Here is a 57,047-nt window from a genome sequence, read left to right as displayed (position 1 = left end):
GAACGCGGGGCGGGGACGTGCGTGGCGACGGTGGTCGGCGGCCGGCTGGTGTACCGCGGGCGCTGAGCGCGCCGGGGTCCGGCGGCGACGGTTCCCCGGCGGCCACGGCCGAACGGCCACCGGCTGAACGGCTACCGACTGAACGCCTTGGCGAACGCGCCGCTTCCCTGCCGCACCCCGCTGCACGTGGTCAACGCGTCCTCGGTGGAGGCGTCCGCGCCGCACTGCTGGTCGCGGAACGCCGACCACATCGACACCCAGCCCATCCCCTCGCCCTCGGCGAACGTGCGCACCTGGGCCGCGTCGGACAGGGTGAACGTCTCGCCGGCGACGTCGTTGACGCCGATCATCGAGGTGAGGGCCATGCCCTTCCAGGCCGCCGCCCCGGACGTGCCGAACACCTCGGCCAGTTGAGCGTGCGCGGCGGTCGCCGAGGTGATCGCGTAGTCGCCCATGTCGCCGTCGTACGACTCGCCGTAGTTCATGGTCATCAGGTTGACCGTGGAGACCTGGACGTCGTACGTGTTCGCCGAGGCGAGCAGTGCCAGGCCGTCCGCGTCGAGCCCGGACGGCATCACCGGCAGGGTGAAGGTCACGCCGAGACCGGGCCGTTCCCGCTGGAGGCGGGCGATCGCCCGTGAACGCAGCGCGACCGAGGCGGAGTCGGTCAACGCGTCCCCCTCGATGTCGAAGTCGGCCTGCGTGGAGCCGGCCGCGTCCAGGGCCGCGCCGTACGCCTCGGCCAGCGCGGAGACGCTGTCGCAGGTCGCCGCGAGCTCCTTGCCGGAGGCGCCGCCGAAGGAGACGCGGACCCGCGCGCCGTTCTTCTTCAGCGCGCCGATCCGGGAGGCCACGGTCGCGTCGTCCACGGCGTGCGTGCCGTTCCAGCGGGGTGTGCAGGCGCTGTCGTCCGAGATCACGAAGGCCAGGTTGTACGTCGTCGGTGAACCGGCCGCGTCGTGGGCGGACGCCTCGGTGGCGTCGACGTACGGCGCGTACGCGGTCGGGCTCTGGTGCTCCTGGCTCTCGTGCTCCGCCGTCCCGGAGCATCCAGCCGTCGCCAGTGCGAACAGACAGGTGAGCCCGGCCAACGGCCTCAGGGAACTCCTCATTGCGCATGCACCCGCTCTCGTGACGTCCGTCCCGCGACCGGAAATCTCTCACACCAGAGCGGCCCGCAGTTCATTTTCTCAGGGAAGTGACAGGTCAGGCCCTTTCTCACGGCTCGCTCACAACGTGAGCAGAGTTCCCGGCACACAAACGCGCCTACTGTCCGGGGCATGCAATCCGAGCCTGCCCTCGCACACCGCGCCGCCCCGCGCGGTCGCCGTCGCAAACGCGGGAACGACTCCGTGGAGGGTCCCGTCTTCGTCGACACCTCCGGCCGCCGTTCGAAGGTGCTGCGGCGCATCGGCCTGCTCCTGGGAGCCGGGTGCCTCGCCTACGCGGCCGTCCTCGGCGCCGCCTTCATGGGCTGGGGCACGGACCTGGCACCGTCGTCGCTGCTGCCGTTCGGCGACAGCGCCCGGGGCGGCCCCGGAGGCCTCCGCCCCGCAGGCGGCTACGGCGATCCGGCCGGCCGGCCGTCGGGCGCGCCCACCGCGGCACCCACCTCCGACACGGTCCCCACCGCTGCCCCCGCGGCCGCCGACTGACGGGAACGCACACCACCACCATGACCACGACGACGTCCTCCCGCGGCCGCCGCCGCGCCCCCAGCCGCATCGAACGGGCGGCGGGCCGGGCCGCGGCGCTCCAGAAACCGCGCGTCATCCTCGCCGCGCTGCTCCTGCTGGCGCTGACCAGCGTGCTGCTCCTCGACGGCTACCTGCGCGCCGAGGTCGGCGGCGACCAGCGCGTGCGCACCGGGGCCAGTTCCAGCGAGGTGCCCGACGCGGTCCTCGACGGCGGCCCGATCCTCACCTTCCGGGGCGGACGGGCCACGACCGTCTCCGTCCCCGACAAGACGATCGCGCTCACCTTCGACGACGGCCCCGACCCCACCTGGACGCCCCGGGTGCTGGCCGTCCTGGAGAAGTACGACGTGCCGGGCACGTTCTTCCTGGTCGGCTCCATGGTGTCCCGCTACCCGGGTGTGGTGCGGGACCTGGTGCGCCAGGGCAACGAGGTCGGCATCCACACCTTCACGCACGTCGACCTGTCGTACCAGGGCGACGCCCGCGTCCGGCGCGAGATCACCCAGACCCAGCTCGCGCTGGCCGGCGCGGCGGGCATCACGACGACCCTGTTCCGCGCGCCCTACTCCTCCCAGACGGACGCCATCGACAACTACAGCTGGCCCGTCTACCGCACGCTCGGCGAGGAGGGCTACACCAGCGTCTTCGTCGACACCGACAGCGACGACTGGAAGAGGCCGGGCGTCTCGAAGATCGTCCGGTGGGCCACGCCCGAGGACGGCGAGGGCGCCTCGGTGCTGTTCCACGACGCGGGCGGCGAACGCTCCCAGACGATCGCGGCGCTGCCCAAGTACATCGAGAAGATGAAGGCGAAGGGCTACACCTTCACCACCGTCAGCGGGGCCCTGGAGGAGCAGCGCGGCGGGGCCCGGGCCGTCGGCGGGACCACCGGTCGGCTCCAGGCCGCCCACCGCCCGGCCACCGGCGTCACCCTCTACGAGGGCAAGGCGCTGGTCGCGGCGGTCGCGGTCGCCGAGTGGACGGTGCCGGCGCTGAGTGTGGGCCTGGTGGTCGTCGGCGTCGCGGTCCTGGGCCGCTTCGCGATGATGCTCGTCCTCGCCCGCCGCCACCACCGGCAGCGCAACAGACGCCGCTTCAGCTGGGGTCCGGCCGTCACCCGGCCGGTCAGCGTGATCGTCCCGGCGTACAACGAGAAGGAGTGCATCGCCCACACCCTGGAGTCGCTGGCGCGCAGCACCCACCCGATCGAGGTCCTCGTCGTCGACGACGGCTCCACCGACGGCACCTCGCAGATCGCGCGGGCCGCCGCCGACCGGCTCGGCATGCGCAACGTCCGGATCGTCCGCCAGGAGAACGTCGGCAAACCCGCCGCCCTCAACAACGGCGTCCGCAGCGCCCGTCACGACATCGTGGTGATGATGGACGGCGACACCGTCTTCGAACCGGACACCGTACGGCAGCTCGTGCAGCCCTTCGCCGACCCGCGCGTCGGCGCCGTCGCCGGCAACGCCAAGGTCGGCAACCGCGACACCCTCATCGGCGCCTGGCAGCACATCGAGTACGTGATGGGCTTCAACCTCGACCGCCGCATGTACGACCTGCTGCGCTGCATGCCCACGATCCCGGGCGCGATCGGCGCGTTCCGGCGGGAGGCGGTGCTGGAGGCCGGCGGGATGAGCGAGGACACCCTCGCCGAGGACACCGACATCACCATCGCCCTGCACCGGGCGGGCTGGCAGGTCGTCTACGAGGAGCACGCGCGCGCGTGGACCGAGGCGCCGGGCTCCCTGAAGCAGCTGTGGTCGCAGCGCTACCGTTGGTCCTACGGCACCATGCAGGCGCTGTGGAAGCACCGCGGGTCGCTGACGGACAAGGGGCCTTCGGGGCGCTTCGGCCGGGTCGGCATGCCGCTGGTGGTGCTGTTCCAGGTGGTCACGCCCGTCTTCGCGCCGCTGATCGACGTGTTCACCGTCTACTCGATGGTCTTCGTCGACCTCCGGGCGGCCCTGCTCGCCTGGCTGGCCGTGCTCGGCGTCCAACTCCTGTGCGCGGCCTACGCCTTCCGCCTCGACCGGGAGATGTACCGCTACCTGCTGATGATGCCGCTCCAGCAGCTCGCCTACCGGCAGATGATGTACCTCGTGCTGATCCACTCCTGCGTCACGGCGCTGACCGGCGGCCGGCTGCGCTGGCAGAAGCTGGAGCGCACGGGCGAGGTCGGCACCCCGGCCGGGGTGGGCTCGTGACCTGGGAACAGCAGGGGTACGCGCATCCCTCCGCGGCGGAGGCGCAGCCGCAGCCGCAGGTGAAGGCAGCCGACGAGCGGAAACCCCCGGCCCGGCACGCGGCCCGGCCGCCCGCCGGCCGGGACCGCTACTTCGACACCCTGCGGGCGCTGGCCCTCGTCCGGGTCGTCGCGTACCACACCTTCGGCTGGGCCTGGGCGGGCCTGGTGTTCCCCTCCATGGGGATCATGTTCGGCCTGGCCGGCAGCCTGATGGCGAAGTCCCTGGAGCGCCCCGCGCCCACCGTGGTCCGCGGCCGGCTGCGCAGGCTGCTGCCGCCGTTCTGGTTCTGGGGCGTCTTCGTCGTCGCCGCGATGCTGGTCCACGGCTGGATGCCCGGCCGGGAGATCGTCCTCTGGATCGTGCCGCTGGGCGACCCGCCGGGCAACGCGTGGGGCGAGCAGGCCTGGGAGATCCTCTGGTACCTGCGCACCTACCTGTGGTTCGTGCTGCTGTCGCCGCTGCTGCTGCGGGTGTTCCGCCTGGCCCCGCCGCCCGTGCTGGCCCTGTCCCTCGTGCCGGTCGTGGTGCTCCAGTTCATCTGGGCCGGCCCGGACGGCCGGGTGGGCAGCGCCCTGTGGGACCTGGCGACGTACCTGTGCTGCTGGCTGGCGGGCTTCGCGCACCGCGACGGCGTCCTGCGGCGGCTGGGGCCGGCGGCGGTGGTGCTGCCGGCGCTGGCCGCGATGGCGTACGGCGGCTGGTACGCCGTCTCCCACCAGGCGGTGTACGGCACGTACGACCTGGACGAGGACCCGCTCGCCCAGGCCTTCTGGTCGGCGGGCGCCGTGCTGCTGCTGATGTGGGCGAAGGCGTACTTCCGCGTCGACTTCGCCTGGCTCACCCGCTACCGCCGCCTGGACCGGACCGTCACCGTCTTCAACGCGCGCGCGGTGACGATCTACCTCTGGCACGAGATCGCCCTGGTCCTCGCCGTCCCGGTGATCGACCGGTTCTGGGACGTGCCCGCCCTGGCCGCGCACCTGCCGCTGGACAGCCAGTGGTTCCTGTTCGGCGTCGGCTGGGTGCTGATCGCGCTGTTCGTGCTGCTGTGCGGCTGGGTGGAGGACGTCGCGGCGCGCAGGAAGCCCCGGCTCCTGCCGTGAGACCGGGCTGCAACAATGGGCCCGTGACCCGCGCATCCCTGGACAAGCAGCCGCACGAAGTCGCTTCGATGTTCGACAACGTGGCGGAACGGTACGACCTGACCAACGACGTGCTGTCCCTGGGACAGGACCGGCGCTGGCGCAAGGAGGTGGCGCGGGCGGTCGACGCGCGCCCCGCGCAGAAGGTCCTCGACCTCGCGGCCGGCACGGCGACCTCCTCGCTGCCCTTCGCCCGGACCGGCGCCTACGTCGTCCCCTGCGACTTCTCGCTCGGCATGCTCCAGGTCGGCAAGAAGCGCCAGCCCTGGCTGCCGTTCACCGCGGGCGACGCGACCCGGCTGCCGTTCAAGGACGACACGTTCGACGCCGTGAGCATCTCCTTCGGGCTGCGCAACGTGCAGGACTTCGACGCCGCCCTGCGCGAGATGCACCGCGTGACGCGGCCCGGCGGGCGGGTCGTCATCTGCGAGTTCTCCCACCCCACCTGGGCGCCCTTCCGCACCGTCTACACCGAGTACCTGATGCGCGCGCTGCCCCCGGTCGCCCGCGCGGTCTCCTCCAACCCCGACGCCTACGTCTACCTCGCCGAGTCCATCCGCGCCTGGCCCGACCAGCCCGCCCTGGCCGAGAGGCTGCGCGGGGCCGGCTGGTCGCGGGTCGCGTGGCGGAACCTCACGGGCGGGGTCGTGGCCCTGCACCGGGGCTTCAAGGAGAGCTGAGTCGCCGCGGAGACGACTCAGCGGACGATCGCCTCGAAGGCGTCCCCCGGCCGGTCCAGTTCGCGCTCCAGTCCGCCCCCGCCCGGTCTCGGCACCCGCGGTTCGCGCACGCCCGAGCCGCCACCGCCCTCCCCCTCGCGGAAGTCGAACCACACGGTGACGACGGCCCCGCGCGGTACCTCGGCCCCGGGTGGCGGGTACTGCCGTACGACGTGGTCGACGACCGTGCGGCCGAACTCGGGCCGGTCGGGCGCGGCCAGCAGCACGCCGTGGGCCAGGGCCGTCTCGCGCGCGTCCACGGCCATGAGACCGACGAGCCTGGGCACGCGCACTTCGGGAGTCTTGGGCGGTATGAGCACAGATGTCACCCCCAGCGGTACTGGCAGGGTAGCCGCCCGGGGTGCCGTCCGGAAGCGCCAAGTGGCTTTCTGTGACAGTCGGTTACGCTGCGTTACCAGTCGCGGGGGCGAGGTCCAGCCGGTAGCAGTGGCCCTCCCGCTGCGAGGCCGGCGTGGTGAACACCTCGGCGAGCCGCATCCCCAGCCGCCTGGTCACCGCGATCGACCGGGTGTTGCGCGCGTCGACCATCGCCACCACCGTCGGCACGCCCGCCTCCCGCACCCGTTCCAGGGTCATGCGGGCGGCCGCCGTGACGTACCCCCGGCCCCAGAACTCCCGTCCGAGCCGCCAGCCGATCTCGATCTCACCCGTGGGACCCCAGTCCCGCGGCCACGGCTGGGCGCCGGTGAAGCCGATGACCCGGTCGGACTCGTCGAGCACCGTCCACAGGCAGAAGCCGTGCTCGGCGTCGTGCCGGCGCTGGCGGGCGGTGAGTTCCTCGTAGACGAACAGCTCCGCGGAGCGGCCGCCGTGGAACTCCATCACCTCGGGGTCGTCGAAGACCCGGTGCCAGGCGACCGCGTCCTCGTCGGTGGGGACGCGCAGCCGTACTACGGGGAGAGCTCGGTTCACGGGGCAGCCCTTCAGCCGGGTGATCAATTCTGCTGAATAGACTGCCCATGTCCAGTGCCGGCCGGCACGCAGATGTCGAACTTGGGGAGATCCCGCCGTGACCGTCGAGACCGAACCCCTTCCCGAGCCCTCCGAGTCCTCGTCGCCCGCCGGGCCCTCCTCCTCCGCCGAGCCCTCGTCGCCCGCCGGGCCCTCCTCCTCCGCCGAGCCCTCGTCGTCCGTCGAGCCGTTCGCCGGGAACAACACCGCCGACGTGATCGTCGTGGGCGCGGGACCGGCCGGTTCCACCACGGCCTACCACCTCGCCAAGGCCGGCCTCGACGTCCTGCTCCTGGAGAAGACCGAGTTCCCGCGCGAGAAGGTCTGCGGCGACGGCCTCACCCCGCGCGCCGTGAAGCAGCTCGTCGCCATGGGGATCGACATCTCCGAGGAGGCCGGCTGGCTGCGCAACAAGGGCCTGCGCATCATCGGCGGCGGCGTCCGGCTCCAGCTGGACTGGCCGGACCTCGCCTCCTTCCCCGACTACGGCCTGGTCCGCAAGCGCGACGACTTCGACGAGCAGCTCGCCCGCCAGGCGCAGAAGGCGGGCGCCCGCCTGTACGAGCGCTGCAACGTCGGCGCACCCCTCGTCGACGACCGCACCGGCCGCATCACCGGAGTGCGGGCCAAGCTCGGCGAGGACAAGCGCGAGGTCACCTTCCACGCGCCGCTGGTGGTCGCCGCCGACGGCAACTCCACCCGCCTGTCCCTCGCGATGGGCCTGCACCGCCGCGAGGACCGCCCGATGGGCGTCGCCGTGCGGACGTACTTCACCTCCCCGCGCCACGAGGACGACTACCTGGAGTCCTGGCTGGAGCTGTGGGACCGGCGCGGCCCCGGCGAGGACCGCCTGCTGCCCGGCTACGGCTGGATCTTCGGCATGGGCGACGGCACCTCCAACGTCGGCCTCGGCGTCCTCAACACCTCCGACTCCTTCAAGGAGCTGGACTGGCGCGAGGTGCTCAAGGCCTGGTGCGCGTCGATGCCCGAGGACTGGGGCTACACCCCGGAGAACATGACCGGCCCGATCCGCGGCGCCGCCCTGCCCATGGCCTTCAACCGCCAGCCGCACTACACCAAGGGCCTGCTCCTCGTCGGCGACGCCGGCGGCCTGGTGAACCCCTTCAACGGCGAGGGCATCGCCTACGCCATGGAGTCCGGGCAGATCGCCGCCGACGTCATCGTCCAGGCCCACGCGCGCGCGACGCCCGGCCAGCGCGAACTGGCCCTCCAGCGCTACCCGCGGATCCTCAAGGACACCTACGGCGGCTACTACACGCTGGGCCGCGCCTTCGTGAAGCTCATCGGCAACCCGAAGGTCATGAAGATCGCCGCCCAGCGCGGCCTGACCCACCCGATGCTGATGAAGTTCACCCTCAAGCTGCTCGCCAACCTGACCGACCCGACGGGCGGCGACGCGATGGACCGCCTCATCAACGGCCTGAGCAAGGTGGCCCCGAAGGCCTGAGGCGCCGACGTCACGACCACACGACGAAGGGTCGCCACCGCTCGGCGGTTGCGACCCTTCGTCGTGTTCGTCGTGCTTCCGTGCCGCTGCCGGTCAGAGCACCCGCACCGCGCCGGACGGCGGGTCGTACGACAGCGGCTTCTCGACCACACCGGTGGACGGGTTCTGCGCGCCCACGAACATGCCGCCGCCCACGTACACCGCCACGTGGTAGGCGCTGCCGGCGCCGCCCCAGTAGAGGATGTCGCCCGGCTGGAGGTTGTCCAGCGACACCTGGGTGCCGGCGGTGGACTGGTCCTGGGAGACGCGCGGCAGGTCGATGCCGACCTGGCGGAAGGCGGCCTGCACCAGGCCGGAACAGTCCCACGAGTTGGGGCCGGTGCCGCCGGAGACGTACGCGTCGCCGACCTGCGCCCGCACGAAGTCGATGACGGCCGCGGCCGAACCGGTCGCCGTGGACGTGTGCGTGGACGTGCTGACGCTGCTGGAACCGGTGTCCGCGGCCGCGGCGAGCGTGGTGCGCTGGGAGTCGCGCGCGGCGCGCTCGGCGGCGGCCTGACGGGCCTCCTCCGCGGCCTTCTTGCGGGCCTCGGCCTTCTTGGCGGCGGCGAGGTCCTTCGCGGCCTCCTTGGCGGCCGCGGCGGCGGCCGCGTCACGCTCCGCCTGGAGCTGGTAGTTCGCGGCGGCCAGCTGCGTGGCCTCCGCGGACTGGGCGACCTGTGCGGACAGGTCGGCCGTCAGGGTGGGCAGTTCGAGCGTCTGCGTCACCGGCTCGGCCGCGTTCGCCGCGGCCGAGGCTCCGGCCACTGCCACGGTGCTGAGGATGCCACCGGCGACTCCGGCCCGCATCGCGATCGTCGACGCGGTGCGGGAGCGGGGTTTCCGGTGGCTGCGTATGTGAGCGGTGTGGGACATGGGTACTAGCGGTACCAGGGGCTCCTCCATACCTTCAAGAAACGTGTGGTGCGCCACAATTGCTCAACGCACGCCCCAACTCCCCGGCGTGTGGTTCTTTATTGACGCCGTAACGGACATTGCGGACGCAAGTGATCATGCCTGTGATCATGGGCTTTCGCTGTTACGCCCGAATTGCCCGCCGCCTACCATTGGTTGAGACCGTTGGCCAACCCCGGTTCTCAGGCGCCTCTCATCATGTGGCGGAGGTCACGGAACGATCACCGGGCCGGCCGCGTCCGACGGCCCGCGGAGCCTCCCGGTCCGCTCGTGAACGCGCGCACGCGGCCGTCCGCCGTCCACATCAGCCCCTCGCGTCCCTCTGATGTGTGAACGCGGTCCTCTACCAAGGCCCCGCGTCCAACGCCAATTTGCATGCAAGGGAACCCTCTTGATATGGAGACGCACCCTCCTGCCTGCGATGACGAGCGAGAATGTCACTTCTTGTGATCACTCTGACGCTTCGCGTATGAAGATCACCGCTGATATGACTTCATGATCCTTCGTCAGGTGGTGGAGATCACAAAGCTTGTGCAATACCCCGTGTCGCAGATCACAGAGTGGCAGGCATAGGATGCGAGGCAGTTGGGCTTGTGACCTGCTTCACATGTTCTCGATCTTCGCCGGGACGAGCGGGGTTCGAGGGGCGCGTGGGGCGGGCGTGAGCCGGACGCAACCGCCAGCAGTCAGTGCCGACTGAGAGGAGCGAGGAGCGGTGAACGCGTATGCGCCCATCCTCGTACTGGGAGCCCTCGGGGCAGGCTTTGCGATCTTCTCCGTGGTCATGGCCACGCTGATCGGTCCGAAGCGGTACAACCGCGCCAAGCTCGAAGCCTACGAGTGCGGCATCGAGCCGACCCCCACGCCGGCCGGCGGCGGGCGCTTCCCCATCAAGTACTACCTGACGGCGATGCTCTTCATCGTCTTCGACATCGAGATCGTCTTCCTCTACCCCTGGGCCGTCACCTTCGACGCCCTGGGGGTCTTCGGGCTCGTGGAGATGCTGCTCTTCGTGCTCACCGTCTTCGTCGCGTACGCGTACGTATGGCGGCGCGGCGGCCTGGAATGGGACTGAGGGGCTCAACGACATGGGACTCGAAGAAAAGCTGCCGAGCGGCTTCCTGCTGACCACCGTCGAGCAGGCCGCGGGCTGGGTGCGCAAGGCGTCCGTCTTCCCCGCCACCTTCGGACTCGCCTGCTGCGCGATCGAGATGATGACCACCGGCGCCGGGCGCTACGACCTGGCGCGCTTCGGTATGGAGGTCTTCCGCGGCTCGCCCCGCCAGGCGGACCTGATGATCGTCGCCGGCCGGGTCAGCCAGAAGATGGCGCCGGTGCTGCGGCAGGTCTACGACCAGATGCCGAACCCCAAGTGGGTCATCTCCATGGGCGTGTGCGCGTCCTCCGGCGGCATGTTCAACAACTACTCCATCGTCCAGGGCGTCGACCACGTCGTCCCGGTCGACATCTACCTGCCCGGCTGCCCGCCGCGCCCCGAGATGCTGGTGGACGCGATCCTCAAGCTCCACCACAAGATCCAGAACTCCAAGCTCGGCGTGAACGCCGAGGAGGCGGCCCGCGAGGCGGAGGAAGCGGCGCTCACGGCCCTGCCCACGATCGAGATGAAGGGGCTGCTGCGATGAGCGACGCGAACGGCACCCACGGCCCGAAGCAGCCGGACGGCGCGAACGAACCTGACGGCACGAAGCAGCCGGGTGGCGCGGACCGGCCGGCTGGGGCGAACGGCGCCCCCGGCACGAAGGGACCGGACGGGGTCGGACAGCCGGACGGCACGAAGGCCGGCGAGCCGGGCGGCGGCGCGACGGCGAACGAAGCCGCCGGGGCGAAGACGGCTGACGCGAAGGCGCCCGAGCCGGCCGGGGCGAAGACGGCTGACGCGAAGACGGCCGGGGCGGGCGATGCCGCGGCCGCCGGGACGGCCGGTGCCAAGGCCGCCGGGGCGGCCGGTGCGAAGGCGCCCGAGGGCAAGGCGGGCGACGCGGCCGGGGCGGCACCCGTGGCCGCGGCGCACGGTGTGGCCGGGCCGAACCCGGACAAGGACCTGTCCGCCTCCAACCTCCCCGGCCAGCGCGGCGACGGCGGCGAGGAGATCCGTGTCCAGCGCGGCATGTTCGGCGCCGACAACGGCGGCGACACCTCCGGCTACGGCGGCCTGGTCCGCTCGGTGCGGCTCCCCGGCCCGGCGAGCCGGCCCTACGGCGGCTGGTTCGACGAGGTCGCCGACGAACTCGAGGGCGCGCTGGAGGAACAGGGACTCCTCCCCGACAACGCCATCGAGAAGACGGTCGTCGACCGCGGCGAGCTCACCTTCCACATCGAGCGCGAGCACCTGCCGCGCGTCGCCCGCACCCTGCGCGACGACCCGGCCCTGCGCTTCGAGCTGTGCACCGGCGTCAGCGGCGTCCACTACCCGCACGACAAGGGCCGCGAGCTGCACGCCGTCTACCACCTGCGCTCGATCACCCACAACCGGCTGATCCGCCTCGAAGTCAGCGCCCCCGACGCCGACCCGCGCATCCCGTCCCTGGTCTCCGTCTACCCGACGAACGACTGGCACGAGCGCGAGACGTACGACTTCTTCGGCATCGTCTTCGACGGTCACCCGGCCCTGACGCGGATCATGATGCCGGACGACTGGCAGGGCCATCCGCAGCGCAAGGACTATCCCCTCGGCGGCATCCCCGTCGAGTACAAGGGCGCCCAGATCCCGGCCCCGGACCAGCGGAGGTCGTACTCGTGAGCACGCAGTCAGCATTCGCCGCATCGGCGGCCTCGGCGCGCGAGACCACCGAGGGAACCGTCTACACCGTCACCGGCGGCGACTGGGACGAGGTCGCCCAGTCGGCGGTCCGCGCGGACGACGAGCGCATCGTCGTCAACATGGGTCCCCAGCACCCCTCCACCCACGGAGTGCTGCGGCTCATCCTGGAGATCGAGGGCGAGACGGTCACCGAGGCCCGCTGCGGCATCGGCTACCTCCACACCGGCATCGAGAAGAACCTCGAGTACCGGACCTGGACGCAGGGCACCACGTTCGTGACGCGCATGGACTACCTGACGTCCTTCTTCAACGAGACCGCCTACTGTCTCGCCGTCGAGAAGCTCCTCGGCATCGAGGACCAGATCACCGAGCGGGCCGAGATCGTCCGGGTGCTCCTGATGGAGCTGAACCGGCTCTCCTCCCACCTGGTGTGCATCGCCACCGGCGGCATGGAACTCGGCGCCACCACGATCATGATCTACGGGTTCCGCGATCGTGAAATGATTCTCGACCTCTACGAGCTCATCACGGGCCTGCGCATGAACCACGCGTACATCCGGCCCGGCGGACTCGCCCAGGACCTGCCGCCCGGCGCGGTGGACCAGGTCCGCGAGTTCGTGAAGAAGATGAAGCGGAACCTCCCGGAGTACGACAAGCTCGCCACCGGGAACCCCATCTTCAAGGCCCGCATGCAGGACGTCGGCTACCTCGACCTGGCCGGCTGCGTGGCCCTCGGCGCCAGCGGGCCCATCCTGCGCGCCACCGGCCTGCCGCACGACCTGCGCAAGGCGCAGCCGTACTGCGGCTACGAGACGTACGACTTCGACGTCCCGACCGCCGAGTCCTGCGACGCCTACGGCCGCTTCCTCATCCGGCTCGAGGAGATGCGCCAGTCGCTGCGGATCATCGAGCAGTGCCTGGACCGGCTCCGGCCCGGCCCGGTGATGGTCGCCGACAAGAAGATCGCCTGGCCCGCCCAGCTCGCCCTGGGACCCGACGGGCTCGGTAACTCCCTGGACCACATCAAGCAGATCATGGGCACCTCCATGGAGTCCCTGATCCACCACTTCAAGCTGGTCACCGAGGGCTTCCGGGTCCCGCCGGGCCAGGCGTACGTGGCCGTCGAGTCGCCCAAGGGCGAACTCGGGGTGCACGCCGTGTCCGACGGCGGCACCCGCCCCTTCCGGGTCCACTTCCGTGACCCGTCCTTCACCAACCTGCAGGCCATGGCGGCGATGTGCGAGGGCGGCCAGGTCGCCGACGTCATCGTCGCCGTCGCGTCCATCGACCCCGTGATGGGAGGCGTCGACCGGTGACCACCAGTTCTTCGGAGCGGGGCGTCAGCCTGGGCATGCCCGAACTGCCCGCACCCGCGTACCCGGACGACGTCCGCGCCCGGCTCGAGGCGGACGCGCGCGAGGTCATCGCGCGCTACCCCGACTCCCGCTCCGCGCTCCTGCCGCTGCTGCACCTCGTGCAGTCGGAGGAGGGCCACGTCACGCGCACCGGGATGCAGTTCTGCGCGGACGTCCTCGGCCTGACCACGGCCGAGGTCACCGCCGTCGCCACCTTCTACACGATGTACCGGCGCAAGCCGAGCGGTGACTACCAGGTGGGCGTCTGCACCAACACCCTGTGCGCCGTGATGGGAGGCGACGCCATCTTCGAGGCGCTCCAGGACCACCTCGGCGTCGGCAACGGCGAGACCACCGACGACGGGAAGATCACCCTGGAGCACATCGAGTGCAACGCGGCCTGCGACTTCGCGCCGGTCGTGATGGTGAACTGGGAGTTCTTCGACAACCAGGACGTGCACAGCGCCAAGCGCCTGGTGGACGACCTGCGCACCGGGCGGACCGTCTCGCCCACGCGCGGGGCGCCGCTGTGCACCTTCAAGGAGACCGCGCGGATCCTGGCCGGCTTCCCCGACGAGCGGGACGGGGCCGTCGAGGCGGGCGGCAGTGCGGGACCGGCGTCGCTGGTGGGCCTTCGCCTGGCAAGGGGAGAGGCCGCACCCGCGCGCGTGGTCCATCCGCGCGACGGCGGCCCGCACGACGAGCCGCACGGCGGCACGGTGCACGAGCCGTCGCCGAACGAGCACCTCAGTTCGCACGACGCGCCGCAGGACACGTCGGCCTCCGACCCCGCCCACCCGGCAGGGCCCACCGCCGAGGAGGGGGAGTGATGACCTTGGCACCCGAGCTGAAGGACACCGGACCCGAGAAGCTGCTCGCACCCGTGCTGTCGGCCTTCTGGGACGAGGACCGGTCCTGGACCCTGGACGTCTATCGGAGGCACGAGGGGTACGAAGGGCTCCGCAAGGCGCTCGCCATGTCACCGGACGACCTGATCGCGTACGTGAAGGACTCCGGTCTGCGCGGCCGCGGCGGCGCGGGGTTCCCGACGGGGATGAAGTGGCAGTTCATCCCCCAGGGGGACGGAAAGCCGCACTATCTTGTTGTCAACGCCGACGAGTCGGAGCCGGGGACGTGCAAGGACATCCCGCTCCTCTTCGCGAACCCGCACAGCCTCATCGAGGGCATCGTCATCGCGTGCTACGCCATCAGGTCCTCGCACGCGTTCATCTACCTGCGGGGTGAAGTCGTCCCCGTCCTGCGGCGGTTGCACGCGGCCGTGCGCGAGGCCCACGAGGCCGGCTTCCTCGGCGAGAACATCCTCGGCAGCGGACTCGACCTGGAACTCACCGTGCACGCGGGCGCGGGCGCGTACATCTGCGGTGAGGAGACCGCGCTGCTGGACTCCCTCGAAGGCCGCCGGGGTCAACCGCGGCTCCGTCCTCCCTTCCCTGCTGTCGCGGGCCTGTATGCGTGCCCCACTGTCGTGAACAACGTCGAGTCGATCGCGTCGGTTCCCGCGATCCTGCAGCGGGGCAAGGACTGGTTCCGTTCGATGGGCAGCGAGAAGTCCCCGGGCTTCACGCTCTACTCGCTCAGTGGCCACGTCGCCAGCCCCGGCCAGTACGAGGCCCCGCTCGGCATCACCCTGCGCCAGCTGCTGGAGATGAGCGGCGGCATGCGGCCGGGCCACCGGCTGAAGTTCTGGACGCCGGGCGGCTCCTCCACGCCGATGTTCACCGACGAGCACCTGGACGTCCCCCTCGACTACGAGGGCGTGGGCGCCGCCGGTTCCATGCTCGGCACCAAGGCGCTGCAGTGCTTCGACGAGACCACCTGCGTGGTGCGGGCCGTGACCCGCTGGACCGAGTTCTACGCCCACGAGTCCTGCGGCAAGTGCACCCCCTGCCGCGAGGGCACCTACTGGCTCGTGCAGCTGCTGCGCGACATCGAGGCCGGCAAGGGCGCCATGAGCGACCTCGACAAGCTCAACGACATCGCCGACAACATCAACGGCAAGTCGTTCTGCGCCCTCGGCGACGGCGCCGCCTCGCCGATCTTCTCCTCGCTGAAGTACTTCCGCGAGGAGTACGAGCAGCACATCACGGGCCGGGGCTGCCCCTTCGACCCGGCCAAGTCGACGGCCTGGGCGGACCGCCCGGAGGTGAACGCATGACCGTGACCACCAGTGCTCCCTCCGGCGGAGGAGAGGCGGCGGTCCCGCCGGAAGACCTCGTGTCGCTGACGATCGACGGCATCGGGATCAGCGTGCCCAAGGGCACCCTGGTCATCCGGGCCGCCGAACAGCTCGGCATCGAGATCCCCCGCTTCTGCGACCACCCCCTCCTCGACCCGGCGGGCGCCTGCCGCCAGTGCATCGTCGAGGTCGAGGGCCAGCGCAAGCCCATGGCGTCCTGCACCATCACCTGCACCGACGGCATGGTGGTGAAGACGCACCTCACCTCGCCGGTCGCCGAGAAGGCCCAGCACGGCGTGATGGAGCTGCTGCTCATCAACCACCCGCTGGACTGCCCGGTCTGCGACAAGGGCGGCGAGTGCCCGCTGCAGAACCAGGCGATGTCCCACGGCAACGCCGAGTCCCGCTTCGAGGGCCGCAAGCGCACCTACGAGAAGCCCGTGCCGATCTCCACCCAGGTGCTGCTCGACCGCGAGCGGTGCGTGCTGTGCGCGCGCTGCACCCGCTTCTCCAACCAGGTCGCCGGCGACCCGATGATCGAACTGATCGAGCGGGGCGCGCTGCAGCAGGTCGGCACCGGCGAGGGCGACCCGTTCGAGTCGTACTTCTCCGGCAACACCATCCAGATCTGCCCGGTCGGCGCGCTCACCTCGGCCGCCTACCGGTTCCGCTCCCGCCCGTTCGACCTGGTCTCCTCGCCGTCGGTGTGCGAGCACTGCTCCGGCGGCTGCGCCACCCGCACCGACCACCGGCGCGGCAAGGTGATGCGGCGCCTCGCGGCCACCGACCCCGAGGTCAACGAGGAGTGGATCTGCGACAAGGGGCGGTTCGCGTTCCGGTACGCGCAGCAGAAGGACCGGCTGGAGACGCCCCTCGTGCGCAACGCGGAGGGCGAGCTGGAGCCGGCCTCCTGGCCGGAGGCGCTGCAGATCGCCGCCCAGGGGCTGCTCGCCTCGCGCGGCCGCACCGGCGTCCTGACCGGCGGCCGCCTCACCGTCGAGGACGCCTACGCGTACAGCAAGTTCACGCGCGTGGCGCTCGACACCAACGACATCGACTTCCGCGCCCGTGTGCACAGCGGCGAGGAGGCCGACTTCCTCGCGGCCCGGGTCGCCGGCCGCGGTCGCGACCTCGACGGTACGGGCGTCACGTACACCGCCCTGGAGGAGGCGCCCGCCGTCCTGCTGGTCGGGTTCGAGGCCGAGGAGGAGGCGCCAGGCGTCTTCCTGCGGCTGCGCAAGGCCTGGCGCAAGCACGGGCAGAAGGTCTTCGCGCTGGCCACGCACGCCACGCGCGGCCTGGAGAAGGCGGGCGGCACGCTGCTGCCGGCCGCTCCGGGCACCGAGACCGACTGGCTCGACGCGCTCGCCGGCCAGGTCGGCCTCGAAGGCGACGGCGCCCTCGCGGGCGCGGCGCTGCGCACCGAGGGCGCGGTCATCGTCGTCGGCGAGCGGCTGGCCGCGGTGCCCGGCGGTCTCACCGCCGCCGTACGGGCGGCGACCGCGACCGGTGCCCGGCTGGTGTGGATCCCGCGCCGGGCCGGGGAGCGGGGCGCCATCGAGGCGGGCGCCCTGCCGTCGCTGCTGCCCGGCGGCCGGCCGGCCACCGACCCCCGCGCGCGCGACGAGGTCGCCGCCGTCTGGGGCGTCGCCGAACTGCCGCTGCGCTACGGCCGCGACACCGGCCAGATCGTGCAGGCCGCCGCGGACGGCGAGCTGCAGGCGCTGCTCGTGGCAGGTGTGGAGCTCGCCGACCTGCCCGACCCGGCCCGCGCGCGTGCCGCCCTCGACGAGGTGGGCTTCGTGGTGTCGCTGGAGCTGCGGCCCAGCGAGGTCACCGAGCGCGCCGACGTCGTCCTGCCCGTCGCCGCGGTCGCGGAGAAGCCCGGCGCCTTCCTGAACTGGGAGGGCAGGGTGCGCTTCTTCGACGCCGCGCTCAAGCCCGACCAGATGACCCGGCGCCTGGCGCCCACCGACGCGCGCGTGCTGCAGATGCTGGCCGACGCCATGGACGTCCACCTGGGCCTGCCGGACCTGCGCACCACGCGCGCGGAGATCGACCGCCTCGGCGCCTGGGAGGGCGGCCGGGCCGCCGACCCGCTGGACACCGCGGGCGCGCTGCCGCGGCCCGCGGCCGGGGAGGCCGTGCTCGCCGGGCACCGGCTGCTGCTCGACCAGGGCCTGCTGCAGGAGGGCGACGAGGCGCTCGCCGGGACCCGGCACGCGGCACGCGCGCGTGTCTCGTCGGCCACCGCCGCCGAGGCGGGCGTCACGGACGGCGAGCTGCTCTCCGTCACCGGGCCGGCCGGAGCGGTCGAGCTGCCGCTGCAGATCACCGAGATGCCCGACCGCGTGGTCTGGCTGCCGCTCAACTCCACCGGCCGGGGCGTCGCCTCCGACACCGGCGCGCGGCCCGGCTCCCTCGTCCGCATCGGCCCGGCGACGCCGGCCGCCGACGTCCCCCAGGAGGTGGAGGCATGAGCCCGTACGTCGCCGCTGAGGACCTCTCGATGTTCGGCCGTGACCCCTGGTGGCTGATCGTCGTCAAGGCCGTGTTCTGCTTCGCCTTCGTCCTGGTGACCGTGCTGTTCTCCATCGTGTGGGAGCGCAAGGTCGTGGCCTGGATGCAGCTGCGCATCGGCCCCAACCGGCACGGCCCCTGGGGCATGCTCCAGTCGCTCGCCGACGGCGTGAAGCTGATGCTGAAGGAGGACGTCGTCGTCAAGCGCGCGGACAAGGTCGTCTACGTCCTCGCGCCGATCATCGCGGTCGTCCCGGCGTTCATGGCGATCGCCGTGATCCCCTTCGGCCCGGCCGACAACGAGGTCTCGATCTTCGGCACGCGCACCACGATGCAGCTCACCGACCTGCCGATCGCGCTGCTGTACATCCTCGCGGTCGCCTCGGTCGGCATCTACGGCATCGTCCTGGCGGGCTGGAGCTCCGGCTCCACCTACCCGCTGCTGGGCGGCCTGCGCTCCTGCGCCCAGATGATCTCGTACGAGATCGCCATGGGCGCCGCGTTCGCCTCGGTGTTCCTCTACTCCGGCTCCATGTCGACGTCGACGATCGTCGACCAGCAGACGGACCGCTGGTACGTCCTGCTGCTGCCGGTGTCCTTCATCCTCTACATCGTCACCATGGTCGGCGAGACCAACCGCGCCCCCTTCGACATGCCCGAGTCCGAGGGCGACCTGGTGGGCGGCTTCAACACCGAGTACTCGTCGATCAAGTTCGCGCTGTTCATGCTCGCCGAGTACGCGAACATGGTGACGGTGTCGGCGGTGTCGGCCACCCTCTTCCTCGGCGGCTGGCGCGCCCCGTGGCCCGTCAGCACCTTCTGGGAGGGCGCGAACCACGGCTGGTGGCCGATGCTCTGGTTCGTCCTCAAGGTGCAGCTGCTGCTGTTCGTGTTCATCTGGCTGCGCGGCACGCTCCCGCGCGTGCGCTACGACCAGCTGATGAAGCTCGGCTGGAAGGTCCTCATCCCGGTCTCCGTGACCTGGCTGATGCTCGTCGCGACCGTACGGACCCTGCGCAACGAGCACTACGACTTCGCCGACATCGCCCTCTACGTCGGCGGCGCCGTGCTGGCCCTGCTGCTCGTCTCCTTCGTCGCCGACATGTTCCGCGAGAAGTCCAAGGAGAGCGCGCAGGGCGCCGAACCGCCCCCCGGCTTCGACCCGATGGCGGGCGGGTTCCCCGTGCCGCCGCTGCCCGGACAGGAGCTGCCGCCGGTGCCCAGGCGCCGCCCGCGTCGGGAGCGGGAGCTCATTGTCAGTGGTGGGGTCGATACTCAGAGTGACGGATCTCTGGAGGGAAAGGAGGCGTCCGATGGCTGAGGAGCCGAAGGAGACCGAGCCGTTGAAGCCCGGCTTCATGAACCCCGTCGCCGGCTTCGGCGTGACCTTCAAGGCCATGTTCAAGAAGCGGCTGACCGAGCAGTACCCGGAGCAGCAGAAGACCACGGCTCCGCGGTTCCACGGACGGCACCAGCTCAACCGCCATCCGGACGGCCTGGAGAAGTGCGTCGGCTGCGAGCTGTGCGCCTGGGCCTGCCCCGCCGACGCCATCTACGTCGAGGGCGCGGACAACACGGAGGAGGAGCGCTACTCCCCGGGCGAGCGGTACGGGCGCGTGTACCAGATCAACTACGCCCGCTGCATCCTGTGCGGCCTGTGCATCGAGGCGTGCCCCACGCGCGCGCTGACGATGACCAACGAGTTCGAGCTGGCCGACTCCAGCCGCGCGAACCTCATCTACACCAAGGAGCAGCTGCTCGCCGGGCTCGACGAGGGCATGGTCGACACGCCCCATGCGATCTACCCCGGCATGGACGAGCAGGACTACTACCGCGGACTCGTGACCGAGGCCGCGCCCGGCACCGAGCGGCAGACCGCCCTCTCCAAGGGCGAGGCGCCGCAGGAGGCGTCGTCCACCTTCGGGACGGACGAGCCGGCGTCGCGGGAGGTGACCGGCCGATGAGCACCCCGCTCGCCGCCTACTCCACCTCCACCGGCGAGGCCGTCCAGTTCTGGGTCCTCGGCACCGTCGCGGTGATCGGCGCCCTGTGCACCGTCTTCATGAGGCGGGCCGTCCACAGCGCACTCTGCCTCGCCGGCACGATGATCGTCCTGGCGGTCTTCTACCTCGCCAACGGCGCCTACTTCCTGGGCATCGTGCAGGTCGTCGTCTACACCGGCGCGATCATGATGCTGTTCCTGTTCGTGGTGATGCTCGTCGGCGTGACCGCGGCCGACTCCCTGAAGGAGACCATCAAGGGCCAGCGCTGGCTGGCCCTGCTGTGCGGAGTCGGCTTCGGCGTCCTGCTGTTCGCCGGGATCGGCAACGCCTCCCTGAAGGAGTTCAACGGCCTCACCCAGGCCAACTCCGGCGGCAACGTCGAGGGACTCGCGGCCCTGATCTTCACCAAGTACGTCTTCGCCTTCGAGATCACCGGCGCCCTGCTCATCACGGCCGCCGTCGGCGCGATGGTGCTCACCCACCGCGAGCGCACCGAGCGCGCCCGCACCCAGCGCGAGCTGGCCGAGCAGCGCGTCCGCGAGGGCACGTACATCCCGCCGCTGCCGGCCCCCGGCGTGTACGCGCGGCACAACGCCGTGGACATCGCCGGCCTGCTGCCCGACGGCACCCCCTCCGAGCTCACCGTCAGCAAGACGCTGCGCGAGCGCGGCCAGATCCGTGACGTGTCGGCCGAGGCGCTCAACGACCTCAAGGCCCTCGAACAGCGCGCCGGTGAGCGCCTGGAGCGGGGCGCGGTCGAGCCGCCGCTGTTCAAGCGGACCCCCGAGCGGACCTCCCAGCGCACCGAGGAGGCGTCGAAGTGAACCCGGTCAACTACCTCTACCTCGCCGCCCTGTTGTTCACGATCGGTGCCACGGGCGTGCTCATCCGGCGCAACGCGATCGTGGTGTTCATGTGCGTCGAGCTCATGCTCAACGCCTGCAACCTCGCCTTCGTCGCGTTCTCCCGGATGCACGGCAACCTCGACGGCCAGATCATCGCCTTCTTCACGATGGTCGTCGCCGCCGCGGAGGTCGTGGTCGGACTCGCGATCATCGTGTCGGTGTTCCGCGCCCGCCACTCGGCCTCGGTCGACGACGCCAGCCTGATGAAGCTGTAAGGGGTCGGAAGAAACGTGGAGAACCTGATCGCGCTGCTCATCGCGGCGCCCCTGCTCGGAGCGGCCGTCCTGCTGGTCGGCGGCCGTCGGCTCGACGCCGTCGGCCACTGGATCGGCACGCTCCTGTCGGCCGTGTCCTTCGTGTTCGGCCTGATCCTCTTCAGCGACCTGCTCGGCAAGGACGCCGCGGACCGCACCCTCGTCCAGCACCTGTTCACCTGGATCCCGGTCCAGGGCTTCCAGGCGGACGTCGCGTTCCGCCTGGACCAGCTGTCGGTGACGTTCGTCCTGCTCATCACGGGCGTCGGATCGCTGATCCACCTGTACTCGGTCGGGTACATGGAGCACGACGAGCGGCGCCGCCGCTTCTTCGGCTACCTCAACCTGTTCCTGGCGGCGATGCTGTTGCTCGTCCTCGCCGACAACTACCTGCTGCTGTACGTCGGCTGGGAGGGCGTCGGCCTCGCCTCCTACCTGCTCATCGGCTTCTGGCAGCACAAGCCCAGCGCGGCCACCGCGGCGAAGAAGGCGTTCCTCGTCAACCGCGTCGGCGACGTGGGCCTGTCGATCGCCATCATGCTGATGTTCACCACCTTCGGGACCTTCGCCTTCGGGCCGGTGCTCGGCACCCACGAGGACCCCGGGCTGGTCGGCGGCGCCGGCGAGGGCAAGCTCACCGCGATCGCCCTGATGCTGCTGCTCGCCGCCTGCGGCAAGTCCGCCCAGGTGCCGCTGCAGTCCTGGCTCGGCGATGCCATGGAGGGCCCGACCCCGGTCTCCGCGCTCATCCACGCGGCGACCATGGTCACCGCCGGCGTCTACCTGATCGTCCGCTCCGGCACGATCTTCAACGCCGCGCCCGACGCACAGCTGGTCGTCACCGTCGTCGGCGCCGTCACGCTCCTGTTCGGTGCGATCGTCGGTTGCGCCAAGGACGACATCAAGAAGGCGCTGGCCGGCTCGACCATGTCGCAGATCGGCTACATGGTGCTGGCGGCGGGCCTGGGCCCGATCGGCTACGCCTTCGCGATCATGCACCTGGTGACGCACGGCTTCTTCAAGGCCGGCCTGTTCCTCGGCGCCGGCTCGGTCATGCACGGCATGAACGACGAGGTCGACATGCGCCGCTACGGCGGCCTGCGCCGGTACATGCCGATCACGTTCATCACCTTCGGCCTCGGCTACCTCGCCATCATCGGCTTCCCGGGCCTGTCGGGCTTCTTCTCCAAGGACAAGATCATCGAGGCGGCGTTCGCCAAGGGCGGCACCGAGGGCTGGATCCTCGGCGCCTGCGCCCTGCTCGGCGCGGCCATCACCGCGTACTACATGACGCGCGTGATGCTGATGACGTTCTTCGGCGAGGAGCGCTGGCGCAACGCCCCGACCCCGTCGCCGGACCGGCCCAGCGTGGAGCCCGCCGCCGAGACCCGCGGCGAGCACAGCGAGCCGCACCCGCACGAGTCGCCCAAGGTCATGACGATCCCCATGATCGTGCTGGCCGTCGGGTCCGTGTTCGCCGGCGCGTTCTTCAGCATCGGCGAGCGCTTCCTGCACTGGCTCGAGCCCGTCACCGGCTACGAGCACGGCGACTCCCCGGTCAGCGCCCTCACGGTCACCCTGGCCACCATGGCGGTCCTGGTGATCGGCGTGGCGATCGCGTACGCGCAGTACGGCCGCCGCCCGGTCCCCGCCGTCGCCCCGCGCGGGTCGCTGCTCACCCGGGCCGCCCGCCGCGACCTGTACCAGGACGACTTCAACCACGTGGTCCTGGTGCGCGGCGGCGAGCACCTCACCCGGTCCCTGGTCTACGTCGACCACACCCTGGTCGACGGCGTCGTCAACGGCACGGCGGCTTCCGTCGGCGGCCTGTCCGGGCGGATGCGCAGGCTGCAGAACGGCTTCGCGCGGTCGTACGCGGTCTCGATGTTCGGCGGTGCGGCCCTCCTGGTCGCCGCGACCCTGCTGATGAGGGCGGTCTGATACCGATGTCCTTTCCTCTGCTGACAGCGACGGCGGTGCTCCCGGCCATCGGGGCGATCGCCACGGCTGCCGTACCGGCCGCGCGCCGCGACGCCGCCAAGGTGCTCGCGCTGCTCTTCTCGCTGGGCACGCTCGCCCTGGCGATCGCCGTCCTGGTGCGCTTCGACCCGGACGGCGGCCGTTACCAGCTCACCGAGTCGCACGCCTGGATCGCGGACTTCGGGGTGCGCTACGAACTGGGCGTCGACGGCATCGCGGTCGCGCTGGTCGCGCTGACCGCCCTGCTGATCCCGTTCATCCTCCTCGCCGGCTGGCACGACGCCGACCCGCTGGAGACCGGCAGCAAGCGGTGGCGGCCCACCCAGGGCTTCTTCGCGCTGATCCTCGGCGTCGAGGCGATGGTGATCCTCTCCTTCGAGGCCACCGACGTCTTCCTCTTCTACATCTTCTTCGAAGCCATGCTGATCCCGATGTACTTCCTCATCGGCGGCTTCGGGGACCGGGCCCACGCGCACGGCGAGCAGGTGGCGTCCACGCAACGGTCGTACGCGGCCGTGAAGTTCCTCCTCTACAACCTCGTCGGCGGCCTGATCATGCTGGCCGCGGTGATCGGGCTGTACGTGGTCGCCGGGAACTTCAGCCTGCAGGAGATCGCCCAGGCGCGGGCCAACGGCTCGCTCGACATGGCGACCAACACCGAGCGCTGGCTGTTCCTCGGCTTCTTCTTCGCCTTCGCCGTGAAGGCACCCCTGTGGCCGCTGCACACCTGGCTGCCCAACGCCATGGGTGAGGCCACCGCCCCGGTCGCCGTGCTCATCACGGCGGTCGTCGACAAGGTGGGCACCTTCGCGATGCTCCGCTTCTGCCTCCAGCTCTTCCCGGAGGCCAGCAAGTGGGCGACGCCCGTCATCCTGGTGCTCGCCGTGATCAGCATCATCTACGGCGCGCTGCTCGCCGTCGGGCAGCGGGACATCAAGCGGCTGGTGGCGTACGCGTCGATCTCGCACTTCGGCTTCATCATCATGGGCATCTTCGCGATGACCAGCCAGGGCCAGTCCGGCGCGACGCTCTACATGGTCAACCACGGCCTGTCCACGGCCGCGCTGATGCTGGTCGCCGGCTTCCTGATCTCGCGGCGCGGCTCGCGGCTCATCGCCGACTACGGCGGCGTGCAGAAGGTCGCCCCGGTGCTCGCGGGCACGTTCCTGATCGGCGGCCTCGCGACGCTGTCGCTGCCGGGACTCGCGCCGTTCGTCAGCGAGTTCCTGGTCCTGGTCGGCACGTTCACGCGGTACCCGGCGATCGGCATCGTCGCCACCCTCGGCATCGTGCTGGCCGCGCTCTACACCCTCGTCCTGTACCAGCGGACGATGACCGGCCCCGTCAAGCCGGAGGTCTCGGCGATGCCCGACCTGCGGATGCGTGAGCTGCTGGTCGTCGGGCCGCTGGTCGTCCTGCTCATCGTCCTCGGCGTCTACCCCAAGCCCGTCGCGGACATCGTCAACCCGGCGGTCAAGCAGACCATGTCCGACGTACACAAGAGCGACCCCAAGCCCGAGGTGGAGGCGGCCAAGTGAGCGCAGTAGCCGTCCACAGCCTGTGGACAACCGCGGCCGGTCCGATCACCAAGATCGACTCGCCGAAGATCGAATACGGGCAGCTGTCGCCCACCCTGATCGTCGTGGGCGCGGCGATCGTCGGAGTACTGGTCGAGGCGTTCGTGCCGCGCAAGTCCCGCTACTACGCCCAGCTGTTCGTGTCGGTCGTGGCCCTGTGCGCCGCCTTCGCGGCGGTCGTCGTGCTCGCGGCCGACGGCTACGGCACCACCAAGGCGCACATCGCCGCCATGGGCGCCGTCGCGGTCGACGGACCGGCGCTGTTCCTGCAGGGCACGATCCTGCTGGCCGCGCTGGTCGGCCTGTTCACCTTCGCCGAGCGCAAGCTGGACCCGCAGGCGCACGGCAACCACGTCGACTCCTTCGCCGCCCAGGCCGCCTCCGTCCCCGGCAGCGACAGCGAGAAGGCCGCCGTGCGGGCCGGCTTCACCACCACCGAGGTCTTCCCGCTGCTGCTGTTCGCGGTCACGGGCATGCTGATCTTCCCGGCGGCCAACGACCTGCTGACGCTGTTCGTGGCCCTGGAGGTCTTCTCCCTCCCGCTGTACCTGCTGTGCGCCCTGGCCCGCCGCAAGCGGCTCATGTCGCAGGAAGCCGCGGTGAAGTACTTCCTGCTCGGCGCGTTCGCCTCGGCGTTCACCCTGTTCGGCATCGCCCTGCTCTACGGGTACGCGGGCTCGGTGTCCTACGCGACGATCTCCCAGGTCGTCGACGGCACCCTGACCACTGTCGACCCGGCGCTCGCCGACACCATGGGCAATGACGCGCTGCTGCTCATCGGCACCGCGCTGATCGTGATGGGCCTGCTGTTCAAGGTGGGCGCGGTGCCCTTCCACATGTGGACGCCCGACGTCTACCAGGGCGCCCCGACCCCCGTCACCGGCTTCATGGCCGCCGCCACCAAGGTCGCCGCCTTCGGCGCGCTGCTGCGGATCCTGTACGTCGTCCTGCCCGGCCTGCGCTGGGACTGGCGGCCGGTCATGTGGGGCGTGGCGATCATCACCATGCTCGGCGGTGCGATCGTCGCGATCACCCAGACCGACATCAAGCGGCTGCTGGCCTACTCGTCGATCGCGCACGCGGGCTTCATCCTCGCGGGCGTCATCGCCACCAACCCCGACGGTGTGTCGTCCGTCCTCTTCTACCTGGCCGCGTACTCCTTCGTGACGATCGGCGCCTTCGCCGTCGTCACCCTGGTGCGCGACGCGGGCGGCGAGGCGACCCACCTGTCCAAGTGGGCGGGGCTCGGCCGGCGTTCGCCGCTGGTGGCTGCCGTGTTCGCGGTGTTCCTGCTGGCCTTCGCGGGCATCCCGCTGACGTCCGGCTTCGCGGGCAAGTTCGCCGTCTTCAAGGCCGCCGCGGAGGGCGGTGCCGGTCCGCTGGTCGTGGTCGGTGTGATCTCGTCGGCGATCGCGGCGTTCTTCTACATCCGCGTGATCGTGCTGATGTTCTTCAGCGAGCCGCGGCCCGAGGGCCCGACCGTCGCGGTGCCCTCACCGCTGACGATGACGGCGATCGGCGTCGGTGTGGCGGTCACGCTGGTGCTGGGTGTGGCGCCGCAGTACTTCTTGCACCTGGCGGGCCAGGCGGGGGTGTTCGTGCGGTGAGGCGCGGCTGAGTGCTGCGCGGTCGTACGGGTCGTGTGGCTCGTACGGGTCGTACGGGTCGTACGGGTCGTACGGGTCGTACGGGTCGTACGGGTTCGGGTCGTACGACGCCGGGGCCCCGGTTCCTCTTCGGAGGGGCGGGGCCCTTCGGCGTGCTGCGGGAGTGGTGCGGGTCAGGTGTGGGAGGTGCTCGTGGTGCTTGCGGAGGCGGTCGCGGCCGGGCACGTCACCCGGGGGTTCCACTGGGCGAAGGTGCCCTTCGGGTTCTGCTTGTACAGCCACGCGTGCAGGTCGTAGTGGCGCGGCATGCCCGGGTAGTGCCCGTCCATGGGGCCCTGGAAGTCCTGACCGAACAGCCGCGGCCGCGTGCTGCCGGCGGCGTCGACCGGGACGACCCACTCCACGCCGACGAGCCGACGGCCGCCCCGGCCGTCGTCCTCGTACAGCAGACCCGCCGGCTTGGCGGGGTCCAGGGAACCGAAGAGTGCCTCGTTGAAGTAGTGGAAGCCCATCCCGCCCTCGTCGCGGGCCATGCACAGATGCTCCTCGTAGCCGTCAGCGAGCGCGCGTGGCACGGACCGGTACTTCATGGTCGCCCCGTACGCCTTCGTCAGCCCCAGCAGCGTGCCGGGATCCGGGCGCGCGGCCCGCGCGTGTGCTCCGCGGTCGACGGGGTGGCCGGGGGCGGGCGCGGTGGCGATGGCGGACGAGGCGGCGGGCAGGGTGAGGGCGAGCGAGGCGGCCAGGGTGAGGGCGGTCTTGGCGAGGCGGACGGGCATGGGGGGGACTCCTCGGGGCGAGGCGGGGCGGGGCGTGGGGGAGCGTTGGATACGGCGGCGCTGGGCAGCGACGGTTGCGTGAGTCTCCCGCTGCCCCGCCCGGCCAGCATGTCGCCGGGGAAGGGGGGGTGCCAGGCGGGGCGGCCGATGGGTGGACCGCCTTGTGCGTCGATCGGGTGGTCGGCTGTGCCGTGGTCGGCTGTGCGGTGGTCCGGGTGTGGGCCGGACGAGGATCGGCGGGCCATCGGACAGGTGACCGGATGCGCAGCCTGTGGATAACTCCGACGCTGTCGGTCCCGGCCCCTATGGTGGACGCAGTGGTCGAGGGACGACGTACGGGGGACGAGGCGATGGGCGGGACGGGCGGGACGGGTGTGATGACCGAAGTGGACATGCCGGGGACGGACGGGAGCAGCGAGGCGCGGGCCACACTGCACCGGGTCTTCGGGTACGACGCCTTCCGCGGTGAGCAGGAAGCGATCATCGACCACGTCGTGGCGGGCGGCGACGCGGTCGTCCTCATGCCGACCGGCGGCGGCAAGTCGCTGTGCTACCAGATCCCGGCCCTGGTCAGACCCGGCACCGGCATCGTCGTCTCCCCGCTGATCGCGCTGATGCAGGACCAGGTGGACGCGCTGCGGGCCCTCGGCGTGCGCGCCGGGTTCGTCAACTCCAGTCAGGACTTCGACGAGCGGCGCGTCGTCGAGGCCGAGTTCCTGGCGGGCGAGCTGGACCTGCTGTACCTGGCGCCGGAGCGCCTGCGCCTCGACTCCACGCTGGACCTCCTCTCCCGCGGCAAGATCTCCGTCGTCGCGATCGACGAGGCGCACTGCGTGTCCCAGTGGGGCCACGACTTCCGCCCCGACTACCTGGCGCTGTCACTGCTCGGCGAGCGCTGGCCGGACGTCCCGCGCATCGCGCTCACCGCGACGGCCACGCGCGCGACGCACCAGGAGATCACCCAGCGGCTCAACATGCCGACGGCCCGGCACTTCGAGGCCAGCTTCGACCGGCCCAACATCCAGTACCGGATCGTGCCGAAGGCCGACCCCAAGAAGCAGCTGCTGGGCTTCCTGCGCGAGGAGCACCCGGGCGACGCTGGCATCGTGTACTGCCTGTCGCGCAACTCCGTGGATAAGACGGCGGAGTTCCTCAGCAGCAACGGCATCGAGGCGGTGCCGTACCACGCCGGCCTCGACGCGGGCACCCGTGCGGCGCACCAGGCGCGGTTCCTCCGGGAGGAGGGCCTGGTCGTGGTCGCGACCATCGCGTTCGGCATGGGCATCGACAAGCCGGACGTGCGGTTCGTCGCCCACCTCGACCTGCCCAAGTCGGTCGAGGGCTACTACCAGGAGACCGGCCGTGCGGGACGCGACGGCCTGCCGTCCACGGCCTGGATGGCCTACGGACTCAACGACGTCATCCAGCAGCGCAAGCTCATCCAGTCCGGCGAGGGCGACGAGGCGTTCCGCCGGCGCGCCCAGGCCCACCTGGACGCGATGCTCGCCCTGTGCGAGACGGCCCAGTGCCGCCGGGGCCAGCTCCTCAACTACTTCGGGCAGGAGCCCGGCGCGGCGGGCTGCGGCAACTGCGACACCTGCCTCACCCCGCCGGAGACCTGGGACGGCACCGTCGCCGCCCAGAAGGTGCTGTCGACGGTGGTGCGGCTCCAGCGCGAGCGGGGACAGAAGTTCGGCGCCGTCCAGATCGTCGACATCCTGCTGGGCAAGCGCACGGGCAAGGTCATCCAGTTCGACCACGACCAGCTGTCCGTGTTCGGCATCGGCCAGGAGCTCAGCGAAGCCGAGTGGCGCGGAGTGGTCCGGCAGTTGCTGGCCCAAGGGCTGCTCGCGGTCGAGGGTGACTACGGCACCCTGGTGCTGACCGAGGCCAGCGGCTCGGTGCTGCGGCGCGAGCGCGAGGTGCCGCTGCGCAAGGAACCGAAGCGGCCCACCACCGCCAAGTCGGGGTCCTCGGGCCGGGGCGACCGTAAGGCCAAGACGGCCGCCGCGGAGCTGCCGGAGAGCCTGCTGCCCGCCTTCGAGGCACTGCGCGCCTGGCGTGCCGAGCAGGCCCGCGAGCAGGGCGTCCCGGCGTACGTCATCTTCCACGACGCGACCCTCCGCGAGATCGTCACCGCCTGGCCCACGTCGGTGGCCCAGCTCGGCGGCATCAGCGGGGTCGGCGAGAAGAAGCTGGTGACGTATGGCGAGGGCGTGATCGAGGTCCTGGCCGGGCTGGGCGGGACGCCGGGCGACGGGGAGTCGGGCAGCGGGACACCGGACGGCGAGTCGGCGGGCAGTGGATCGTCCGCCCAGGGCCGCTCCGGCAAGCAGGCCGCCCAGGGTGACCCGGCGGCGGACGACTGGCCGGAGATGGACGCGGAGCCGGAGCCCGACGACTGGATATAGGGCTCAGCTCGCCAGGAGTCTGAAGGCCGCTGGCCGCTGGGGTCCGGTGGCCAGGCTTCCCGCCGCCGAACGGCCCTCCTCTCCCCACCGCCCCTCGGCCGCCCCGCCCGCGTGTCACAGCGCGCGGGAGGCGTACGCCCTGACGTCCGCGTCGGAGTCCGACCTGACCGTGGCGAGGGCCGCCCTCGCCTCGGGCAGATCGCGGTGCCGGGTCAGCGCGAGCACCGCGGCCTTGCGGACGTCGGCGTTCACGTCGGCCAGGGCCTTGGCGAGGGCGGGGACGGCCGTATCGGGGTGCGCCGAGGACAGCGCGGTCGCCGCTCCGGACCGTACCTGCCAGGCGGGGTCGGACAAGGCCGCGACGGCACGGGCGGCGAGGGGCGCCGGGCAACCGGTGCTGCCGAGCGCGCCGTAGGCGGCGGCCCGCACCAGGGCGTCCGGGTCGTCGGCGAGGGCGGTCAGGGCGTTCAGGACAGTGGGCACGGGGCCGTGACCGTCCTTCGTGGCCGGCCGGTCCGTCGTCACCGTGGCGAGGGCCTTGGCGATGGTGACCCGGACCTCACGGGACGGGTCGGCGGGTGCGGCGCCGGCCAGGGCGTCGACGGCGTCGACGGACACGAGGGCACGCACGGCCGCGATCCGTACGGCCGTGTCGGCGTCGGACAGCGAGGGGGCGAACAGCGCGGTGTCGCCCCACCGCAGTGCCCGCAGGACGTCGAGTGCGGCGGCCCGCACGGCCGGGTCGGCGGCCGGACCGGACTCGGTCAGCGCGGCGGCCAGTCCGTCGCCCAGGGCGGGCTCGGGCGGAAGCGTCTCGACGAGCTCGCGCAGGGAAGCGGCCGCAGCGGCGCGCACCTCAGGCGCGGGATCCCGCAGGGCGGCGGCGAGGGCGGGCCCGGTTCCCACGGGAACCGTCTCCGTCAGCACGGCGACGGCCTCGCGCCGGACGGCGGGGTCGGGGTCGGACAGGTAGGGGTGCAGGGCCTCGAGTTCGGGTTGCTCGTCGGCGAGGGCGATCAACGCCAGGAGCCGGTCGGAGGCCGGTCCGGTCGGCGCGTGGGAGACGAGGGTGCTCGCCCCCGGGACGGGGACCGACCCGGCACCGGCGGATCCGTCCGTGCCGACGGGCTCGGATACCTGCGCATCGGCGGGGGCTCCGCTCGTGGCAGCGCGGGCGGCGACCGGGGCTTTGTCCCGGGAGCCCGCGGTCGCCACGTCCTCGGCGTGGACCTCACCGAGCGCACGGGACGGGCCGCCGGTGGGGGCGAAACCGTCCACCGGCACCAGGTACGGAGCTACGGGACGAGCCGTGAACTCCATGACACCGGAGGGGGACTTGTGCAGGTCGAGGTGGTGGAACCAGGAGACGTCGTCACGCTCGGGGTGGTCCAGCCGGTCGTGGTAGAGGCCCCAACGGGATTCCGTACGGGCCAGGGAGGCACGGGCGGCCATCTCGGCGCAGTCACGGATGAAGGTGACCTCCGCACAGCGCATCAGTTCGTGCGCGGTGCGAGCACCCATGGCGGCGATGTCGTCGCGCATCCGCTCGAAGGCCTCCAGCGCGAGCGAGAGGCGGGCGCCCGACTTCGGCGGGGCCACGTAGTCGTTGACGAAGCGGCGCAGCTTGTACTCGACCTGGGGCTGCGGCGGGCCGTCCGGGTTGCGCAGCGGGCGGTAGATCAACTCGTGTGCCTCGCGCAGCTGGTCGGCCGGCAACTCCCCTGCGTAGGCCGTGTACCGGGAGGCGTCCGCACCGGCCAGATCGCCGAAGACGAACGCGCCGATCATGTAGTTGTGCGGGACGCAGGCCAGGTCACCGGCCGCGTACAGGCGCGGGACGGTCGTACGGGCGTGATCGTCGACCCGGACGCCGGAAGCGGAGTGACCGCCGCACAGGCCGATCTCGGAGATGTGCATCTCGACGTCATGGGTGCGGTAGTCGTGCCCCCGGCCCGCGTGGAACGTGCCGCGGGTGGGCCGTTCGGTGGAGTGCAGGATGGACTCCAGGGCGGAGACCGACTCCTCGGGCAGGTGGCTGAGCTTCAGGTAGACCGGGCCGCGGTCGCTGGCGACCTCGGCGGCGAACTCGGCCATCATCTGCCCGGACCAGTAGTCGGAGTCGACGAAACGCTCGCCGTGCCGGTTGACCTGGTAGCCGCCGAAGGGATTGGCGACGTACGCGCACGCGGGCCCGTTGTAGTCCTTGATCAGGGGGTTGATCTGGAAGCACTCGATCCCGGTCAGCTCGGCACCCGCGTGGTAGGCCATGGCGTAACCGTCACCGGCGTTGGTCGGGTTCTCGTACGTCCCGTACAGGTACCCGGAAGCCGGCAGACCGAGGCGGCCGCAGGCGCCGGTCGCCAGGACCACGGCGCCCGCGCGGACGGTGACGAACGCCCCGGTACGGGTGTTGAACCCCGCCGCACCCACCGCCGCGCCCCCGGCCGTCAGCACGCGCACCGGCATCACCCGGTTCTCGATGCGTATCCGCTCCCGCATCTCACGACGCCGAAGCTGCCGGTACAGGACCTTCTTGACGTCCTTGCCTTCCGGCATCGGCAGTACGTACGAGCCGGAGCGGTGCACCTGGCGGACCGCGTACGCGCCAAACTCGTCCTTCTCGAACTTGACCCCGTACGACTCCAGTCGCTGGACCATCGCGAAGCCCCGGGTCGCCGTCTGGCGGACGGTGGACTGGTCGACGATGCCGTCGTTGGCGCGCGTGATCTCGGCGACGTAGTCGTCGGGCTCGGCCCGGCCGGGAATGACCGCGTTGTTGACTCCGTCCATGCCCATGGCGAGCGCGCCGGAGTGGCGGACGTGCGCCTTCTCCAGCAGCAGGACGTCCGCGCCGTGCTCGGCGGCGGTGAGGGCGGCCATGGTGCCGGCGGTGCCGCCGCCGATGACCAGCACGTCGCAGGTCAGTTCCTCGGCGTCGGTGAGGGCGGGGATCACCAGGGGAGCGGGCGCGGGGGCGTTCACGGGAGGGGTCACCGGGGGACCTTTCAGGTGCCGAGCGAGGAGAGGACGGCGCGGCGCAGGGCCACGCGGGCCGGGTCGTCGAGGGCTCCGCGGTCGCGCGGGCGCGGCACGTCACGCACGGACGCCACGCGGCCGGCGGCGAGCAGGGCGACGCGGTCACCGAGGAAGAGCGCCTCGTCCACGTCATGGGTGACGAAGACGACGGTCGCACCCGTGCCGCGCAACACCTCGACCAGCAGGTCCTGCATGCCGGACCGGGTCTGGGCGTCGAGCGCGCCGAACGGCTCGTCCATGAGGACGGCACGCGGGGAACCGGCCAGGGCGCGGGCCAGCTGGGCGCGCTGGCGCTGCCCGCCCGACACCCGGTGCGGCAACTGCTTCGCCTGCGCGTCCAGCCCGACCCGGGCGAGCCAGGAACCGGCCTGCTCGCGCCGCCCGGAGCGCGGGACTCCCTGGATGGCGAGCGGCAGCTCGACATTGCCGCGCAACGTGCGCCAGGGCAGCAACGCGTCCTCCTGGAAGACCAGCGCCCGGTCGGCGGACGGCCCGGTCAACGGCCTGCCGTCCTGCTCCACCGACCCGGCCAGCGGGGCCAGCAGCCCGGCGAGCGTCCGCAACAGCGTCGACTTGCCGCAGCCCGAGGGACCGACGACGGTGAGGATCTCCCCGGGCCGGACGTCGAGGGTCACGTCGTGCAGCACAGGGGCACCGGGACGGCCGAGCACGGCGGCGTCGAAGCGGAGCCGAGCCCCGGGTGCGGTTGCGCCTGTGAGCCGGGGAGCCGAGGTCGGCGCCGGGACGGCCGCCGCCGGTGCGGTGGTCTCAGACGAGGTGCTCATCGCGCGCCTCCTGCTCGGTCTCACCGCTGCCCTGCTGCTGGGCATCGGACTGGTACTGGGAGTCGCCCTCGGCCTTCACCACGACGGGTCCGGGGACGGGGGCGGTGGCGGGGAGCACCGCGGAGCGGGACCGACCACCGGGCACGTACGAGGTGCGGGGCAGCCAACGCGTCAGCCGCCGGCCGAGGAGCTCCACCGCCGTCGAGGTCACCCAGCCGAGGACGCCGATGGTGACCATGCCGACGAACACGCCCGGGTAGTCGACGACCGTGTAGTCCTGCCAGGTGCGGTAGCCGACGCCGTACTGGCCGGAGATCATCTCGGCGGAGATCACACAGATCCAGGACACCCCGATGCCCACCGACAGCCCGCCGAAGATGCCGGGCAGTGCGCCGGGCAGGACCACCGACCCCAGGATCCGCCACCTGCCGCCGCCCATCGTGCGCACCGCCTCTTCCCAGACGGGGGTGAGCGCACGGACCGCGTGCCGCGTGGAGACGAGCACGGGGAAGAAGGCGGCGGTGAAGGTGATGAAGACGATGCCCTGCTCGTTGGACGGGAACAGCAGGATCGCGACCGGGACGAGGGCGATCGCAGGGATAGGGCGGACCACCTCCAGGACCGGACCGAGCAGGTCCTCGGCGAGCCGCGAGCGCGCCACGAGCACGCCCACGGCCACACCCAGGACGGCGGCCAGCAGGAAGCCGGAAAGGATGCGGGTGAGGCTGTCGGTGAGATCGGTCCAGTAGTCGCTGCCGGTGAGGCGGCCGGCGAAGGCGTGAGTCACGTCGGTGACGGTGGGGAACTGCGAGAAGCGCAGCCAGATGTCCACGTCGAGAGCGGTGAGCAGCTGCCACAGGCCCAGGGCGGTGAGCAGCGCGACGAGGCGGAGCGCATAGCGACCCAGTGGGTGGCGGGTCATGAGGCCGCCTCGAGCGCCTCGCTGTAGGTGACGATCCGTGCGCCGCTGTGGACGTCGACATAAGCCTGGGCGGTGGACGGGGCGACGAAGGGCAACAGTTGCTGACCGTCGGCGACCCAGACCGCTTTGTCGGCGAACCAGAGAGTGCCGGTGGTGGCGTCCGGGACGTAGGCGGCGCGGACACCGTCACGGTGTGCCGCGAGGTAGGTGAGCAGCTCGGTGGGCGAGGTGAAGGTCTGCGTTCGCTCGGTCCCCTCGGCCCAGACCTCGCTCGCGGCCGGCGGGGGAGCGGCGGCGAGCTTCTGGGCGTAGGTCGCGCCGAGTGCCTTCTTCACGTACTGGTCGTCGACGAACGCGTCCACGTCCACATCACCCGTGAGCTTGGCCGCCTTCAGGATCGACACGTCCTCCTTCAGTGCCGACACGAGTTGCGGCTTGAGCGCCGGGTCGAAGGTCGAGATGCCGTGAGCGCCGTTGTAGAGGTAGACGACCTCAGGGGGCAGTCCGGTGGCCTTCGCGACCTTTTCGGCGGCTGCGACCGGGTGGGCGTTCAGGTAGTCGGTGGCCTGCGCCTGAGCCTTCAGGAACGCCTCCAGCACGAACGGGCGCTTCTTCGCGAAGTCCTGGCGTGCGGTGACGCCGTGGAAGGTGGGCAGGTCCAGTTCCGCGCCGTCGTAGAGGGCCTTCGCCTTGCCCTGGTAGGCCAGCAGTCCCGGCCAGGCCACGAACTGGGACAGCGCGTCGGCGCTGCCGGCGGAGAGGGCCGACGCCCCCACCGCAGGCTGCTGGTTGAGCTTCTCGATCCCCTTGTCGGCGTCGATGCCCGCGCGCTTCAGCGCACGCACCAGCGTCCCGTCGGCCGCGGAGCCGACGCTCGTGGAGACCTTCTTCCCCTTGAGGTCCTTCAGCGACGTCAGCTTCGAGTCGGGGGCCGTGACGATGGTGTTGAGACCACCGCGGAGGTTGTACCCGGTGACCGACACCAGGTGGGTGGGGCGGCCGAGCTGCTTGCCGCGAGCCGCGTTGATGAGCAGCGGGAAGTCACCCATCGAGCCGATGTCGATCTTCCCAGCGGTCATCTGGGCGGTGATGGGGGCGCCGGTGGCGTAGTCCTGCCAGACGACCTTGTAGTCGTGCCCGTCGCCGAGGGCGTTCAGCTGCTCCTCGAAGTAGCCGAGGGAGCGCAGCAGCGTGCCGGCGGTGACCGTGTTGATGGTCTTGGACTGGTAACCGACGGTGACGGTGATCGTGCCGCCGTCGCCGGCCGCGACGTTGCCGCCGCACGCGGACAGCGCAAGCAGCAGCGTGGCGGTGCCGGAGGCGACCGCACTGCGATGCAGGGACGTTCGGGACCTGCGGAACATGGCTGGGAGACCTTTCACCGGAGCAGGTAGGGCATGTTGACCGTGACGGCTCCGGTGGGACAGCGGGCCGCGCACGGGCCGCAGTACCAGCACTCGTCGACGTGCATGTACGCCTTGCCGCTGTCGGTGTCGATGGCCAGCGAGTCCAGCGGGCACATGTCCACGCAGAGGGTGCAGCCGTCGATGCACTTCGACTCGTCGATGGTCACGGGCACGTCGGCCCGCTGGGGCACCAAGGGCATGGCGGTCTCCAGAGAAGGATTTCCCGAAATGGTCCGCCCGGTCGTGAACCGACGAGGTCCCGCCGAACGATGAAGGAGTGCAGGCGTCGGCAGCGCGAACGCCGAGAAGAACTGACGAACGGGGACGGGCAGATGAGAACGGTCGGGATCAGGCGGTGCGGTGCAGCAGGCCGCTCATCGAGATGCGGTCGCCGCGGAAGCGGATGAACTCCAGGTCGACGGGGCGGCCGTCGGCGAGGTGCGTCAGGCGTTCCAGCATCAGGACGGCGGCGCCTCGCGGTGCCTCCAGGACGGCGGCGGAGTGGGCGTCGGCGTTCACCGCCTCCAGTGTGATGTCGGCATGGCCGAGGGGGCGGCCGGTGATCGACTCCAGGAGGCGGAAGACGTCGGTGTTCTCGAGGTCGGCGCCGAGCAGGGCGGTGCCGAGGTCGAGGGGGATGTAGGTGAGGTCCAGGGAGAGGGGCAGGCCGTTCAGGCGGCGCAGGCGTTCGATGTACAGGACGTCGGCGCCGGGCGGGAGGTGAAGCCGGTCGGCCACAGGGGCCGGAGCCGACACCGGGCCCACGGTGCGGACCTCGTTGGTGACGCGGCCGTGTTCGTGCAGGGTCTCGGCCAGACCCATCAGCCGGTCGAGCCCGTGGGGGTACTTCCGGGCGACGACGACCGTGCCGACGCCCGGTAGGCGGTCGACGAGGCCCTCGGAGCGCAGCAGGTCGAGCGCTTCGCGGACTGTGTTGCGGGAGGTGCGGTAGTCGGTGGCGAGCAGTGATTCATGGGGGAGCGTGCCGGACCCGAAGCCGTCGGTGAGCAGTTGGCGGCGGAGCAGGTCGGCGAGCTGGCGTGCCCGATCCGCGCGCAGCCTGCGCCGCGCGCGGTGGGCGGCGACGGTGGTCGCACCCTGGCCGGCGTGGTCCCGGATGCGGTCGGTGGGTGGCATGGCTGGAACCATACCGAGGCGCTAGGAAAAGGGGTGTTGCGGAAGTGTTGCGCCACCTGACGGCAGGTCGGCAAGCGCGCTGATCTGCGGTTCCTTGCCCTTCGCGGCAAGATCTGCCACTGCCGGCGGGACAAGCGCCACATCGGCGCGGGCCGCGCCGGTCGTCACCGGCACCGCCCCACCCGGCCCGGCTCGTGCCGGTGCCGCCGGACCCGTGCGGCCGCCCCCGGCAAGTAACCGGTGCTTGAGTCAGGCGCAACACCGGTGGCCGCCCGCTCACCCTCGGATGAGAGGGCAGTGCCGCCGAGCTCAGGCCAGTGCCGTCAGCCCCGGTGCGAATGTGATCAACAGCGGGAGCAGCGGGACCAGCGACGCCACGGTCGTCGTCAGGGCGCGGTGGCGTCGGTCCAGCCGCGGCGGGGGCTCCAGCAGCCGGTCGACGCGCTCGCCCAGGAGGCGGTGGCTGTTGGCGCAGGACAGGACGCCCCGGTGCTGGTTCAGTTCGATCAAGGCGAGGGCGGTGGTCAGGTGGCCGCAGCGGCGGGAGGCCGTGTCGTCGGCGGCGAGTTCGACCAGGCGGTGGGTCTGGTCGCAGAAGTGGGTGAAGAGCGGGACACGCGGGAAGCCCGTCGCCAGGGCGGTCGACAGGTGCAGCAGCCAGTCGTGGTGGGCGCGGGCGTGGCCGCGTTCGTGGGTGAGGACGGCGTCGAGCTGGTGGGAGGTGAGGCGGTGCAGCGCACCGGTGGTGACGATCAGCTGGGGCGGGCTGCCGGGCAGCCACCAGGCGTCCGGGTACTCGTCCTCCAGGACCAGCAGGGGGCCGCGGCCGGACGGCAGACCGCCGGGCAGGTCGGGGGCCCGCTCGCGCAGGTGGGCGCGGGCCCGGCCGCGCCGACGGCGGGCCTCGACGAGCTCGCGGGCGAGCATCGCCGTGGTCCAGGCGGCCCCGCAGGCCAGCAGCACGGTGAGGCTGGCGGCCCAGACCGGGGCGGTGGTGAGGTCGTACGCCTCGGCCACACCGGGCGGCGCGGGGGCGAAGACCTGGGTGCGGACGGTGTGGAAGACGGCGGCGGCACCCAGGGTCAGGGCCGTCAGACAGCACAGCAGCACCGTGGCGACCAGGCACTGCCAGACCCACAGGGCGACGACCGGTTCCTGTTCCGGCCAGGACGCGCGCGTGAGGGCGCGGGGGACCGGCCAGGCGGCCATGAGGACGACGGCGCTCAGCAGGAGCAGGCAGACGGTCATGCCACGGGCTCCGGATCCGGTCGGGACGAGCTGCTGTGGACGTGCGTGGTGCTACGAGGCGGGACACGGCTCTGGCGGTGCGGGGGCGGCGAGCCGTGCTCGGAGGCCGTGCCCGCCGCCTGTAACCGCCAGTATGACGCCGTCCGCCTCGTCCGTCAGCCCGCGACGATGCGCCCGGTCACCTCGCCCAGGGACACCCGCAGGCCGTCGGGGCCCGGGGCCCACGCCGACAGGGTCACCACGTCGCCGTCCTCCAGGAACGTCCGCTTGCCGTCGGGGAGTTCCAGCGGGTCGCGGCCGTTCCAGGTCAGCTCCAGCAGGGAGCCGCGCTCGCGCTCGCTCGGGCCGCTCACGGTGCCGGAGCCGTACAGGTCGCCGGTGCGCAGGGAGGCGCCGTTGACCGTCATGTGGGTGAGCTGCTGGGCCGCGGTCCAGTACATGGTGGAGAAGGGGGGTTCGGAGACCACGTGGCCGTTGATCGCGACGGAGATGCGCAGGTCGTAGCCGGCGGGTTCCTGCGCCGAGTCGTCCAGGTAGGGCAGCAGGGGGTGCGTGCGCTCCGGCGGGGCCACGCGCGCGTGGTCGAGGGCTTCGAGCGGGGTGATCCAGGCGGACACCGACGTGGCGAACGACTTGCCGAGGAACGGTCCGAGGGGGACGTACTCCCAGGCCTGGATGTCGCGGGCCGACCAGTCGTTCAGCAGGCACAGGCCGAAGACGTGGTCGCGGAAGCCGTCCAGGCCGACCGGGCTGCCCATCGGCGAGGGCGTGCCGACGACGAAGCCGACCTCCGCCTCGATGTCGAGCCGGACGGACGGGCCGAACACCGGGGTCGGGTCGGCCGGGCCCTTGCGCTGCCCCGCGGGGCGCACGACGTCGGTGCCGGACACCACGACCGTGCCGGACCGGCCGTGGTAGCCGATCGGCAGGTGCTTCCAGTTCGGGGTGAGGGAGTCGGCCGCGTCGGGACGGAAGATCTGGCCGACGTTTCGCGCGTGGTGCTCGGAAGCGTAGAAGTCGACGTAGTCGGCGACCTCGAACGGCAGGTGCAGGGTCACCGAGGACAGGGGGTGCAGCAACGGTTCGAGCACCGGCCGGTGGGCCGGGTCGGTCACCCACGCGTGCAGCGCGGCGCGCACCTGCGACCACGTCGGCCGGCCGGCCGCCAGCAGGGGGTGGAGGGTCGGCGCGGCGAGGAGGACCGCGTGCGGCGAGCCGAGGGCCCGGGCCGCGGCGCCCGCGTCGAGGACGTGGTCGCCGAGCCGCACGCCGACCGTGCGCTCCGGGTTGCCGGGGCGGGAGAAGACGCCGTACGGGAGGTTGTGCGGGCCGAAGGGGTCGCCCTCGGGAAGGTCGAACGGGGGCATCGGGTGCTGCCTCGCTTTCGTGTTCGCCATGTCGTGCTCGCGGGTGCCCCGCCGTCGGCGGGAGCCGGGCCACACGTTACGGCTGACCTGGCACGAGCGGCACGGGGCGGCACCGGTGAGAAGGACGGGCCGGCCGTCGGTTCCGCTGGGGTGTCGTGGCGACGGCCGCGTGCCGAAGTACCGCATACACCTCGATGTGCCGCAACGGACGGAAAACGAGACGGGGGAGATCTTTTCCGGTCAGTGTCAGACGGGAGTGAAAGCTGACAGACAGGCCCCAACTCCCGTCAACCGGAAATGAGTCGGCGAGACGCGATGTCCGTATTCTCTGATCATGGCCGCACCCCTCACCCCTGCCCGGCGCTCCGCGTACGCGCTCATCGCCACCGACCTGGACGGAACGCTGCTCCGCGGCGACGACACCTTCTCCGACCGGTCGCTCCTCGCGCTGGCGCGCGTCACCGACGCCGGCGTCCGCCACCTGGTGGTGACCGGCCGGCCGGCTCCGCGGGTGCGGCCGCTGCTGGAGCACCTGCGCGGCAGGGGGCTCGCGGTGTGCGGACAGGGTGCGCAGCTGTACGACGCCGGCACCGATCGCCTGCTGTGGTCGGTCACCCTGGACCGGGAGCTGGCGGAGACCGCGCTGGGCAAGATCGAGGCCGAGGTGGGCCAGGTGTACGCCGCCGTCGACCAGGACGGCGTCGACGGGCTGACGCTCATCGAGCCGGGCTACCGGATGCCGCACCCGACCCTGCCGGCCCTGCGGGTCGAGCGGCGCGACGACCTGTGGTGCGCGCCGATCAGCAAGGTGCTGCTGCGCCACCCCGACCTGTCCGACGACGAGCTGGCGGCGACGGCCCGCTCGGTGGTGGGCTCGCTGGCCACGGTCACCATGTCGGGGCCGGGTACGGTGGAGCTCCAGCCGTGCGGGATCACCAAGGCGACGGGACTGGCACTGGCCGCCGAGCACCTCGGGGTCGGCCCGGCCGACACGGTCGCCTTCGGGGACATGCCCAACGACGTGCCGATGTTCGACTGGGCCGGGTACGGGGTCGCGATGGCCAACGCCCATCCGGAGCTCAAGGCGGTGGCCGACGAGGTGACGACGTCGAACGAGGACGACGGCGTGGCCGTCGTCCTCGAACGTCTCTTCCTCTGACCCGCGGGCGCTCCGACCCGTGCGCGCGCTGCTCGCGCGCCCTCCGGCAGGGCTGCCGCAGGGAGGCCTAGTACGCGCCGAACACGTTGTCGATCGAGCCGTAGCGGTCGGCCGCGTAGTTGCAGGCGGCGGTGATGTTGGCGACCGGGTCGTACGGGTCCCACGAGGTGCCGTCGACGTGGTAGGCGGCGAAGGTCGGGTCGATCACCTGGAGCAGGCCCTTGGAGGGGGTGCCCGCGACGGCGTTGGAGTCCCAGAGGTTGATGGCGTTGGGGTTGCCGGAGGACTCGCGCATGATGTTGCGGTAGATGCCGTCGTAGCTGCCCGGGATGCCCTTCTGGGCCATGATCGCGAGGGACTCGCGGATCCAGCCGTCGAGGTTGTTCGGGTAACCGGCGACCGTGGTCGAGGCGGTGGTGGCGGTCGTGGCCGCGGAGGCGCTGGTCGCACCGACCAGCGGGACGGCGAGCACGGCCGCGCCGGTGCCGGCGAGGACGAGGGTGCGCTTGAGACGGCTCATGCGGGCACGACGGGGCTGAGCGTTTGCGGACATGGGGAAGTTCCTCTCCGTCGCCTGCGAGGTGAGCTGTCGGGTTCGGGCTGGGAGGTGCCCGGCCGGCCGCCGTGGGGACGGCGACGCGGCTTCACCCCAAGCCGGCGCGGTGCGTCGCACTGCGTGACCGGTGCCGGGTACTGGGTGCTCGGCACTGATCACTGCGTACTGTGTACGACGTTTGCGTCGGCGTTCTACCTGGGTCCCCCGCTCCTGCCGTGCGTGAGTGGTCGTCGATGGGTGGGACCGGGCGGTGGCAGGATTCGGCGTCCGCCCGACGGCCGGGAACGTATGCGAGAGCACATGTCCGGAACAAGTAGCGGATTCACAGCTCGGGCCTATTGATCTTTGTTTGAGGCTTTTGGCGTGCTTGATCCTTTGCAGTTGCCAAGCATCAACTCGCCGAGCCGGGAAGGAAGTAGACGCGGCGTCGGACGGAAGGGGCCCGAGGGGCGGAAGTGAGCCAACTCACCACCGTCGACAAGAGTGGCAAATCGGGCAATAGACTCAACTAGTGGCTAATGAATGTGGCCGCGTGATCGAAATTGCTATTTTCCGGTAAGTGGATAAATGTCTGTTTCCGCCTGTCTGGCAGCCCCGGGGCCTCTCGGTGATCGAAAGGTGACCGGATACGCTGACTTGAGTGATGGCAGCGACCTATCGACAAACCGCGTGAGCGCCAGCAGACACCAGCAGACAGGAGATCCCTCGTGACCGTCGTCGGGCCGTTCGGGCTGAGCGTGCGGGACCAGGCTCTGGAAGCCGATGTCCAGCGCGGATTGGCGGCTGTCGAGGAAGGCTTGCTCGAGGCCACCAAGAGCGAGGTCCCTTTCATCACGCAGGCCGCGCAGCACCTCGTGCGGGCGGGCGGGAAGCGGTTCCGGCCGCTGCTCGTGATGCTCGCGGCGCAGTTCGGCGACCCGTACGCGCCCGGGGTCGTGCCGTCGGCCGTCGTCGTCGAGCTGACCCACCTGGCCACGCTGTACCACGACGACGTCATGGACGAGGCCCACGTGCGGCGCGGGGTGGACAGCGCGAACACCCGCTGGGGCAACTCGGTGGCCGTGCTGACCGGCGACTTCCTGTTCGCGCGTGCCTCGCAGATCCTCGCGGACCTCGGGCCCGAGGCGGTGCGGGTGCAGGCGCTCGCGTTCGAACGGCTCGTGACCGGTCAGATCCTGGAGACCGCCGGGCCGACCGACGGCCGGGATCCCGTGGAGCACTACCTCGATGTCCTCGGCGGCAAGACCGGGTCGCTGGTCGCGGTCTCGTGCCGGTTCGGGGCGATGATGTCCGGCGCCGACGAGACGGTCGTGGACGTCCTCACCCAGTACGGCGAACGGCTGGGCGTCGCCTTCCAGCTCGCGGACGACGTGCTGGACGTTGCCTCGGACTCGCACGAGTCGGGCAAGACGCCGGGCACGGACCTGCGCGAGGGCATCCCCACGCTGCCGGTGCTGCGGCTGCGCGAGCGGGCGGCCCGGCTGGGGCACCCCGAGGACGTCGCGCTGTGCGAGCTCCTTGACTCCGACCTGAGCGACGACGCGCGGCACGCCGAGGCGCTGGCCGCGCTGCGGGCGCACCCCGCGCTGGAGCAGGCGCGACGCGACACCGTGCGCTACGCCGAGGAGGCGCGGGCCGCGCTGGCCCCGCTGACGGAGTGCGACGCGAAGCGGGCGCTGGTGGAGCTGTGCGACCTGGTGGTCCACCGGGCGGGCTGACGCGACCCCGCCCCGCCCCTGGGGCTTCGCGCCGGCATCCCGGTACGGCGAGGGCTCCGCATCTTGCGGAGGCCGCGCATCCCGACGGGAGTCCCGCGTCTTGGCGGAGGCTCCCCGTCCCCCGTGAGGGTTCCCGGCCGTCCCCCGTGAGGGTTCCCGGTGAGGGCCCCCGCATCCCCGCAGGGCTCCGCGTCCCGACGCGGACCCGCCACCCCGGCAGAGGTCCGCATCCAGCCCGGGACTCACCCTCCCTGCGACGACCCGCCCTCCCGACAGGACTCCGCACCCGGCCGAGGACTCCGCCCTCCCCGGGCGCCCCTCGGCCGCCCCGGCGTCGCGCCGCTACCGCAGCCCCGCCCCGCGCCCGCCGCCGCGACCTCCCCCGCCTACCCCTAAGGGCCCCCTCCACCCTCACGTCATACCCCAGGCGTACATCGAGTTGGCTCCGCGGGTTGACGCCTAACGCCGGGGGATTTGGTCAGATGGATGTCACGGACTTCACCACTGCTCACCGATTCGGGTGAGAATGGCGGCAGTTGCCGCCGACTACGGAGGTAGGCACACATGGCACCGTACGCATCCGACGACACCACCAGTGGCCGGCGCAAGGCTGTGCGGTACGTCGTCCCCGTGACCGTGGTGGGCGTGGCGGCGGCGACCATCGGGCTGGTCCCGGCGCTCGCCGACTCCGGCGACCCCGACCTGCCGAAGATCACGGCACAGCAGCTGATCGAGAAGATCGCGGCCTCGGACGTCGAACAGCTTTCCGGCACCGTGAAGATCACCACCGACCTCGGCCTGCCGGACCTCGGGGGTCTGGCAGGCAGCCTCGCGTCCGCCGGCGGTGGCGCCGGCGGCGCGGGGGACGGCTCCTCGGCCGACCCCTCCGCGCGGCTGACCGAACTCGCCTCCGGCACGCACACCCTGCGGATCGCCGCCGACGGCCCCGACCGGCAGAAGGTCTCCCTGCTGGAGAAGGCCGCCGAGTACAGCGTCATCCACAACGGCGCGGACGTGTGGGGCTACGACAGCGCCACCGACGAGGTGTACCACTCCAAGTCCCCCGAGGGCACCGACGCCCACGGCAAGGAGAGCGGCAGGACCGGGGCCGAGCAGGCGCCCACCCCGAAGGAGTTCGCCGACCAGGCCCTCAAGGCCGTCGACGGCACGACGTCGGTCACCGTGGACGGCACGGTGCACGTGGCCGGACGCGACGCCTACAAGCTGCTCGTCAAGCCGAAGGACGCCGACTCCACCGTCGGTGCCATCAGCATCGCCGTCGACGCGAAGACGGGGCTGCCCCTGAAGTTCACCCTCACCCCGAAGAGTGGCGGCGCCGCCGTCGTGGACGTCGGCTTCACCCAGGTCCGCTTCGCCAAGCCCGCCGCCTCGACCTTCGACTTCACCCCGCCCAAGGGCGCGAAGGTCACCGAGGCCGACGACGCCGGCCACTCGGTGGCGGACAGGGCCAAGGGCAAGGGTGGCGCCGGCCTCCCCGGTGGCGAGGGGTTCGGCGGCCTCGACGGGCTGAACGTCCTGGGTGACGGATGGGACTCCATCGCCACCTTCGACACCGGCTCCGGCAGCGAGCTGCCGTCCGCCTCCAAGCCGTCGGGCGGCGAGGCGGGGGCGTTCGGCGACCTGCTCGGCTCCTTCGGCGACAAGGCCACCGGCAAGTTCGGCTCCGGGACCGTCTTCTCGACGCGCCTGGTCAACGCCCTCATCACCGACGACGGCAAGGTCTACGCCGGCGCGGTCACCAAGGACGCCCTGGTGAAGGCCGCCGACGCGGCGGCGAAGAAGTAGACCGGGACGGGACACACGGGGAGCCGATGGGCACGGGAGCGGAGGACGGCGGCCACGCCGAGGACGGCGGTCCAGCAGACGCCGGGGACCACCCGAGTGACGGCGACCTTGCCGACGCCGCCGTCATCCGCACCCGTGCCCTCACCAAGCGCTTCCGCGGCGGGCACGTGGCCGTGAACGGCCTGGACCTGACCGTCCCCGAGGGGAGCGTCTTCGGCTTCCTCGGCCCCAACGGCTCCGGCAAGACCACCACCATCCGCATGCTGATGGGGCTGATCGAGCCGACCTCCGGCACGGCGCGCGTGCTCGGGCAGCCCATGCCCCGGGCCGTGCGCACCGTACTGCCGCAGGTCGGCGCCCTCATCGAGGGGCCCGCCCTGTACGGACACCTGTCCGGCCGGGACAACCTGCTGCGCTACGACGCCGCCGACCCCACCGCCGACCCGCGCACCCGGCGTGCCCGGGTCGGAGCGGCGCTGGAGCGGGTGGGGCTGTCGGCGGCCGCGGGCAAGAGGGCACGCGCGTACTCGCTCGGCATGAAGCAGCGGCTCGGGCTCGCCGCGGCGCTGCTCCAGCCGCGCCGGCTGCTCGTCCTGGACGAGCCCACCAACGGACTCGACCCGCAGGGCATGCGGGAGATCAGGTCATTGGTGCGGGAACTGGCGTCCGACGGCACCACCGTCTTCCTGTCCTCCCACCTCCTCGACGAGATCGAGCAGGTCTGCACGCACGCGGCCGTGATGGCGCGTGGGCGGCTGCTGGTGCAGGGCGCCGTGGCGGAGCTGGCCGCACGCGCGCGTGGCCGGCTGGTCGTCACCACCCCCGACACGGCGGAGGCCGCGCGCGTGCTGAAGGAGCAGGGTGTCGGCGACGTCGTCGTGGAGGAGCGGGGCGACCGGGTCACCGGCGAGCCGCCGGAGCGGGAACCGGCCGAGCTGAACGCCGCGTTGGTTGCCGCCGGCGTCCGGGTGCGCGCTTTCGGCGTGCGCGAGGCCTCGTTGGAGGACGCGTTCGTGGCGCTGACGGGGGAGGGGTTCGATGTCGCGGGCTGACACCGCGGGCGCGGGCGTGCGGGTCCGCAGGTCCTGGAGCCTCGGGCTCTTCGCCGGAGAGTTCACCGTCACCCTGCGGCGCTGGCGGACCCTCGCGCTGCTGGCGGTGCTGGCCGCCGTGCCGGTGCTGGTCGGGATCGCCGTCAAGATCGAGTCGGACGGCGGCTCGGGCGGGGGCTCCGGTGGCGGGGACGGGGGCGCGGGACCGGCGTTCATGGCGCAGGTGACGAACAACGGGCTGTTCCTGGTGTTCACCGCGCTGGCCGCGACACTGCCGTTCTTCCTGCCGATGGCCGTCGGGGTCGTCGCCGGTGACGCGATCGCGGGCGAGGCGAGCGCGGGCACCCTGCGCTACCTGCTCGTCGCCCCGGCCGGCCGTACGCGCCTGCTGCTCGCCAAGTACGCCACCACGGTCGCCTTCTGCCTGCTGGCCACGCTCGTGGTGGCGGTGTCCGCCCTGGCGGTCGGCGCGCTGCTGTTCCCGCTCGGCGACCTCACCACCATCTCGGGGACCCGCATCACGTTCGGGGAGGGGCTGGCGCGCGCCCTGCTGATCGCGCTGGTCGTCGCCGCGTCGCTGCTGGGGGTCGCGGCGCTCGGGCTGTTCGTCTCCACGCTCACCAACAGCGGCATCGCGGCGATGGCGACGACCGTGGGCCTGTTGACGACCGTGCAGATCGTCGACCAGATACCGCAGTTGCACGCGGTCCAGCCGTACCTCTTCCCGCACTATTGGCTGTCCTTCGCCGATCTGATGCGCGAGCCCATCTACTGGGACGACCTCCAGAAGAACCTCGGCCTCCAGGCCCTCTACGTGGCCGTGTTCGGTTCGGCGGCCTGGGCGCGCTTCACGACGAAGGACATCACCACCTGAGCCCGGGCACGGCTCAGCGTTCGTACGGGAAGCGCGCGAGGGGTGCCTCCTGCGCGAAGAAGGTCTTCGCCCGGGCCAGCGCCTCGGTGTCCGTGCGGACGTCACCGGGCTTGCTGCCGTTCCCGAGCAGCACCCCGCCGAACCGCATGCCGAGGTACGCGGCCGAGGTGCGCAGGGTGCCGACCAGCGGATCGGCGACCTCGAACTCCTCGTGCGCCAGCGCGGTGACGCCCCACAGCGTGCGGCCCGCCATGCGCGCCTTGAAGTCGACGCCGGGCAGGCGCAGCCAGCCCGCCCAGTGGTCCAGGTAGCGCTTGGTCTGCGCGGACACCGAATACCAGTACAGCGGCGAGGCGATCACGAGGTCCGTCGCGGCGAGCGTCGCGTCGAGGAGGTGTGCCGCGGCGCCCTCCGGGCGCGGTATCTCGGCGTCGTGCCGCACGTCCACGAAGTCGGGCAGCGGCTGCTCGGCCAGGTCGAACCACTCCTGCTCGGTCCCGGCGGGCAGTTGCTCGGCGGCGGTCCGCGCGAGAAGTTCGGTGTTGCCGTCCGGGCGACTGCTGCCCAGCACGAACAGGAAACGTCGGGTCACGGGGGCCTCCCTGAGGATCGATCGACGTCCAGATCGACGTCCATCATATGCGTACGCATCTTATGCGTCAGAATGTAAAAGCTCCGCGAAGTCCAGCAGCGCCCGCTCACCGCCGCGCGGAGCGACCACCTGGAGTCCCAGCGGGCACCCGTCCGACCCGAACCCCGCCGGGATGCTGAGCGCCGGATGCCCGCTGAGGTTGAAGGACCAAGTCAGCGCGGTCGAATAGCGCTCGCCGGGGCCGTTGTGGCCGTGCGCGGCGCACGGGGTGGTCGGCGTCAGCAACAGATCGGTCCGCCGGAACAGCGCGTCCAGGCGCCGGTCGTTCACGGCGCGGATCCGGCGGGCGAGGGCGAGAGCGAGGGGGTCGTCGCCGGAGGCGGTCCGCAGGGCCAGCCAGGCGTCGGCCGGGTCCTCCAGCCGCAGGGGCGCACCCTCCGGGGCGGGTCGCCGGCCCCTTGGAGCCCGCCGGTCCCTTGCAGCGCGCCGATCCCTCGGACCGGGCAGGTCCTGTTCGATGCGTACGGCCCCGGAGTCGGCGAGCCGCAGCGCGGCGGCGTGCGCGACGGCCACCGGCTCGGGGTCGACGTCGGCGAACCCCAGATCGGGTGACCAGACGGCGCGAAGCGGACGCGGCTTCACCGCCGCACCCTCCCCGGCCACCCCCGTCCCCGCCACCCCCGCCATCCCCGTCGTCCCGGCCGCCCCCACCGTCACCGCCGTCCACCACGCCCGCGCGTCCGTGGCGCACCGTACGAGGACCCCGGGCGCCGCCAGCCCCGTACGGTCGGCGGAGGGCAGGCGGCCGTTGGTCGTCTTGAGGCCGAGGACGCCGCACCAGGCGGCCGGTATCCGCACCGACCCGGCCCCGTCGCCGCCGGTCGCGAGGGGGACCACTCCCGCGGCCACGGCCACCGCGGCCCCCGCCGACGAGCCCCCCGGCGTACGGTCGGCCCGCCACGGGTTGACGGTGCGGCCGTACCGGCCCAGGCCCCAGGTCTGCCACGGCGTGCCCGGCCCCGGTACGGCGGTGGCGCCCACGGCCACGCACCCGGCGGCCACCAGCGGCCCCGCCGACCGCAGCCCGTGCCGGCCCTTCACCGCGAACGGCACCCCGGCCAGCGGCAGCCGCTCACCGGCGGCGACCCGCGCGTCCACCTCGGCGGCCCGCCGCAGCGCGTCCTCCTCCCACACCTCGCGGAAGGCGCACAGGGACCGGTCGGTACGGGCGATCCGCTCCAGTGCGTCGGCGACGACATCGACGGCACGCACGCGTCCCGCGCGGACGGCGGCGGCGAGGGAGTGGGCGTGGGTGCCGTGGTCCACGGTCTCGCCGGAGCCGGCCGAGGGACCCCCGGGTCCGCGCTCCGGCGTCATCCGCTCCAGCCGGCGTGCGCGCCGGTGAGGCGGGTGAGCGCGTCCGTGTCGCGCGGCGGGGGGCCGGTGAGGTCGCCGAGGCGCCACGCGGGCACCCACGGGACGCGGTGGACGTCCACGACGGACTCGAGCAGCCGCACACCCTGGGCCAGCGGGCGCGGCAGCCGGCCCGGCGCGTCCGCGACCAGCACCACCGCGCCCAGGTCGAGCCCGCGCGGCGCCTGGCCGCGCCGGAAGACCTCCAGGGTGCGCAGGGCCGCCTCGATGCCGTACGCGTGCGTGCGGGCGACGAGCAGCACCGACGCCGGGTCGCCGGGGCCGGGCCAGCCGCGGCCGCAGTCGTGGCCGCCGTAGACGCGGGACAGCGTGGTGGCGCCGGCGCCGCCGTGCGCGCCCAGCCAGGAGAAACGGCGCGGGGCACCAGGGGGTGCGGCGGGGCCGTACGCACCCGGCTCCGGTGGGGCGACCGGGCCGCGCAGCCAGATCTCCGGTCCGCCGCGCGCGTCCGTCGTCCGCATCTGCCGTACCCCCTCCTCGTCGGCCGTCAACCGCCGCGGGCCCCGGTGTCCGGTGCGGCGTCCCGGGTGCGGTGGGTTCCTGGAACGATGCTGTGACAGCGTGGTGACGTGTGCACCGGGGGCGAGCGGTGAGACTTCAACAGTACGTGCAGGACCGGATCGTGACGCTGGGGAGCGGAGCCCTACGGCTTCCCCACGCATCCGAGTGTGAGGGAACCGATGTCTCGACTGAGCCGCGAGAAGACGAACCGCGAGAAGAAGCGGGACCAGATGCTCGCCGCCGGGAGTCCGACGGCCGGCGTGGTGCCGCTCGACGTCCGCGTCCCCGGTGCGGGACCGGGCGGGGCCGGCGCGACGATCGGCGGGGTGCCGGTCGCCGCGGCCGACGGTGAGGAGACGCAGCACGCCGTGCTGCGCCACCTGCACCGCATCGCCCTCGCCACCGGGCACCCCGTGCTCGCCACCGTCCACGACACGCGCATCGGCTACGTCGTTCCGCTGCGGGTCGACACGGACGGTTCGAGCCACTTCACGGGGGAGCCGGCGCGGATGGCACCGCTGGGGGAGGCGGCGGCGCCGCCGGTGCCTGTTGCCCCGCCGGAGCGCGCGCCGGCGCCTGCGCCCCCGCACTCACCTGAGCCTAGGCCCGCGCCCGTCCCCGAGCACCCGGACGTCGCCGAGGACCCGGCCGCGTCGGACCACTCCACCACTCCCGGACCGCCCCCGTCCTCCGAGCCGGCTCGTGACAAGCCCACGCACCTCCTGCGGTCCGTGTCCGAGCCGGTGCGGGACGCCGCGCCGACGTTCCGGCTGCGCGCGGTGCCCGAGGCGCAGGACGCGGCCCCCGCGCCCGGCACGGTCGCCCAGCCGACGGGCGTCTTCGGCCCGCCCCCCGCGATGGACCCGTCCCCGGAGCACGCGACGGCCGTCCCCACGGACCCGGCGCAGCCCCCGGCCCCCGTCGCCGCCCCGGTGTCCCCCGCCACCCGCGACCTCGGTCTGGAGCTGGGTCCCGCGCTGGCCGAGGCCGACCCGGAGCCCCAGCACACGCCCGCGCGGGGGTTCGACGCGGTCGCCGAGGCGGTGCTCGGGGAGGACCCCCGGACGGTGACCGGGACCGACGGGACGCCCGCGGTGCTCGCCGAGCCGACCGCACGGATCAACGAGGCGGTCAGGGAGGGCCGCATAGAGGCGGCCGCACAGCTCGCCGAGCGGACCGTGGCCGAGGCGTCCAGCGCGCTGGGCCCGGCCCACCCCGAGGTGCTGAGGCTCCGCGAACTGGGCGCCTACATCGCCTACTTGTCCGGCGACGCGCTGCGCGCCTTCCACGTCTCCCTGGAACTGGCCGGCGTCCACCGCCGCGCGGGCGACGCCGAGGCCGCGTACGGCAACGTCCAGAGCGCCGCCGCGGCCTGGCGTGCCGTACGCGACCCCTTCCAGGGCCTGAACCTGGGCACGGAACTGATCGGGCTGTGGACGGAGTTGGCGGCCGAGGACGGCCCGGCCGCCGAGGACGCCGAGGAGCTCGAGTCGGCCCGCGCCCGTATGCTCCGCCTGGCCCAGCGGGCCCGCACCGCCGGAGCGTGAGAGAGGGTCGGCCTCTCCGCTCCCTTACGGGGACAGCGCCACCCCGCTACGAGGACAACGTCCACACCGCGTACGCCAGCGCGTCGGCATTGCGGTCCAGGGCCGTGTCGTTGAGGTTGGCGATCGTGTCGCACGAGGAGTGGTAGCAGCGGTCGAAGGGCTGGCCGGCCGTGCCGCCCCACTTGGCCGCCTGCGCCGACGTCTTGACGTAGTCGGCGCCGCTGAACAGGCCGCCCACGGGTATCCCCACGTTCTTGAACGGGGCGTGGTCGGAGCGGCCGTCGCCCTCGGTCTCGATCTCGGTGGGGACGCCGAGGCCCGAGAAGTACGTCTTGAAGGTCTGCTCGATGGTGGGGTCGTCGTCGTAGACGAAGTAGCCGGGGTTCGGCGAGCCGATCATGTCGAAGTTCAAGTAGGCGCTGATCCGTGAGCGGTTGGCCGACGACAGGTTGTTGACGTAGTAGCGGGAGCCGACCATCCCCAGTTCCTCCGCGCCCCACCAGGCGAACCGCAGGTGCCGGGTGGGCTGGAGACCGGCGCGGGACACCGCCAGCGCGGTCTCCAGGACGGCGGCCGAGCCGGAGCCGTTGTCGTTGATGCCGGGGCCCGCGGTGACGCTGTCGAGGTGGGAGCCGGCCATGAGGACCCGCGTGGTGTCACCGCCGGGCCAGTCGGCTATCAGGTTGTAGCCGGTGCGGCTGGAGGACGTGAACTGCTGGATGGTCGTGGTGAACCCGGCGGCGTCCAGCTTGGCCTTCACGTAGTCGAGCGAGGCCCGGTAACCGGTGCGGCCGTGCGCCCGGTTGCCGCCGTTGGCGGTCGCTATGGACTGGAGCTGGGACAGGTGCGCCTTGACGTTGGCCACGGGGAGGTCGGGCGCGGCGGCGACCGCGGGGGTGGCGGGCGCCGCGCCGGCCAGGGACCCGGTGGCGAGGAGGGTGGTGGCGGCGACGACGGCAGCGGCCGCCGCGCGCCCGGAAACGGAGAGCTTCATGGTGGGGGACTCCGGCTTCCAGCGGGGTTCCCCTGGGACGGCCGCCACGGAAGGCGCGGGGGAGCCCACAGGAACCCACGGTGAATGGGGTGCCTGGATGGTGAAGCCGGGACTGACTTTGCGTCAAGAGCGCCATCCAGACACGGAGTTCACCTATCGAAGCGCCCCCGCCCACCCTCACTGCACGCAGAACTCGTTGCCCTCCGGGTCCGTCATCACCACCCACTGGCCCGACGGCTCCTTCACCTCCCGCTCCACGCGCGCGCCGAGCGCGGTCAGCCGCTCGACCTCCCCGGCGCGGCGCTCGCCGCCCACGTGCAGGTCGAGGTGCAGCCGGTTCTTCGTGGTCTTGGGTTCCGGCACCCGCTGGAACAGCAGCCGCCGCCCCAGCCCGGTGCCGCTGTCCGCGTCGACGGGGTCGTCGGGGTGGCGTACGGCGACCAGGTCGCGGAAGGCGGGGCGGCCGTGGAACTCCACGGTGGCCTCGCCGGGCAGTGCGCCCATCGCGAGCAGCCGCTCGATCAGCGCGCTGTTGTCCTCGGTCTCGTAGTGCAGCGCGGCGGCCCAGAAGTCGGCCTGGGCGTGCGGGTCGGCGCAGTCGACGACGAGCTTGAAGTGCACGGGTGCGGGAGTGGTCTGCGTCATGTAACCACTTATATTGGTTACGTGAGTGAGCGCGCAACGGAACCGCCGGAACGGTCACCCGGTCTGACCCTGGTCTCCTACGACGGCAAGCCCTACCGCTTCGACCCGGGCGCCCTCTGCCTGGAGCTGCTGACGACCGGCGGGCCGGGTGCGTTCGCGCGGTACGAGGTGCTGCACGAGCCCGCCGACCTGGTGGCGTGGGCCGCCCGCAGCCGCCTCCCCGACGGGCTGGATCTCACCGTCTCCGGGGCCGAGCTGGAGCGCGCACGGGCCGTCCGCGACGCCCTGTTCCTCCTGGCGGCGGACCGCGCCCACAGCCGGCCGCTCGACGCGGGGCACGTCGAGGTGGTCAACGCGGCGGCCGCGGCGCCTCCACTGGTGGCCCGTCTCCTCGCCGACGGCACGCGCGCGTGGGCGCAGGGCGCCACCGGGACCGGCCTGCTGTCGACCGTCGCGCGCGACGCGGTCGACCTATTCACCGGGCCGTACGCCGAGCGCGTCCGCGAGTGCGGCGCCCACGACTGCTCCCTGCTGTTCGTGGACACCTCACGCCCGGGCCGCAGGCGGTGGTGCGCGATGGAGCACTGCGGGAACCGGGCGAAGGTGCGGGCGCACCGGGCCCGCGGCAGGACCGCCTAGCGGGACTCGCCGCCCACCCGGCAGGCCCGCCCGCCCCAAGTCAGGCGTCGGTCGCCGCAGTCGTAGCAGCGGAGGCAGCCGTAGCGGTGGACGCAGCGGTAGCGGAGGCGGCCGTGTCGGCCGTAACGGCCGGTGCGACCCGCGACCCGACCGGCTCACTCACCGGCTCCCACCGCCGCGCCCGCCGCGCGGTGCGCAGCGCGTCCCAGGTGAGCATCGACAGCGCCAGCCACACCAGGGCGAAGCCCGCCCAGCGCTCGGCCGGCATCTCCTCGTGAAAGTAGGCGATGCCCAGCAGGAACTGGAAGACCGGCGCCAGGTACTGCAGCAGCCCCAGGGTGGACAGCGGCACGCGGATCGCCGCCGCGCCGAAGCAGACCAGCGGGATCGCCGTGACCACGCCGGTCGCGGTCAGCAGGGCGGAGTGGCCCGCGCCCTCGGAGGTGAACGTGGACTCGCCGCGGGTGCTCAGCCACGTCAGGTAGGCCATCGCGGGCAGGAACTGGATCGCGGTCTCCGCGGCCAGTGACTCCACCCCGCCGAGATTGACCTTCTTCTTGACCAGCCCGTACGTGGCGAACGAGAAGGCCAGGCACAGGGAGATCCACGGCGGCCGGCCGTAGCCGACGGTCAGGACGACCACGGCGACGACAGTGACACCGACCGCCGCCCACTGCACGGGCCGCAGCCGCTCCTTGAGGATCAGCACGCCCATCGCGATGGTGACCAGCGGGTTGATGAAGTACCCGAGGGACGCCTCGACGACGTGCCCGGCGTTCACCGCCCAGATGTAGACGCCCCAGTTCACGGTGATCACCGCGGCGGCGACGGTGAGCAGGGCGAGCCTGCGTGGCTGCCGCAGCAGCTCACCGGCCCAGGCCCAGCGCCGGATGAAGAGGAGGGCGACGCCGACGAAGGCGAGCGACCACACCATCCGGTGGGCCAGGATCTCCACCGCGCCGGCGGGCTTGAGGAGCGGCCAGAACAGGGGGACCAGCCCCCACATGCCATAGGCCGCGAAGCCGTTCAGCAGACCTATGCGCTGCTCGCTCCTGGACTTTCCGGCCACGGCCACTCCTTCTCACTTCACGCACGCACGCGTGGTCGAAGGTAACGCCGCGGACCCCCGTCTGTCATGCCCGTATCGCCATACGGTCATGACCGACGAGGGTGGGAGCCACTCAAGCGTGATCGACAGACGTATCGACGGACGTGATCGACTTCGCGGCTCAGCCCTTGAGCGCCGCCGCGATCGCCTCGGACAGCGGCGTCGTCGGGCGGCCGATCAGCCGGGACAGGTCGCCGCCGGCGACGACCAGCTCGCCCTTCTCGATCGAGGCGTCGACGCCCGCGAAGACCTCGGCCAGCGGAGCGGGCAGCCCGGCGCCGGTCAGGATGCCGGTGAGCGCCTCGGCGGACACGGCGTTGTAGACGATCTCCTGGCCGGTCTGCGCGCTGAGCTCGGCCGCGTACTCGGCGAAGCTCCACGCGGTGTCGCCGCCCAGCTCGTACGTCGCGTTCTCGTGGCCCTCGCCGGTCAGTACGGCGACCGCGGCCGCTGCGTAGTCGGCGCGGGACGCGGAGGACACGCGGCCCTCGCCGGCGGCCGCGACGACGGCGTGGTGCTCGAGGACGGGCGCGAGGTTCTCGGTGTAGTTCTCGTGGTACCAGCCGTTGCGCAGCAGCACGTACGGCAGGCCCGAGGCGAGCAGCGTCTCCTCGGTGGCGCGGTGGTCGTCGGCGAGCGCGGCGGTGAGGGTGCCGGGGGCGCTGGTGTACGCGAGGAGCGCGGCGCCGGCGGCCTTGGCCGCGTCGATGACGACCCGGTGCTGCTGGGGGCGGCCCTTGTCGAACTCGTTGCCCGAGATCAGCAGGACCTTGTCGCCGGCCGCGACGACCCCGTCGAAGGTCTCGGGCCGGTTGTAGTCGGCCACGGCCAGCCGCACCCCGCGCGCCGCGAGGTCGGCGGCCTTCGCCTCGTCGCGCACGACGGCGGTGATCTGCTCCGCCGGGACCTTCTCCAGCAACTGCTCGACGACGTGGCGGCCGAGGTGTCCGGTGGCTCCGGTGACGACGATGCCCATGGTTCACAACTCCTTGTGGGGGTGGCTGATGCACTAACCCTAGAGCTGGCGCTAACTGAACGAAAGTACCCACTTTGAAGTAAGGTACTGGCATGGCCGTAAGTAACCGAAGCAACCCGGGGGTCACCGCCTCCGGCGCCGAGCGCATGTGCCCCCACCGCCTCGTGCTGGAGCACGTCACCAGCCGCTGGGGCGTCCTCGTCCTCGTCGAGCTGCTGGAGCGCCCCTACCGGTTCAGCGAGCTGCGCCGTGCGGTGGGCCGGTACGGCAGGGACGTCAGCGAGAAGATGCTCACCCAGACCCTCCAGACCCTGGAGCGGGACGGCATGGTCCACCGCGACGCCCACCCGGTCATCCCGCCCCGCGTCGACTACTCGCTGACCGACCTCGGCCGCGAGGCGGCGGAGCAGGTGCGCGCGCTCACCCGGTGGACCCAGGACCGCCTGGGACAGGTGGAGGAGGCCCGCCGGGCGTACGACGAGGCCCGGGACCTCAGGTCCCGGGCCTCGTGACACACCGCTGCGGCTGACTTCCTCAGCCGACGACCGTCCAGGTGTCGCCGCCCGCCAGCAGCGCGGCCAGGTCGCCCTTGCCCTGCTGCTCGATCGCGGTGTCGAGCTGGTCGGACATCTGCGCGTCGTAGACGGGCCGGTCCACCGAGCGGAACACCCCGATGGGGGTGTGGTGCAGTGTGTCCGGGTCGGCCAGCCGGGAGAGCGCGAACGCCGTCGTCGGGGACGCCGCGTGCGCGTCGTGCACCAGGACCTGGTCCTCGTTCTCCGGCGTCACCGCCACCACCTTCAGGTCACCGGTCCGCGCGTCCCGGACGACCCCCTTGGACAGGTCGCCGCCGAAGCGGATGGGCCGGCCGTGTTCCAGCCGGATCACGGCCTCTTCGGCGGACTGCTTGTCCTTCAGGGCGTCGAAGGCGCCGTCGTTGAAGATGTTGCAGTTCTGGTAGATCTCGATGAGGGCGGTGCCGGGGTGGGCGGCGGCCTGGCGGAGGGTCTCGGTGAGGTGTTTGCGGTCGGAGTCGACGGTGCGGGCGACGAAGGAGGCCTCGGCGCCGAGGGCGAGGGAGACCGGGTTGAAGGGGGCGTCGAGGGAGCCCATGGGTGTCGACTTGGTGATCTTGCCGACCTCGGAGGTGGGCGAGTACTGGCCCTTGGTGAGGCCGTAGATGCGGTTGTTGAAGAGGAGGATCTTGAGGTTGACGTTGCGGCGCAGGGCGTGGATGAGGTGGTTGCCGCCGATGGAGAGGGCGTCGCCGTCGCCGGTGACGACCCAGACGCTGAGGTCGCGGCGGGAGGCGGCGAGGCCGGTGGCGATGGCGGGGGCGCGGCCGTGGATGGAGTGCATCCCGTAGGTGTTCATGTAGTACGGGAAGCGGGAGGAGCAGCCGATGCCGGAGACGAAGACGATGTTCTCGCGGGCCAGGCCGAGCTCGGGCATGAAGCCCTGCACCGCGGCGAGGATCGCGTAGTCACCGCAGCCGGGGCACCAGCGCACTTCCTGGTCGGACTTGAAGTCCTTCATCGACTGCCGGGCCTCCGCCTTCGGCACCAGTGAGAGCGCCTCGATCGCGCCGGTGCCCTCCGTGGTCGTCTCAGCCATCGATGGCCTCCTTCAACGCCGTGGCGAGCTGTTCCGCCTTGAACGGCATGCCGTTGACCTGGTTGTACGACTGCGCGTCCACCAGGTACCTCGCCCGGATCAGGGTGGCGAGCTGGCCGAGGTTCATCTCCGGGACCACGACCTTGTCGTACCGCTGGAGCACCTCCCCGAGGTTGCGCGGGAAGGGGTTGAGGTGGCGCAGGTGGGCCTGCGCGATGGACTCCCCGGCCGTGCGCAGCCGGCGTACGGCGGCGGTGATCGGCCCGTAGGTGGAACCCCAGCCGAGCACCAGGGTGCGGGCGCCGTGCGGGTCGTCCACCTCCACGTCGGGCACCTCGATCCCGTCGATCTTGGCCTGCC

General features: G+C 71.9%; 51 protein-coding genes and 1 pseudogene (1 of these 52 running past the window's edge). 29 read left to right on the top strand and 23 right to left on the bottom strand.

The window, feature by feature from the left end; translation table 11 throughout:
- Positions 1–66: the end of an amidohydrolase family protein gene (locus AQJ30_RS30980; RefSeq protein ID WP_067240537.1), read on the top strand. Its footprint begins 540 nt before the window's first position; 66 of the gene's 606 nt are visible here — the last part of the coding sequence; its start codon lies off the left edge, out of view; the stop codon is at positions 64–66.
- Between the two features lie 65 nt (positions 67–131).
- Here the strand turns inward: AQJ30_RS30980 and AQJ30_RS30975 are convergent, their stop codons facing one another.
- Positions 132–1,112 carry a chitinase gene (locus tag AQJ30_RS30975; RefSeq protein WP_067240536.1) on the bottom strand — a complete coding sequence of 327 codons (981 nt, stop codon included), beginning with the start codon at positions 1,110–1,112 and terminating at the stop codon, positions 132–134.
- Positions 1,113–1,352: 240 nt separating this feature from the next.
- Between AQJ30_RS30975 and AQJ30_RS30970 the strand changes: the two genes are divergently transcribed.
- The 4 genes from AQJ30_RS30970 to AQJ30_RS30955 are packed head-to-tail and all read left to right on the top strand — an operon-like array spanning position 1,353 to position 5,768.
- Positions 1,353–1,655 carry a hypothetical protein gene (locus AQJ30_RS30970; protein ID WP_067240534.1) on the top strand — a complete coding sequence of 101 codons (303 nt, stop codon included), beginning with the start codon at positions 1,353–1,355 and terminating at the stop codon, positions 1,653–1,655.
- Between the two features lie 20 nt (positions 1,656–1,675).
- Positions 1,676–3,904: a bifunctional polysaccharide deacetylase/glycosyltransferase family 2 protein gene (locus tag AQJ30_RS30965; protein WP_067240532.1), complete on the top strand. Its 2,229-nt coding sequence runs from the start codon at positions 1,676–1,678 to the stop codon at positions 3,902–3,904.
- 59 nt (positions 3,905–3,963) lie between these two features.
- Positions 3,964–5,049 carry an acyltransferase family protein gene (locus AQJ30_RS30960; protein ID WP_067240683.1) on the top strand — a complete coding sequence of 362 codons (1,086 nt, stop codon included), beginning with the start codon at positions 3,964–3,966 and terminating at the stop codon, positions 5,047–5,049.
- A 23-nt stretch (positions 5,050–5,072) separates the two neighbouring features.
- On the top strand, positions 5,073–5,768 hold the full coding sequence (locus AQJ30_RS30955) for a demethylmenaquinone methyltransferase (protein ID WP_067240530.1): 696 nt from the start codon (positions 5,073–5,075) through the stop codon (positions 5,766–5,768).
- 17 nt (positions 5,769–5,785) lie between these two features.
- Here AQJ30_RS30955 and AQJ30_RS30950 read toward each other — a convergent pair whose 3' ends face one another.
- Both AQJ30_RS30950 and AQJ30_RS30945 read right to left on the bottom strand, forming a co-directional pair.
- The gene (locus AQJ30_RS30950) at positions 5,786–6,100 is read right to left on the bottom strand and encodes a PASTA domain-containing protein (protein ID WP_281200975.1); all 315 of its coding nucleotides are present in this window, start codon (positions 6,098–6,100) and stop codon (positions 5,786–5,788) included.
- A gap of 109 nt (positions 6,101–6,209) precedes the next feature.
- Entirely contained in the window at positions 6,210–6,740 is a 531-nt protein-coding gene (locus AQJ30_RS30945) for a GNAT family N-acetyltransferase (protein ID WP_067240681.1), read from the bottom strand.
- A 253-nt stretch (positions 6,741–6,993) separates the two neighbouring features.
- Here AQJ30_RS30945 and AQJ30_RS30940 point away from each other — a divergent pair, with 253 nt between their 5' ends.
- Positions 6,994–8,247, top strand: a complete 1,254-nt coding sequence (locus AQJ30_RS30940; protein WP_067240680.1) for a geranylgeranyl reductase family protein — start codon at positions 6,994–6,996, stop codon at positions 8,245–8,247.
- 93 nt (positions 8,248–8,340) lie between these two features.
- Here the strand turns inward: AQJ30_RS30940 and AQJ30_RS30935 are convergent, their stop codons facing one another.
- Positions 8,341–9,162: a C40 family peptidase gene (locus AQJ30_RS30935; RefSeq protein ID WP_067240527.1), complete on the bottom strand. Its 822-nt coding sequence runs from the start codon at positions 9,160–9,162 to the stop codon at positions 8,341–8,343.
- A 754-nt stretch (positions 9,163–9,916) separates the two neighbouring features.
- Here AQJ30_RS30935 and AQJ30_RS30930 point away from each other — a divergent pair.
- The 14 genes from AQJ30_RS30930 to nuoN all read left to right on the top strand — a co-directional run bounded on the left by AQJ30_RS30930 (position 9,917) and on the right by nuoN (position 26,381).
- A complete protein-coding gene (locus AQJ30_RS30930) occupies positions 9,917–10,276 on the top strand; it encodes an NADH-quinone oxidoreductase subunit A (protein ID WP_007383963.1) in 360 nt (119 codons plus the stop codon).
- A 13-nt stretch (positions 10,277–10,289) separates the two neighbouring features.
- The gene (locus AQJ30_RS30925; protein ID WP_067240525.1) at positions 10,290–10,844 is read left to right on the top strand and encodes a NuoB/complex I 20 kDa subunit family protein; all 555 of its coding nucleotides are present in this window, start codon (positions 10,290–10,292) and stop codon (positions 10,842–10,844) included.
- Between the two features lie 374 nt (positions 10,845–11,218).
- On the top strand, positions 11,219–11,962 hold the full coding sequence (locus AQJ30_RS30920; RefSeq protein ID WP_067240678.1) for an NADH-quinone oxidoreductase subunit C: 744 nt from the start codon (positions 11,219–11,221) through the stop codon (positions 11,960–11,962).
- Complete coding sequence (locus tag AQJ30_RS30915) at positions 11,959–13,299, top strand: NADH-quinone oxidoreductase subunit D (protein ID WP_067240523.1); 1,341 nt, start codon at positions 11,959–11,961, stop codon at positions 13,297–13,299. Before AQJ30_RS30920 ends, AQJ30_RS30915 begins: the two co-directional genes overlap by 4 nt.
- Positions 13,296–14,168: an NADH-quinone oxidoreductase subunit NuoE gene (gene nuoE / locus AQJ30_RS30910; protein ID WP_067240521.1), complete on the top strand. Its 873-nt coding sequence runs from the start codon at positions 13,296–13,298 to the stop codon at positions 14,166–14,168. The genes AQJ30_RS30915 and nuoE overlap by 4 nt, the downstream gene beginning before the upstream one ends.
- Positions 14,168–15,514 (top strand): NADH-quinone oxidoreductase subunit NuoF, encoded by a 1,347-nt coding sequence (gene nuoF / locus AQJ30_RS30905; protein WP_067240520.1) that lies wholly within the window; start codon positions 14,168–14,170, stop codon positions 15,512–15,514. Before nuoE ends, nuoF begins: the two co-directional genes overlap by 1 nt.
- Complete coding sequence (locus AQJ30_RS30900; protein WP_067240518.1) at positions 15,511–18,015, top strand: NADH-quinone oxidoreductase subunit G; 2,505 nt, start codon at positions 15,511–15,513, stop codon at positions 18,013–18,015. The genes nuoF and AQJ30_RS30900 overlap by 4 nt, the downstream gene beginning before the upstream one ends.
- Positions 18,012–19,376, top strand: a complete 1,365-nt coding sequence (nuoH, locus tag AQJ30_RS30895) for an NADH-quinone oxidoreductase subunit NuoH (protein WP_067240516.1) — start codon at positions 18,012–18,014, stop codon at positions 19,374–19,376. The genes AQJ30_RS30900 and nuoH overlap by 4 nt, the downstream gene beginning before the upstream one ends.
- A complete protein-coding gene (gene nuoI, locus AQJ30_RS30890) occupies positions 19,369–20,019 on the top strand; it encodes an NADH-quinone oxidoreductase subunit NuoI (RefSeq protein WP_067240514.1) in 651 nt (216 codons plus the stop codon). Before nuoH ends, nuoI begins: the two co-directional genes overlap by 8 nt.
- Complete coding sequence (locus tag AQJ30_RS30885) at positions 20,016–20,882, top strand: NADH-quinone oxidoreductase subunit J (protein WP_067240512.1); 867 nt, start codon at positions 20,016–20,018, stop codon at positions 20,880–20,882. The genes nuoI and AQJ30_RS30885 overlap by 4 nt, the downstream gene beginning before the upstream one ends.
- Complete coding sequence (gene nuoK / locus AQJ30_RS30880; protein ID WP_067240510.1) at positions 20,879–21,178, top strand: NADH-quinone oxidoreductase subunit NuoK; 300 nt, start codon at positions 20,879–20,881, stop codon at positions 21,176–21,178. The genes AQJ30_RS30885 and nuoK overlap by 4 nt, the downstream gene beginning before the upstream one ends.
- 15 nt (positions 21,179–21,193) lie before the next feature.
- Positions 21,194–23,158: an NADH-quinone oxidoreductase subunit L gene (gene nuoL, locus AQJ30_RS30875; protein WP_067240509.1), complete on the top strand. Its 1,965-nt coding sequence runs from the start codon at positions 21,194–21,196 to the stop codon at positions 23,156–23,158.
- 5 nt (positions 23,159–23,163) lie between these two features.
- Positions 23,164–24,735 (top strand): NADH-quinone oxidoreductase subunit M, encoded by a 1,572-nt coding sequence (locus AQJ30_RS30870; protein WP_067240507.1) that lies wholly within the window; start codon positions 23,164–23,166, stop codon positions 24,733–24,735.
- On the top strand, positions 24,732–26,381 hold the full coding sequence (gene nuoN, locus AQJ30_RS30865) for an NADH-quinone oxidoreductase subunit NuoN (RefSeq protein ID WP_067240505.1): 1,650 nt from the start codon (positions 24,732–24,734) through the stop codon (positions 26,379–26,381). The genes AQJ30_RS30870 and nuoN overlap by 4 nt, the downstream gene beginning before the upstream one ends.
- A gap of 173 nt (positions 26,382–26,554) precedes the next feature.
- On the opposite strand, the gene AQJ30_RS30860 is transcribed toward nuoN, so the two are convergent.
- Complete coding sequence (locus tag AQJ30_RS30860; RefSeq protein ID WP_067240503.1) at positions 26,555–27,160, bottom strand: hypothetical protein; 606 nt, start codon at positions 27,158–27,160, stop codon at positions 26,555–26,557.
- Positions 27,161–27,510: 350 nt separating this feature from the next.
- On the opposite strand from AQJ30_RS30860, the gene recQ reads away from it, so the two are divergent.
- Entirely contained in the window at positions 27,511–29,571 is a 2,061-nt protein-coding gene (gene recQ / locus AQJ30_RS30855; RefSeq protein WP_067240501.1) for a DNA helicase RecQ, read from the top strand.
- 114 nt (positions 29,572–29,685) lie between these two features.
- Here the strand turns inward: recQ and AQJ30_RS30850 are convergent, their stop codons facing one another.
- The 8 genes from AQJ30_RS30850 to fahA all read right to left on the bottom strand — a co-directional run bounded on the left by AQJ30_RS30850 (position 29,686) and on the right by fahA (position 39,472).
- Positions 29,686–32,565, bottom strand: a complete 2,880-nt coding sequence (locus AQJ30_RS30850) for a fumarate reductase/succinate dehydrogenase flavoprotein subunit (RefSeq protein ID WP_067240499.1) — start codon at positions 32,563–32,565, stop codon at positions 29,686–29,688.
- A gap of 11 nt (positions 32,566–32,576) precedes the next feature.
- Complete coding sequence (locus AQJ30_RS30845; RefSeq protein WP_067240497.1) at positions 32,577–33,392, bottom strand: ABC transporter ATP-binding protein; 816 nt, start codon at positions 33,390–33,392, stop codon at positions 32,577–32,579.
- On the bottom strand, positions 33,376–34,314 hold the full coding sequence (locus tag AQJ30_RS30840) for an ABC transporter permease (protein WP_067240496.1): 939 nt from the start codon (positions 34,312–34,314) through the stop codon (positions 33,376–33,378). Before AQJ30_RS30840 ends, AQJ30_RS30845 begins: the two co-directional genes overlap by 17 nt.
- Entirely contained in the window at positions 34,311–35,678 is a 1,368-nt protein-coding gene (locus tag AQJ30_RS30835; RefSeq protein ID WP_079084413.1) for an ABC transporter substrate-binding protein, read from the bottom strand. The genes AQJ30_RS30840 and AQJ30_RS30835 overlap by 4 nt, the downstream gene beginning before the upstream one ends.
- Positions 35,679–35,692: 14 nt before the next feature.
- Positions 35,693–35,920 (bottom strand): 4Fe-4S dicluster domain-containing protein, encoded by a 228-nt coding sequence (locus tag AQJ30_RS30830; protein WP_067240494.1) that lies wholly within the window; start codon positions 35,918–35,920, stop codon positions 35,693–35,695.
- 148 nt (positions 35,921–36,068) lie between these two features.
- Positions 36,069–36,857 carry a GntR family transcriptional regulator gene (locus AQJ30_RS30825; RefSeq protein WP_067240493.1) on the bottom strand — a complete coding sequence of 263 codons (789 nt, stop codon included), beginning with the start codon at positions 36,855–36,857 and terminating at the stop codon, positions 36,069–36,071.
- A gap of 309 nt (positions 36,858–37,166) precedes the next feature.
- Positions 37,167–38,105: a M56 family metallopeptidase gene (locus AQJ30_RS30820; RefSeq protein WP_067240491.1), complete on the bottom strand. Its 939-nt coding sequence runs from the start codon at positions 38,103–38,105 to the stop codon at positions 37,167–37,169.
- A gap of 155 nt (positions 38,106–38,260) precedes the next feature.
- Positions 38,261–39,472: a fumarylacetoacetase gene (gene fahA, locus AQJ30_RS30815; RefSeq protein WP_067240490.1), complete on the bottom strand. Its 1,212-nt coding sequence runs from the start codon at positions 39,470–39,472 to the stop codon at positions 38,261–38,263.
- 334 nt (positions 39,473–39,806) lie between these two features.
- Between fahA and AQJ30_RS30810 the strand changes: the two genes are divergently transcribed.
- The gene (locus tag AQJ30_RS30810; RefSeq protein WP_067240488.1) at positions 39,807–40,631 is read left to right on the top strand and encodes an HAD family hydrolase; all 825 of its coding nucleotides are present in this window, start codon (positions 39,807–39,809) and stop codon (positions 40,629–40,631) included.
- 67 nt (positions 40,632–40,698) lie between these two features.
- Here AQJ30_RS30810 and AQJ30_RS30805 read toward each other — a convergent pair whose 3' ends face one another.
- Positions 40,699–41,184 (bottom strand): transglycosylase SLT domain-containing protein, encoded by a 486-nt coding sequence (locus tag AQJ30_RS30805; protein ID WP_067240486.1) that lies wholly within the window; start codon positions 41,182–41,184, stop codon positions 40,699–40,701.
- 710 nt (positions 41,185–41,894) lie between these two features.
- Between AQJ30_RS30805 and AQJ30_RS30800 the strand changes: the two genes are divergently transcribed.
- The 4 genes from AQJ30_RS30800 (at position 41,895) to AQJ30_RS30785 (ending at position 46,637) form a co-directional block, all read left to right on the top strand.
- Positions 41,895–42,905, top strand: a complete 1,011-nt coding sequence (locus tag AQJ30_RS30800) for a polyprenyl synthetase family protein (RefSeq protein WP_067240485.1) — start codon at positions 41,895–41,897, stop codon at positions 42,903–42,905.
- 564 nt (positions 42,906–43,469) lie between these two features.
- On the top strand, positions 43,470–44,711 hold the full coding sequence (locus AQJ30_RS30795) for a LolA family protein (protein WP_067240483.1): 1,242 nt from the start codon (positions 43,470–43,472) through the stop codon (positions 44,709–44,711).
- Positions 44,712–44,737: 26 nt separating this feature from the next.
- Positions 44,738–45,763: an ABC transporter ATP-binding protein gene (locus AQJ30_RS30790; RefSeq protein ID WP_067240481.1), complete on the top strand. Its 1,026-nt coding sequence runs from the start codon at positions 44,738–44,740 to the stop codon at positions 45,761–45,763.
- On the top strand, positions 45,750–46,637 hold the full coding sequence (locus AQJ30_RS30785) for an ABC transporter permease (RefSeq protein WP_067240480.1): 888 nt from the start codon (positions 45,750–45,752) through the stop codon (positions 46,635–46,637). The genes AQJ30_RS30790 and AQJ30_RS30785 overlap by 14 nt, the downstream gene beginning before the upstream one ends.
- Positions 46,638–46,650: 13 nt before the next feature.
- Here the strand turns inward: AQJ30_RS30785 and AQJ30_RS30780 are convergent, their stop codons facing one another.
- Genes AQJ30_RS30780 through AQJ30_RS30770 form a run of 3 tightly spaced genes read right to left on the bottom strand, consistent with a single transcriptional unit; the run spans position 46,651 to position 49,124 of the window.
- Positions 46,651–47,229 carry a flavodoxin family protein gene (locus tag AQJ30_RS30780; RefSeq protein WP_067240478.1) on the bottom strand — a complete coding sequence of 193 codons (579 nt, stop codon included), beginning with the start codon at positions 47,227–47,229 and terminating at the stop codon, positions 46,651–46,653.
- Positions 47,230–47,289: 60 nt separating this feature from the next.
- Positions 47,290–48,606 carry an amidase gene (locus AQJ30_RS30775; RefSeq protein WP_079084412.1) on the bottom strand — a complete coding sequence of 439 codons (1,317 nt, stop codon included), beginning with the start codon at positions 48,604–48,606 and terminating at the stop codon, positions 47,290–47,292.
- Entirely contained in the window at positions 48,603–49,124 is a 522-nt protein-coding gene (locus tag AQJ30_RS30770; RefSeq protein ID WP_067240476.1) for a DUF6668 family protein, read from the bottom strand. The genes AQJ30_RS30775 and AQJ30_RS30770 overlap by 4 nt, the downstream gene beginning before the upstream one ends.
- A gap of 219 nt (positions 49,125–49,343) precedes the next feature.
- On the opposite strand from AQJ30_RS30770, the gene AQJ30_RS30765 reads away from it, so the two are divergent.
- Positions 49,344–50,711 carry a hypothetical protein gene (locus tag AQJ30_RS30765; RefSeq protein ID WP_067240474.1) on the top strand — a complete coding sequence of 456 codons (1,368 nt, stop codon included), beginning with the start codon at positions 49,344–49,346 and terminating at the stop codon, positions 50,709–50,711.
- A gap of 46 nt (positions 50,712–50,757) precedes the next feature.
- Here AQJ30_RS30765 and AQJ30_RS30760 read toward each other — a convergent pair whose 3' ends face one another.
- Positions 50,758–51,705, bottom strand: coding sequence for a M28 family metallopeptidase (locus AQJ30_RS30760; protein WP_067240472.1), 948 nt, complete (start codon positions 51,703–51,705; stop codon positions 50,758–50,760).
- A gap of 177 nt (positions 51,706–51,882) precedes the next feature.
- On the bottom strand, positions 51,883–52,350 hold the full coding sequence (locus tag AQJ30_RS30755; protein WP_067240470.1) for a VOC family protein: 468 nt from the start codon (positions 52,348–52,350) through the stop codon (positions 51,883–51,885).
- 21 nt (positions 52,351–52,371) lie between these two features.
- Here AQJ30_RS30755 and AQJ30_RS30750 point away from each other — a divergent pair, with 21 nt between their 5' ends.
- Positions 52,372–52,989, top strand: a complete 618-nt coding sequence (locus AQJ30_RS30750) for a CGNR zinc finger domain-containing protein (protein ID WP_079084411.1) — start codon at positions 52,372–52,374, stop codon at positions 52,987–52,989.
- A gap of 40 nt (positions 52,990–53,029) precedes the next feature.
- Here AQJ30_RS30750 and rarD read toward each other — a convergent pair whose 3' ends face one another.
- Positions 53,030–54,058 (bottom strand): EamA family transporter RarD, encoded by a 1,029-nt coding sequence (gene rarD / locus AQJ30_RS30745; protein ID WP_067240468.1) that lies wholly within the window; start codon positions 54,056–54,058, stop codon positions 53,030–53,032.
- Positions 54,059–54,218: 160 nt separating this feature from the next.
- Positions 54,219–55,073, bottom strand: coding sequence for an NAD(P)H-binding protein (locus AQJ30_RS30740; protein ID WP_067240466.1), 855 nt, complete (start codon positions 55,071–55,073; stop codon positions 54,219–54,221).
- A gap of 92 nt (positions 55,074–55,165) precedes the next feature.
- Here AQJ30_RS30740 and AQJ30_RS30735 point away from each other — a divergent pair, with 92 nt between their 5' ends.
- A complete protein-coding gene (locus AQJ30_RS30735) occupies positions 55,166–55,585 on the top strand; it encodes a winged helix-turn-helix transcriptional regulator (protein ID WP_067240465.1) in 420 nt (139 codons plus the stop codon).
- 22 nt (positions 55,586–55,607) lie between these two features.
- Here AQJ30_RS30735 and AQJ30_RS30730 read toward each other — a convergent pair whose 3' ends face one another.
- Positions 55,608–56,687, bottom strand: coding sequence for a 2-oxoacid:ferredoxin oxidoreductase subunit beta (locus tag AQJ30_RS30730; RefSeq protein WP_067240463.1), 1,080 nt, complete (start codon positions 56,685–56,687; stop codon positions 55,608–55,610).
- A pseudogene (locus AQJ30_RS39625) lies at positions 56,680–57,047 on the bottom strand (2-oxoacid:acceptor oxidoreductase subunit alpha); the annotation flags it as partial. The gene AQJ30_RS30730 and the pseudogene AQJ30_RS39625, both read right to left, overlap by 8 nt.

This window comes from Streptomyces longwoodensis (assembly GCF_001514125.1).
In the GTDB taxonomy this organism is placed as follows: domain Bacteria; phylum Actinomycetota; class Actinomycetes; order Streptomycetales; family Streptomycetaceae; genus Streptomyces; species Streptomyces longwoodensis.
This window is presented reverse-complemented; position numbering and strand designations above follow the sequence as displayed.

Bases quoted from the DNA above. Each gene is read 5' to 3' on its own strand.
- AQJ30_RS30975 (WP_067240536.1), bottom strand. From the start codon at position 1,112: ATGAGGAGTTCCCTGAGGCCGTTGGCCGGGCTCACCTGTCTGTTCGCA.
- AQJ30_RS30965 (WP_067240532.1), top strand. From the start codon at position 1,676: ATGACCACGACGACGTCCTCCCGCGGCCGCCGCCGCGCCCCCAGCCGC.
- AQJ30_RS30935 (WP_067240527.1), bottom strand. From the start codon at position 9,162: ATGTCCCACACCGCTCACATACGCAGCCACCGGAAACCCCGCTCCCGC.
- AQJ30_RS30925 (WP_067240525.1), top strand. From the start codon at position 10,290: ATGGGACTCGAAGAAAAGCTGCCGAGCGGCTTCCTGCTGACCACCGTC.
- nuoF (WP_067240520.1), top strand. From the start codon at position 14,168: ATGACCTTGGCACCCGAGCTGAAGGACACCGGACCCGAGAAGCTGCTC.
- AQJ30_RS30900 (WP_067240518.1), top strand. From the start codon at position 15,511: ATGACCGTGACCACCAGTGCTCCCTCCGGCGGAGGAGAGGCGGCGGTC.
- nuoH (WP_067240516.1), top strand. From the start codon at position 18,012: ATGAGCCCGTACGTCGCCGCTGAGGACCTCTCGATGTTCGGCCGTGAC.
- nuoI (WP_067240514.1), top strand. From the start codon at position 19,369: ATGGCTGAGGAGCCGAAGGAGACCGAGCCGTTGAAGCCCGGCTTCATG.
- AQJ30_RS30885 (WP_067240512.1), top strand. From the start codon at position 20,016: ATGAGCACCCCGCTCGCCGCCTACTCCACCTCCACCGGCGAGGCCGTC.
- AQJ30_RS30870 (WP_067240507.1), top strand. From the start codon at position 23,164: ATGTCCTTTCCTCTGCTGACAGCGACGGCGGTGCTCCCGGCCATCGGG.
- AQJ30_RS30860 (WP_067240503.1), bottom strand. From the start codon at position 27,160: ATGCCCGTCCGCCTCGCCAAGACCGCCCTCACCCTGGCCGCCTCGCTC.
- recQ (WP_067240501.1), top strand. From the start codon at position 27,511: ATGGGCGGGACGGGCGGGACGGGTGTGATGACCGAAGTGGACATGCCG.
- AQJ30_RS30845 (WP_067240497.1), bottom strand. From the start codon at position 33,392: ATGAGCACCTCGTCTGAGACCACCGCACCGGCGGCGGCCGTCCCGGCG.
- AQJ30_RS30840 (WP_067240496.1), bottom strand. From the start codon at position 34,314: ATGACCCGCCACCCACTGGGTCGCTATGCGCTCCGCCTCGTCGCGCTG.
- AQJ30_RS30835 (WP_079084413.1), bottom strand. From the start codon at position 35,678: ATGTTCCGCAGGTCCCGAACGTCCCTGCATCGCAGTGCGGTCGCCTCC.
- AQJ30_RS30830 (WP_067240494.1), bottom strand. From the start codon at position 35,920: ATGCCCTTGGTGCCCCAGCGGGCCGACGTGCCCGTGACCATCGACGAG.
- AQJ30_RS30825 (WP_067240493.1), bottom strand. From the start codon at position 36,857: ATGCCACCCACCGACCGCATCCGGGACCACGCCGGCCAGGGTGCGACC.
- AQJ30_RS30820 (WP_067240491.1), bottom strand. From the start codon at position 38,105: ATGACCGTCTGCCTGCTCCTGCTGAGCGCCGTCGTCCTCATGGCCGCC.
- fahA (WP_067240490.1), bottom strand. From the start codon at position 39,472: ATGCCCCCGTTCGACCTTCCCGAGGGCGACCCCTTCGGCCCGCACAAC.
- AQJ30_RS30810 (WP_067240488.1), top strand. From the start codon at position 39,807: ATGGCCGCACCCCTCACCCCTGCCCGGCGCTCCGCGTACGCGCTCATC.
- AQJ30_RS30805 (WP_067240486.1), bottom strand. From the start codon at position 41,184: ATGTCCGCAAACGCTCAGCCCCGTCGTGCCCGCATGAGCCGTCTCAAG.
- AQJ30_RS30795 (WP_067240483.1), top strand. From the start codon at position 43,470: ATGGCACCGTACGCATCCGACGACACCACCAGTGGCCGGCGCAAGGCT.
- AQJ30_RS30790 (WP_067240481.1), top strand. From the start codon at position 44,738: ATGGGCACGGGAGCGGAGGACGGCGGCCACGCCGAGGACGGCGGTCCA.
- AQJ30_RS30785 (WP_067240480.1), top strand. From the start codon at position 45,750: ATGTCGCGGGCTGACACCGCGGGCGCGGGCGTGCGGGTCCGCAGGTCC.
- AQJ30_RS30775 (WP_079084412.1), bottom strand. From the start codon at position 48,606: ATGACGCCGGAGCGCGGACCCGGGGGTCCCTCGGCCGGCTCCGGCGAG.
- AQJ30_RS30770 (WP_067240476.1), bottom strand. From the start codon at position 49,124: ATGCGGACGACGGACGCGCGCGGCGGACCGGAGATCTGGCTGCGCGGC.
- AQJ30_RS30765 (WP_067240474.1), top strand. From the start codon at position 49,344: ATGTCTCGACTGAGCCGCGAGAAGACGAACCGCGAGAAGAAGCGGGAC.
- AQJ30_RS30760 (WP_067240472.1), bottom strand. From the start codon at position 51,705: ATGAAGCTCTCCGTTTCCGGGCGCGCGGCGGCCGCTGCCGTCGTCGCC.
- AQJ30_RS30755 (WP_067240470.1), bottom strand. From the start codon at position 52,350: ATGACGCAGACCACTCCCGCACCCGTGCACTTCAAGCTCGTCGTCGAC.
- AQJ30_RS30740 (WP_067240466.1), bottom strand. From the start codon at position 55,073: ATGGGCATCGTCGTCACCGGAGCCACCGGACACCTCGGCCGCCACGTC.
- AQJ30_RS30735 (WP_067240465.1), top strand. From the start codon at position 55,166: ATGGCCGTAAGTAACCGAAGCAACCCGGGGGTCACCGCCTCCGGCGCC.
- AQJ30_RS30730 (WP_067240463.1), bottom strand. From the start codon at position 56,687: ATGGCTGAGACGACCACGGAGGGCACCGGCGCGATCGAGGCGCTCTCA.